Here is a 57,671-nt window from a genome sequence, read left to right as displayed (position 1 = left end):
AAATATTTTCGGCTGCATTTTGTTCTAGATTGTTGAATATAGTGTCCTCATAAGGGAGTAATATATTATTCTCGATTGGATTTCCATCACCTCCCTGCTGTAGAAGTACACCGTCTATTTCTCCCTCTTGATTAGTTGTTGTAAGAATATTACCATTTTCATCTGTTTGTGCTAATACTCCAGGAATAGCAGAAGCGTAAAAGTCTCGGTCAATACCTTCTATGTCCACTACTCCTCTAAAATATAAATTTTGCGCCGTGAGGGAGTAAATATCTCCTCCATGTCTATATTCTAACTGTGCAGATAGAGATAGACCTTTGTAAGAAAATGTATTAATTAAGGTATTAGTCCAGTCAGGGTTGGGGTCGCCGATTATTTTATCAGGTAATCCAACGGCTGAATTTGGTATAACTTCACCATTATTTGGATCTATGATTAAATTACCATTTTGATCTCTTACGGCAAATGATCCCACAATAACACCTAGGGGTTCTCCTTCTATTGCGAAATTTCCTAAATCGGTGAATCCACCTATTGCTAGTTGGTCGATTCCCTCTGGGAGTTCTAAAACTTCGGTTTCATATGCAAAAAATCTTGAACTAAGATCCCATCTAAAATTTTCCGTACGAATAGGATTAATGTCAAGTTCAATTTCGAGTCCTCTTGTTTCTGATTCTCCAATATTGACAAATGTAGATGTAGCTCCCGTTTCTGCTCCTATTTCCTGTTGGAATATTTGATCACTAATGTTTCTAAGATAAGCATTCGCAGTGAGACTGACTCGATTCTTAATAAATCTAGATTCAATACCAATTTCGTAATCTACTAGAGTGGCAGCCTTTAAGTCTCTATTAGGGACTAAATTGCTTACGCTTTGAGTTACTACCCCGCCAGTTCCAAACGCATTGCTGTTCGTTGAAAGTACCGGTCTAGTCGTGTATGCATCATCAGGAAATTGTACACCAGATGCAACATTCCCTCTTAATTTTAAATATGATAGAAAATCTGATCTCATATCTGAAAATGCAGTGGTTGGTATAAAAGAACCAGATATGCTTGGATAGAATACAGAGTTTTCCTCTGCCTCCAATAACGAACCCCAATCATTTCTTGCGGCTAGAGTTAGATACGCGAAGTTTTTGTAGTCAAACTCCAACTGTGCATATACCCCTAGAATATTTATTTCCTCTTCAAAATCAATTTGAGTTCCTGTAAAAGGATCTATATTGCTTACTGTTTCAAAATTGAATGGTCTAAAATTATCCCTCAACACTTGATCTTGATAAATTGTTCCTTCTCTAAAGATTGTTCTTCTATTACTATTGGCTCCTGCTATAACTGCAAGTCCAAAGTCGTCATTAAGTTTATAATTTGAAGTTAAAATAAGGGAATGATCCCATTGTTGCCGCTCAAGATAGCGAACTCTAAGATACCCATTTGCATATATAGCATTACCATCACTTGATCCTCTATTTACATAAAATGATTGTCTTTCATTAAAAGAATCCAATCCTAAACGATAGGTTAAGTTGATATGATCATTGAAGTCGTATTTCAAAGATACACTGTTAAAAAAGCGATTTACTTTTTGAGTGGAAAGTGAATTATTTAAGACCCATTTTGGATTATCAACTGCATTCAAATAATAAACATTACTTCCATCAACAGGATCTTCAAAAGGTAGATTATTAATATCAAAATTTCTTGGGATAAACAATAGGCGTTCGAATATGGAGAATGCATTCGCACCGTTTGCTGCAGTTATTGGAGGAGCTTCAATTTCATTAATAACGTAATTAAAAGTACCTGTAGCAGTAAAATTATTCGCTAATTTAACCGATCCACCTATGCTAAAGTTATCTCTTCTTAATTTATTAAGTGGAATAAAACCTTCTTCACTGGTATTACTGTAACTTGTACTGAAAGACATATTTTCAGTACTTTTAGACACCGATATACCAATATTTCTTCCTAATCCTATTCTAAAGAAGTCCTCAACATTATTGGGGGTCGCGCTATAAGGGACTCCTCCTTCAATAACATCTGGAGTTGAGGGGTCATCGAAAAACTCTGGAAAGGAATCTTGTAAGGCTGAATTATTAGATAGTATATTAGGTACAATCTGTCCATCAAACTCAGGTCCGAAACTTCCATTAGCGCCATTTAAATTACTCAAATAAAATCCACTACCATATTTGTTTTGAAAATCCGGCAAATTGGCAATAGTATTAAAATAGATACTATTTGAGTATGTCACATTTAATTTTTTAGACTTTTCGGATAAAGCATTTCCAGTTTTAGTGGTAATCAAAATAACACCATTCCTGCCTTGATTTCCGTACAGTACACTTGCGGCTAGTCCTTTTAAAACACTCATGCTTTCAATATTGTTGGGATCAATATCTATAAGTCGATTAGAGTCTATTGCACCTGCCCCGGTAAAACCATCGTCATCTGATCCTGAGTTTATTGGAACACCGTCTACAACAAACAAGGCCTGGTTGTTTCCTGTGATTGAGGTATTAGCTCTTATAGTTATACCTGAACCTCCACCTATTACACCCGTTTGAGAAATTTGAACACCGGCTATTTTTCCTTGTAATGTTTTAGCTACATCTGCATTCGGTCTTTGTTCTAGCTCTTCTGTTTCTACATTAGTTTGTGCAAATCCTAGTGCTCTTTTTTCTCGTTTTATTCCCTGTGCTGTTACTACAACTTCATTTAGTATCGCTACATCTTCTTCGAATTGTACATTAATTTCGTTCGCATCGGTGACTTGAACTTCCTTATTCTTAAATCCCTGGTATGAAAATACTAGTGTTTGTCCTGTAGATGCAGTAATGGTATAATTCCCGTCAAAATCTGTTTGCGTGCCAATACTTGAATTTTTTATAACGATGTTCACTCCGGGTAGGGGTAGACCGTTATTATCGACAACTGTTCCCTGAATGCTTTTTTCCTGAGCCCATGCGGTGGAAATGGCTAGAAATAATAAAAAGCAAACTTTTTTGAGTAGTTTTGTTTTCATATATATTATCAAAGATTTAATAAAGATAGCTCAATTATTTCAAAGAAATTAACCAAAACTTATGAAATATTTTCTTTTTTTATTAAATTATTTTATTTTAGGAAATTAAATCGGATAGATTAATTGTAATTTTTCATTCTTGCGAAATGATTTTTGAACTTAATATAGTTCTTGCGTAATCCGGTTAATTTTTATCTTTAATTGTTGAGGTAAGCTATTAATTTACAGTTATGGTCCTTATTTTTATATTAAACTATAGTTTTGAACTAATATGGTCTTCTAGTTTTCTCATTTAGATTTTGATTTATTGGAAATTTATGAGATATAATATCTTGACGTTTAACCTTTACGATTAAATTGTATATTATCGATAAAGGTGAGGTAATTGATATGACTATTGATAAAAGAATTGAAGGATAAAAAAGGGGATATAGTGTGTTACAAGTTTTTATTCAACTTCAATAATAGAATAATAAGTCATTAGAGACATTGTTAAAAAGGAATTCATTAAGTAGCTATTAACTTTGAATTATTTTCAATAAGTATACTAGAGATAGGAATAGATCAAAGCTCCATCAATTGAGCGTCCATTAAACTATTTGAATTCCAAAGGAAAGATTTTTGATTGCTATATATTGAAAATTTAAAACGAGACTGCCTCACCAATATAGCCTCTTCAATTTGAGACATGAAAATCTGATAGATGAATTTGGATCGTGGGATTTTGCCCAAAGACCTAGAGATTTTGTGAGAGATACACCTATGGGGTCTATTATTAGGAATCCTGCTGGCTATTTTCGTGTAAAAGTGGATTTACTTTTCATAAAAGTATGCATTAGAATAGGAGTACATTGATGAAAACAGTGATCCCTTATGAGAAATTTTGATATGGATGAAAACTTTATGGATTGGGAAGAGGAGTGATTACTTGGGGGATTTCAAACTTTCATAATAATCAAGAAGAGAGATAAGATCAGGTAAATTGTTTTTTAAATTGAGATTGTTTTTTTTAGTATATTTTTTCAATACATTTTTATAATCAGAGTCTAGATGATTGATTATATCTTTACCCTTAATTGCTTTCGGATTGGAGTCGGGAAATTTAATATAAAGCCTTTGGTTTTTCACAAACTTATGGGGAATTTCTTGATGTAGACTAGTTCTTGGTTTTTCTCCAAGTTTAAATTCCATTTCAATTTTTGCTAATAAATCAACAGAAGTTCCATCATAAAGTGATTTTAAGTATCCCTCTTCTTTTTCTTGTTTTTCATTTTCATACTTAAACCATGAATATGTTTCATTCATTAAAATGATATCTAAATAGGGTTCTCTATTTATACCTCCAATGGATCCGTCAGAATTGCGGATTTCAAACTGATCTCCATATGCATTGTAACGTAAAAGATTATTTTCAGTTAACTTACCATCTAATATCAGTTTACCCATCACAAATTCTTTGGGGATATAAGGACTACCCTCTACATCATCAACTGTTATGTTTAGTTTTTTTACATCTATTATTTCTTGAATAACATTGCGTCCCCTCAATATCGAATTAGAAGCTAAATTTCCTTCCAATCCAAAAGCTGTACTAGAACGATTAGCAGTGCCTCCCCCAAGGCCTATTTGTGATTGAACTGAATAACTAATAACTAAAAGTAAAATTAACAAATATTTCATAAGAAAAATTTTAAATAAAGATAATAAAAAAACCGCTTGTAAAACAAGCGGTTTTCAAAAAAGCAATTTATCTTCTATTTATAGTTTTGTAAATTGTAGAACAACTTCGTAAGGACCGACTCCACATCCCGCAGGATCTACGGCATCAATGATAATCATGGAGAAACTTGAGTCATCAGTACCAGTAATATCAAATGTACCACTGTTTAATTGAGATACGGTTCCTCCACTTAAAGTAGTAATTTGATCACATGTAACTCCACCACCTAGCTCTTGTATCGGCACGATGATTTTACCGCAAATAAGATCAAAATCTAATGGTCCAGTAAAATCGAAAGGAACTAAATAGGTAGTTTCAACAATAGTTCGACTTGTTCCAGAGTTAGCAATAATTTCAACTTCCCTAGAAGCAAATGTTTGAGTCACGCCAAATGCTGGAAAAACACCAGAAATCCAATCCATCTGATATGAGCCCACTAGGAAATTTTCTGAATAACCACAAATAACATTGGCATCATAGGAAAAAGGCGAGTCGAAAAATATACCAGTAACATTATTGGTTACATTGTCCACACTATATGTTTCTCCATTAGATAAGTTGAGTGCTAATCTTACTCTGAAAATATCACCTCCATCCACACTCTCTAAATCATCATTTAAATTAAGAGCATCAATGGCATCAGGAGCCGGAATATTCAACTCATAACGCGGTAACTGATTCGGTCCTTCAGTGAATTCCGAAATATCAATAGTGGTTAGAAGGACTTCAGCTTTGCTGATATCTTCATCATCGATTGTATCAGGAGTCTCTTGATCTTCATCAACAAAAGTATCTCTAAATTCAACATAGACGTCCATAGATTCGATCAAATCTTGATCTGTGAAAGCTTCCGCTTCCACTTCTATGGTAATAATTGAATTTTCAATATCAGCTATATCAACTTCATTAGCCTTTCCTGTTATCGTTCTTAAGACTCCCCCATCTTCTTCATAATTTGATGAAGGGAAAGGATCTTTATCTTCGTCTTCACAAGCTACTACACTTATCAAGAATAGTACTGCATAGAAATATTTTATATAATTTTTCATTTGTTTTTTTTTTAATTTAATCAACAGTAGGACCATTTACCGCCCAGAAAACTCGAATACCTTGTCCCGGTTTTTGATCAGCGTTAGAGTTCTGTAGCACTAATTCATTTGGATAAAAGAAAGAATTAATAAATTCTCCCGGATCTTCTGTTAAAGTTGGTTGAAGATCTTCAGGATAACCTGTCCTTCTATAAGTATTGTACGCTTCTACTCCATTACCAAATAATGCCTTGAAGTATTCTTCTACTATAATAGCTAATTTTCCTTCATTATCAGCATTATCGTAACGATTTAAAATCAGATCTACGTAATCATCAACATCCTCATTATTTGGAATAAAAGCCCCTTGTAAAACTGTTTCATCCTCATCTGTATCAGGATCATCCTCTACTATAATTTCATTTGGATCAGGTGCTATAAAATTTAACACTTTATCCATTGAGGCTCTTATACCTGTCTCTAAATAATCTCTTGGATCTCCAGATGTTCCTAGTGTCAAGGACGATTCAGCTAACATAAAGTTAGTAAATGAACTCAATAGGATAGGTGATATACCTGCACCTTGAAGTCCAACAGTTCGTCCTGGAATAGATGTGCCCTGATTGCCATCAAATGGACCTCCTATAGGATATGCCCCCCATGTGGTTCTTACGCCACCATCTGGTGGGATACCATCATCATCTCCGTGATCTCTACCCCAATAACCATCACCAATATTACAGAATGGTGTTCCAGCTGGATAATGAGGCGGGGCAGATTGGGTAATACATTCAGCTTCGTTGGGATCTTGAGTAAAGTTTAAAGATTGTCTATAGAAATAGTAACGCGTTCTAGGATCATTATCTTCTTTTACCCTTGACATAAAGTCATTAGACATGTAATCTGTAACATCTGCTGGCACATCAAAATTTCTTCCAAATATTGGATGTCTACTATCAGGATTTTGATCAGTAGTAGAATATTGAAACGCTAAATCTAAGGAGGGGTCAAGTATTAAAGTTTCATCTAATAAATCCTCAATTTTGCTACCTGCATCATTATCTACAAGCCTAGATTGCAGATACAATTTTAATTTTAGTGTATTTGCAACAGCTTTCCACGCATCTTCGTCGCCTCCATAAAACAGGTCGCTATCTGCACCAGAAATTTCGTCTCTGTCTAATTGTACAATTGCGTCATTTAAAAGAGCTTCCATAGCTTCATAAATAGCTTCACCAGAATCTAAAGTTGGATTTTGAAATTCTAATCCTTGTATTGCTTCAGAATATGGAATTTCTCCCAAGTAATCGACCATTGTTATTATGACATAGGCTTCAATAATTTTAGAAATACCTATATGCGTATACAATTCTGCTTCTTCAGCAACAGGTTCTAATGCTCTAACGTCTGCTAATATATTTGCATACGCATTTGTATACGTTGCATTATAGTTATCTGGAGAATAAGCATTTTGATAAATAGGACCGAACATGTGGAGTATTCGTGTTACTTCCATCCCTTCTTCGGTAACTTGCTCGAAAAAAGTAGCAAAATCACGTTCAATACCATTTAAGTAAAGATCAATATCAGCTTGCTCAGGACTCAAAGCGTTAGGTGAGTTGAGCAAATCTAACTCAGTCGTTTCACAGGAAATTAATCCTGCAAATACTAAGCACGTAAAGATTGTTTTTTGTAATAATTTCATTTTAATAAATTTTATTTTAGAATGTGGCTCTTACACTAAATCCATATCTTCTAGAACTTGGTCCAGTAATATAGTCAATACCTTGTCCATTTCCTACACCAGTACTTAGCGTATTGGTGTCGAAATTAACATCTTTGGGAAAATTAACAGCTCTGTACCATAGATTATTACCTAGGAAAGTAATATTAAAGGTTCCAAATGGAGTTTTTTCAAGAAATTTTTGAGGAATATTATAGCCCAAACTAACTTCATTCAAGCGAATTGTAGTTCCATCAAAAATTTGATTTTCATTTGCTCCGAAACCAAATTCACCAAATCCAACATTCGTAGCAGTGATTTGATTAGTATTAACGGATCCATCACTATTTACACCCGGTAGAATATAGGTTTGAGTTCTGTCTATGGGGTCATCAAAATCTACAACACCTCTACCTACTAGAGTAGACGCTGTTTGAGAAAAAATGTCACCACCATGGCGATATAACCAATTGAAAGAAAAGTTAAATCCTTTGTAAGAAAAGGTGTTGGTTATTCCTGAGGTCCAATCTGGATTTGGATCACCAATAATACTTAATTCAGGATCTACTAGATAGAGGCCATTGTCGCCTACGACTTTATTTCCATTTTCATCTCTTTGAATGGTGCTTCCTAAAAGTACCCCAAATGGTTCACCTTCTACAGCATAATTAGCGGGTCTTCCACCAATAGAGGATGTCAGTACAATTTGATCTGTTCCTTCAGGTAATCTAGTAATTGTGTTCTCATCTGCATAGAAATTACCAGATATATTCCAATTAAAATTATCTGTTCGTATTGGAGTTACATCGAAATCAATTTCTATTCCTTCTGTTTCTAATTCTCCTGCATTAATTCTCACAACTGTAAAACCAGTAGAAGGATCTAGGTTTTGATCTGTTATTAAATCTTCAGAATTTTTTCTAAATACACTTACATTTAATCCAAATCTATTATCAAAAAATCTTGTATCTATACCAGCTTCAATTTCAGAAATTCGTTCAGGCTCTAAATCAGGATTTCCTAATCGATTAGCTACAGAGTTGCTGGATATAACATTCCCAGCTAAATCTACAAAATCGCGGGATGTTAAGGCAAGTTGATTTCGTGTTCCGTAAGGAATAGGAAAACCTGCTGATGTACCAAATCCAATTCTCGCCTTTAAGTAGTTTAATCCATTTTTAGAAGATATTTCTTCAAACATTGTGGTGGGTACGAAAGATAAACTAGCACCAGGATAGAAAATGCTATAGTTATCTGTCTCTAAAGTTGAACTCCAATCATTACGTCCTGATACATTAAAGAATAGGGCATTTTTGAAACCTATAGAGACATCTCCATAAATACCAATTTGATTTTCCTCACTTCTAAACGCAATTTCTCCTCCTGTAAAACTATTCACTGTAGAATGAGTAACGAAATTGAAATGTCTTAATACACCAAATGCTAATTGCTGAGTACTTTCAACACCATCCTGATCAAAAACGTCACGACGAGTTTGGGCACCAATTACTGAATTTAAACTCCAATCTTCGCTTAACTCTGTATTATATGAAAAATTGAGCGTGTGATTCCAAATAGTATTTCGTGCAGAAATTGTTCTGAAAATACCTAAAAATTCACCATCAACTCCTCCTTTATTCTGACCATACGTATTGAATTCGGTGTAGTTGTCAATCCCTAAGAGGTAATTAACATTGAAATCTTCAGAGAAATTATAGTTTAAGCTATAACGCCCGTAAATACGCTCTGTTCCCTGAGTGACCTTAGCGTTTCTCACAGTCCATCTTGGATTTTGAATGTCATTTCCTGATCTATAGTAAATACTTCTTCCATCAGCAGCTTGGAACGGTAAACCCATTAAATCAACACTTCTAGGAGTATACAGGACATCTCCAAAAACAGATCCTCCATCACCAATAGTCCCAGACCCGGCAGAAGCGGATATAGGAGGTGTCTTATAATCAGTAGTTACATAATTAAGTGACGCATTTGCCGATAAATTATTAGCCAAAATTGCTGACCCACCAATACCAAAGGTGTTTCTTCTTAAACTATTTCCTGGTGTGAAACCTTTATCGTCAAGGTATCCATAATTAATGTTGTAATTTACTTTTTCAGTATTTCCACGTAAGTTAATAGATGTGGTAGAAACTCCCCCAGTCCTGAAAAATTCATCAACATTATCATAATTACGATACTCATAATCACTAGCTGCTAAATCTTCAAAGCCCTCTACTAGCGTGGCATCATTAATTCTGTTAAATGGATGCTCAACAAGAACAGTTCCACTAGGGCTTATGCCTCTAAAGGATGAACCATATATGTTTTCATTTGTATTATTAAATGATGGTCCCCAGTTACTAAAAAAGAAGCCAAAAGCTTGATGAAAACCACCGCCATATTCCGTTTGATAATCAGGAAGCACTGCTTCGTTAATGAAATAAGACGTCGTAGCCGTTACCTCCATCTTTTTGTTTGATCCTCCGGTAGTACTACCATTCTTAGTAGTGATCAAAACAACACCATTTCTTCCTCTTTCTCCATATAAAACGGTTGCACTTAATCCTTTAAGAATTTGAACATCCTCAATTAGGTTTGGATCTAAATCTAGAAATCTGCTAGACTCAGAAACGTTATCAAAAAATGCTGTCTGTTCATTAGCTCCTCCGTCAAATGGAACTCCATCCACTATGAATAAAGGTTGGTTGCTTCCTGAAATGGACGAGTATCCACGAATAATAAAGTTCGTTCCTGATCCCGAAACCCCATTAGTAGCGGTAATATTTACCCCCGCTGCTTTTCCTTGAAGAATACGTCCTATATCTCCTTGAGGTTGTTCTTGTATTTCTTCCGCTTTAACTTGACTTACGGCATATCCAAGAGATCTTTTTTCGCGCTGAATATTTTGTGCTGTAATAACTACTTCTTCTAATTGCGCAACATCCGTTTCCATTTGGATGTTAATAGTATTTCCAGCTCCTACTTTAGCTTCTTTAGCTTTAAATCCTTGGTAACTAAATATTAAGGTTTCCCCTTGTGAAGCATTTATAGAATAAAGACCGTCAAAATCGGTTTGAGTACCCTTATTTGTACCTTTGACGACTACATTTACACCTGGTAAGGGTAAACCGCTATCGTCGGTCACCGTACCGGAAACCGTTTTTTCTTGTGCAAACGTAAGTTGCACTACAAACGCTAATAACAGCGTTAGCATTCCACTAAACTTTGTTCTCATTTTATAATTTATTTGAATTAGCCAATGCCAAAAGTGGTAATAAAAAGTTAAAGACGCAAACTTATAACAATAAAATATTTTAATACTCTTTGAGAATTTAAATAATGATGTTTTTTTATAAGTATTAATATCTGTTCTTATGAGATGGAAGATCTTATTATGATAATTTAAATTTTGACAATATGAGCAATCTAAATTGTAAAGTAAATTTATGTGCGTTTGGTTTAATCGTTTCCCTATCCTTTTAAACAGTTCATTCTCGAATGAGTTCGGGCCAATATTTATTTACTTTATCGTTGTTTTGTCGAATATCGGCTGGTAATAATTTGATTATCGATTCCCTAAATTCACCATTCGTTGTTGGATAATCGAAACATATTTGACTTCGAAGATATATTAAGGCTTGATTTTATAGGATTTAGGTAAATACTCTCTCATTTATGATTCGCCGCAGGCGCTATATAAATATATTGTGCATTAGCGTTTCTTTGCCGTTCTTGCTAATTTATGTTGTTTAGATAATATTACTTTAAGAAATATCCCCAAGGGTAACTGCTCTTCTGATCGGTATCAACGATTTCCGTTTACCGTAGGGATTATAAGCTCTGGTAGTACTTCTGCACAACAGTTGGTCTTCTATTGGATACGATCAGTTTAACACACAACAGCTATTCGAATCAATCATGGCAACTGGATATATAAGTCATTTATATGTTAGATATAAGTGACATTGGCGTCCCAGACTTAATTAGTTCGTTCTATAGTTAAATTGCTCAGTAGATAAGGACGCACCTCATGATCTTTATGCCTTTTTGATTATGCTTTCCTGGCACAAAAACTCTAAGGCCCATACATTATTATGGGGTAACCTTATGCATACGTGGAGCACTGAATAGCTTGTCCGCTCTAAGCCAAGTACGCATTCGTCTAGCTCCATTAAAAAGTGACAGGTGTAATTTCATCTATGACCCACATTAGGTCTAGGTTTAGCTCACTCGCTGATTTAGATCTATGAATCCATTATCGGCGGTGACGCTAGGCAGATTAGATCGACCAACAACATTTAAGTCGTAATACTCATTGCTTATCATTGTTTTTCTTTTTGGCAGGCTTCATCCAAAGGCCTTTTTAAAAATCTAGTTCTATCGTTAGATGACAGATTGCCTGTGGCAAGCGATCTTCTTTTAGTTCTGCTTCACATTTTATAGAGCGAATTCCTAGGGAAAAGCTGTTTCGGCATCTTGCAAAAATGCACGTTTGATAGATTAACTTGTTTACGTTGATTTCAAATCTGAATGATCTCTTAAGTTGTAGATCGCCTCTTGAGAGCACCTAAAACGACTTTTGCTTTAAATTAATAGGGTGAACTTCCTTTTTGTCCTATCAGTAAGTTTAAAGTTTTTTTTGCGCAGTTTCAGAGAAATGATGAGGTTAATGGATCTACCGCAAAAATCAAAAATCTGTGCGGCAAGAATTTAATTTAAACCAATGTTGTTTGTCATATTAGAAATTCTAACGAATATGACGTTTTGAAGAACAGTGAAGTATTTATAAAAATCTAATTTGCCCTACGAAGTGGCAGCAGAGTTTCTCAAGAGGATTTGGACACAACATGATAGGAATCTCATATGCACAACGAGTTAGAGAGATAACTGAAAAGAATTTATAGCATTTTCCAATCTATCCTTAGAAATAAGAAAATTTACTAAAAAAATCTTATCGAATATCAATTGAAGAGTTAGTATGTAATCTAAAAGTTAATTATTCTCTCTGACGGGGAAGCTGTTAGAAAATCTTTTTTTAGCGCTAGAAAAGTAAACAAAAAGTGATAGTTAAAATAGGGGCGCTATTTTGTAAGTTCAACTATTTCTCAAGAAATGAATAGATTTTAAAACTCAAACCCTGAGTGTTTATAGTTAACATTTTTTACGGGATAGTTTTTAAATACTTTTATAATAATTTATTAATATTATCAAATCATTTTCATTCTTAAATTTCAGATCCTTCTGTTTAATAAATTTTTTCAAAGCATCTCGCTTATCATCAAAAATATCCAATAAATCCCTTTTACTTAAGTCAAATTCTTTATATAATTTAAAATCTTCAGAGGCGGCGATATAATAAACTTCGTTCGAAATAAATTTAGCAGGCCGACCTTTATCATATGACGATTTAGGTATAACTCCTTCCTTGTATTCACACGTATATGCCTTTAAGATAATTTTATTATCATTAAGTCTGCTTACTAAAGAGACATATATGTTCTCATCATTCTCTATTGATTTTGTCAAATAAAATTCTTGTTGATTTATAGAAGGGATTATAAATTTATTTTTCATTAACGAAAAAGTTTCATCTCCTGAATCAGATTCTTTAACCTCAAAAAAATTGTTATAAACATTATATCTTAAGTAAACATTTTGAATATCCAAGGTGTTCTTATTAATAATCTTACCTGGCAAAAACTTATTGTTTAAAAAAGGGGATCCATTTATTTTATCATAATCCAATGGATTATCGTAGGTAAGGCGATTAAAAAAACGACTTCTTACCTGTCGATCAGTCGTTTGGCAGAATGAATTAAAGTAAGAGATAAAAAATAAAAGAATAAAAAATCTTATCATATAAATTTTAATTTCAAATTTTAAGCCCGTAACCCGTAATTAGGAAATAATTTATGTCTCATTAGTATCAAATAACTATAAACCCCAATAGGCATAATAGATTTGATAAAATTCTTATTTTGCTAAAATAACATTTATAATTTATATTTAAGATATACTGTGTCAATATTATAGGGGTAATATACTTGTTTGGTAGACATCTAATTTTGTTACTTATTTAAATTTTCTTCTCATTCTTAAATTAAGAATATTTCTACTTCTGTAATATTATCTTGATCATGCTTTTTCGATTTTTTGGACGGTTTGCATGTAATATTTAGTTAAGTTGAGCGCTTTTTTGAAGTTGCTCTTTCTTGTTATATCAAATAACTTATAGGAGGCGTTTGATCGTCGATTCCTTTTTGTGTTCTCTTATTGTTATAAGATTTATATTATGAAGAGTATTATTGGTATAGATTAAAAGCATTTGGAAGACATTTAAGATAGATCTTTCTTGTAATTTTCACTTCTACTCAGAAGTCATATTCATAAAATATCAATCGTTCTTCCTTTACCCGTAATGCTAAGTTTATAAGATTAGACAATATGACGTTGAGAAATCTTTTCGAACTAAATTGTCTCCCTCTGATTGATATATTATTAATTTCTGATTGGTCTTGAATCTCCAGTGCCTCTCATACAACTACCACACCAGCTGTTATCCTTATTACATTATCGACCACTTATATATATAGAGACTACTCAAATTAATAATGGTAGCCTTAAGTGTATATCCTTCTTTCTTTATGTTGTGGTAATAACAGATACACATAATTAACGAAGATTACCTATCGTATTTTAAAACAAGGGTTTTCATGGGAAAGGACTAAGACAAAGACTATAAAATTATGAGGAAAATTGTTAAACAAATCATTAAAATTTAGAGTGCCCAATGGCCTTTTTTTGTTAATTACATGTAAACCCATAATAAATAAGTCAACAAAATATAAAATCTCAGATCAGCCGGGAGTCTGATCTGAGATTTTGTATTTATAATCCATTAATACTGTAATGGTCTTTTATGACTAGTAATTTTAATAACCTATTTATTATTAGTCCTCTTCTGTTTTAAATTCAAAAGTATAAACTTCTTCATTTCTAACGTTGTATTCGTTGATAGAAGATAAATAGACTTGGTATTCAGTATTTGAATCTAAATTCGCAGTAGAACTTGCTTCGGGAGACGTATTATATCTCTTAATCTCCAATTCCTGAACTCCGCTTTCTTCAAATATTACGCGTCTATTTCTTACTACAACAAGATTTGAATTGGGTGCCGGAAAACTATCATTTTTATCATAGACTACATAATATATTATTCCCTCACCAGAGGATGAGAGATTGTATAGGACGCTATCTTCAGTCACGTCTATAATCTCAACGCTTGCTTCAGGAGCATCAGGATTATAAATTTCGACTGTATTTCCATCAGTATCGGTTCTAATAGGTTCATCATTTTCACAAGAAATAATTGCGAAACCGATTAAAGCAAAAAAGGCTAATTTTTTCATTGTATTCACATTTTAGTTTGAAATTCTCAATCGTAGCAAAGATGAATCTTCATCAACGCTTATGTTATTAGATTCAGATAATTGTAAAAACACGTCCTGTCTAGTTGAGGTTATTAAATCGTCATCCATTACCTCAATTTCAAAAGTACCTGTGTAAGAATTCGCTGGGACTGTAATTTGAGAAGGAAATGAAATTACTGAAGAAGGTAACTCAGAATCTTCTTCTACGTAACTTAGGTTTATTGATCTCTCAGAATTTGAAATGGATGTAATGAGAATTGATAACGTTGTAGTAATAGTTTCATTTTCAGGAACATCAATATTTACCGAAGATTCTTCAAAATAAACAAGTGACTTTTCTGAATTTGGTTCATAAACTACCTCTTCGAATTCAGTATCACATGAGAATGAAATACCTGCAATTAATATAAGAACTAGAATTTTTATTTTCATAATTATGTTTTTAATATCCATCATTTTGTATCATTAAATCATTACCGTTTAATTCTGCACCAGGGATAGGTAAAGTAAATCTTCTATCATTAGGGCTTAGTGTACAGGCATTACTAAGTTCACTACAGTCTTCGTCTGCTCGTTCTAGCGGCAGACCAAGTCTCTTTAGATCTAAATATCTGTGTGCCTCATAAGCCAATTCTAATCTTCGTTCAGTAACAATAAAATCAAGGGCATCATTTAAATTATTAAACGAGGGTCTATCTGTATCAAAGCCAAATCGTGCATCTCTTAGTTGTTTTAATGTAGACTCTGCATCATCAAAATTTTGATTCCTCGCTAGAGCTTCAGCTCTTATTAAATACATTTCGGAAACTCTGAATGTTTTCATATCACTCAGATATTGGAAGGTCGAACCAGGATATTTGTATATGATATACACCCCAGCATTTGGATTGCTAAACTCTTCAGAATAGTTAACACCAAATCTAACATCATCTTGGTCAAATAAATCATATAATGAATTTGACATTTCTATAAATGGACCAAAATTTTGGAAGTTCCATATTCCTCCTGCAAGCTGGTCACCATTCACTCGTTGGGCTTTCCAAATAACCTCAGTATTGTCTGCATCTAAAAACATATCCACATATTGATCTCTATTTGCCAGAGGATAATCATCTATCAATTCATTCGCTCTTGCTAAAGCACTAGAGTAATCAGCGGTAAATAATGATATCCTCGCTCTTAAAGCAGTAATGAAATCCTGATTTATAAAAATAGGATTTCCAGCCTCTGATGGATCAAGAAGTTGAGAAGATGTATTTAAGTCTTCATTAATTAGGGACAATACCTCAGATACTGTGTTCCTTGCATTATCTTCAACTGTAACGATATAATCAATAGCTGGAACAGAAATTCCATCCGGATTCAAATAATCTGGAGTATAATATTGAAATAATTCAAAGTGGGCAAATGCTCTTAGGGCATAAGCTTGTCCTAATATATGATTAACTTCATCTTCATCTCCATCTTCTCTAGTAATTAAATCAACAGCTTCAATTACTCGAGTCGCATTATTAATCATACCATATCGAGTTCTCCAAAGATCAAAACTATCTCCGCTGGTTTCGTCTAGAAATAGAGAATGCAATGGTACTTGCTGACCTCCATTATCTATACCAAGTTTAGTATTATCTGTAAAAATCGAATTAAATTCAATTACTGTATTAGCATCATAGTCATTATAAGCTGTGTTTAAGCCTGCTTGTAAATCTGCAACAGTTCTAAACGCACTTGCTGCATTTAACCCATCTTGGGGGAGTTGTTCTAAAGAATCATCGCATGAAAAAAGCAATATTCCAATAATCAAAAATTTTAAAATTCTAAAAGTATTTTTCATCGTAAATGTTATAAAGTTATATCTATACCAAATGAAATAGTTCTTGCGTTAGGATAACCAAAAAAATCAGAAGGGGTAAAAGGGTCAAATTCAGGATCAAAACCTCTCCAGCTTGTGAATGTAATCCAATTTTCTGCTTGAGCATATACGCGCATGCGGTTAAGTCCCAATTTTTCAGCAACCTCAGGCTGGAAATTATAAGCAAAAACAGCATTCCTCAATCTCAAATATGAAGAATTTTCTAAGTAACGATCTGTAAGTAAATTTCTTGTTGCTCCTGAATCTAAAGAAGGAATGTCGGTAATGTCACCAGGAGAATTCCAAGCTCTCAATACAGAAGTTGAAACATTAGCAATACTAATTAAAGTAGGATCTTCTGTAACACCCAATGTATTATTATATCGGTAAACATCTGCGGTAAATGACCATTGATTACTTAAAGAGAATCCTTTATAGCTAATATCAAAACCAAAACCACCTTGATAGACAGGAACAGAACTTTTGCCGGTGTTCACTCGATTATTAATGTCATATACAGAAGTTACATTCCCATCGCGATCTAAATACAAAGGAGTACCATCATTAGGATTTACCCCAGCCCATCTTACAGCATAAAAAGTATTAAAGGCACTACCTACGATTTCAGGCGTACGTTGTGTATCATCTAAGATTATTTCTCCAAAATCATTTTCAACAGAGCCGGGAAGTTCCTCAATTTCATTTTTATTGTAGGACCCGTTTGCAAACAAACTCAATCTAAAGTCTTCAGTATTACTAACATTCCATCTTATAACTCCCTCAACACCTTTATTACTCAATGTTCCAGAGTTTGCTGAAATATTGCTAAATTCATCTTCAGCAAGTGTTTCAAGTGGATCACCAGAAATAAGAGTATTTGGTACATTAACGAAAAGATTTTCAGTTGTTCTATCATATACATCTACACTACCAGTAATTTTATTTTGAAATAACCCGAAGTCTAATCCAATGTTAGCCTGATATGTTGTCTCCCATTCTGCTTGAGGATTGGCTAATTTAGATGGGGCTAAACCAACAGCACCGGTATAGGCACTTTCAGTAGAATATAAGTCATAGATTACGTCCAAGCCTCCGTAATATCCCCCTTCTATTCTATCATTACCCGTTACTCCGTAGCTACCCCTTAACTTTAGATTTGAGATAGTTTGCGAATCTAATAGGAAATTTTCCCTTGAAATATTCCAAAATGCTCCAACGGCACCAAAAGTACCCCATCTATTTTCCTCAGAGAATCTAGACGAAGCATCACGTCTTATAGTGAAATCAATTCCATATTTAAGATCATAATCGTAAGCAAATCTACCAAAATAAGAAAGTTGAGAAACAATAAAATTTATAGACCCGAGGGTTGGAATATAAAAATAAGCATCCGAAATTCCATCACCGTCAGGATCTTCTGTGGTATTACCATCTACAAACCCAGCGCCATTACCAACTAACCCAGGGATTAAACCAGTTTGATTGTAACTAAATCCACTTAATTCAGAATATATATATTCAGTACTTCCACTAAATATTACATTATGACTATCTCCAAAAGTATTGGCATAAGTTATATTTGATTGTAGATTAAGCCTTGCATCTTTTCTAAGTTGTTCAAATTGAAATCCCTGAAATTCCGCACTTACATCATTAGCATTTCTACCTCTGATACTTAACTCTGGTGGTTGAATAAATGTAGCAACCTCATCAGTATAATCTAATCCAAACTGAACGGAAGCACTTAAATTATCTGTTATATCATAAGTACCGTTTATGCTTCCAATTACTTTTATTTCTTCTTCCATATCCGTATCATACTCAGATGAGTTTAATGTGATAAAAGGGGTGTTTAAGAAACCGGCAGCATTTGCAGGGTCAGTGTCACCTTGAAAGTTTAAAGAGCCGTCTTCATTAAAAGGAGATAAATACGGTTTTGAGAGGTAGGGAGCTAAAAATGGATTATCTAGTGCACCACTTGTGCCACCTTGCCTAATTCCAGAAGGAATCGTATTCCTACTAAATCCAGCGGTTAGAGAAGTATTAATTCTTAATCTATCCTTTTTAAAATCAAGGTTATTTCTAAACGTCATTCTTTGAAGTCCTGACTTTCTTGTTTGTCCTTCTTGCTCAAAGTATCCTAAGGAAGTGAAAAAATTAATGTTTTCGCCTCCACCTCTAAACGATAGATTTTGATTTGAGAAGTTGCCATTTCTTAATAAAACGTCTACCCAGTCCGTATCTGTTTGTGCAACCTGCTGAATCTCACTATCAGTTAAAGGAGCTCCAGTGAGAGGAATACCAACTTGATTATTAATAAAATCACCCAATCCTGGATTTCCTCCACCTACACCAACATCTTCTCGTCTTTCAATTTGTAGTAATTGAGCCGAATTTGCAATATCAAATGTGAGTCTTTGACTGTTAGTGTAACCTGTTTGACTAGAAATGCTCATTTCAGTCTTACGACCAAATTTACCTCTTTTGGTAGTAATAACGATTACACCTCCTGTTGCTCTATTGCCGTATATGGCCGTGGCTGCTGCGTCCTTAAGCACCGTCGCAGTTTCGATGTCGGCTTGATTAATGCTTCTAAAATTATCTTCATCCACAGGAACTCCATCAACTATAAAAAGAGGCTCAACATTACCATTAATAGATGAAACTCCTCGTAATAAAATTACGCTATTTCCTCCTGGTTGACCATTTCCTGTAGCAATATTAAGACCTGGTGAGGTAGCTTGCAGAGCCTGAGCAAATGAGCCATTAGGTCTTGATTCGATTTGCTCTGCGCTTACTACGGTCGTGGCAGAGGATATTGTCTCTCTTTTTGAATCGTAATACCCAAGGATTACAACTTCTTCGAGTTCAGCAATGTCCGTTTCTAAACTAACATTTAGAGTATTGCTTTGGCCTATTGCAAGTTCTTGTTTTTTGAATCCTTGATAAGAAAACACCAATATTTGACCTGGGTTTGCGATAATTGAATAGTTGCCATCAAAATCTGTTTGCGTCCCAATATTAGTGTCTTTTACCAATACATTAACTCCGGGTAGAGGTAAACCTGTATCATCTGTTACCAAGCCGGAAATTGTTTTTTCTTGTGCAAACGTAAGTTGCACTACAAACGCTAGTAATAGCGTTAGCATTCCACTAAACTTTGTTCTCATTTTATATTTATTTGAATTAGCCGAAGCCAAAAATCATCATAATTACTAAATATAACAACTATTTAATCAGTAAAATTTAGTTTTATTTGAGTTTTTAGTAATATTTAATTTTAAATCCTTAGAAATTAGCAATTAAACTTATATGAACTTTAGAATTTGAGAATTCAAAATTTTGATCAGAGGTGGTGCCGTTGGCAAAATTCAATTTGAGTAGGCCTGTCTTCGTATTTAAACCAAAACCGACACCAATAGAATATAAACTCTCTTCTAAATCCAGGATATCATTTTGATAGTACGCCACATCAAAAATGCTATTTACAAAAAGACCCTGTGAAAGCAAATAAATATATTCTGTTTGGGTTGCAGAATATAGGGAAGCATCAATGCTGTTTTCTTCAAATCCACGTAAAGATAAGATTCCCCCAAACCGCTTTAGTTCGTTCGTTAAATAAGAATCACTCCTTATCCAGGATGATTCGTTCTTTAAGTAAAAGAAGTTTTTTGAATTGAACTTAAAGTAGTGCCAGCCCTTTATGCTGAGAATAAGTTGATCTTCAGTTGTCTCTTGAAAAGAACGTTCGCCAATGTTTCCTTCCAGGTTTAAACTTGTTTTAATATTCTGTAATACATTATTGAGTCGATTTGAGGCGAACATAATGCCGGAAGAAAAGAAATTAGCATCAAGGTCCTTAACAGAATTTAGAACAATGGATTCATCTGCCAGATTTTCAGAAGTGAAGTTTTCATAACCACCATATATATTTAACCTAGGATTGATCTGATAGGTAGCGTTGAATTTTTGACGATTAGAAGAAAATGTAGAATCACGCCTAAATAAATCCAGGTGCCCATTTACACCAAATGCAGTGTTGAATATATAGGGTAACGTTAAATTTACGGTAATACGTTCCTGATCATCCCCATCACTTTTATAGCTTAGGGATAAATCTTCAGCATAATTGAGGTTATTAATAAGTCTGATATTTGCGTATCCATCTAGCTGTAGGGTATTCTCCTCATTATTGTTAGAAAAACCTAGGAGCCCGTCAAACGTGTTAATGGATTTCTTTTCTAAATATACATAGACCTCAGTTTGATTTTTCTCGAACTTAATTTCATGAGGTTTAATTACGGTGATCGTAGGGAGCTGTTCCAGACTATTCGCTCCCTCAATCAAGGCTTCATAATTAAACGTCTTGCCTTTTTTGATTTTTGCGACTTGAGAAAGATAAGCAGTGGGAACTTTTTCATATCCCTTAATAACGATATTATCAATGGTGCGCGGTTTTGCTGTGGAGCTAATCAAAACACCTAAAATTATTCCATTAGGTTTTTTTTGAATAGAAGTGACAAAAAAACTACCAAAGGGATCTCCTTCATTCATTCGCGCTGTAACCAGATCATTTAGAAACAGCTGAAGTTTTGAAAAAGGTATTGTAATAATCAGACTATCTTTTTTTGCGTAAGGAAAAGATGCGAAATTGATTGACCTTAAATTTTCAGGATTGGAGGTTAGCCGAATTGAATCATATTTTTTTTTAAGGCGGAAGCGTGTCGAGAACGATGAATCATTTAGTTGTTTGATCCGCATTCGCACTGCATCTACATATCCTCTTAACTGAAAGGTATATAATAAGGAGTCTGCTATTTTTTTTGCTTGGGTGAATGACATAACCGAAAATTCTTCCGGGGTAATTGATGAGGCGCTATTTTGTGTATCATCTTCGGCATATATCTGAAGCTTTTTTACTTGCGCCGAAACTCCTGCCGAAAAAAGGATATATATTATAAGGTATAAAAAAGAAAAATTTTTCCGCGTAAGCAATCCAATATATTTGAGTTGAACAACGTAAAAATAGGTGTTTTCGTTTATCACCAAACTCTTTTTATAGCATCTGCTGAAAATTCATGAAGTAAGGTTTGAATAAGTAAATAATATTTCTACCTTTGCAAGCCCAAAAAATGGGGTTAAAGAATAGTATATTACAATATGCCAACAATTTCACAATTAGTACGAAAAGGAAGAGCCAAAATAACCAAGAAGAGTAAATCGGCTGCTTTAGATTCGTGTCCTCAACGTAGAGGGGTTTGTACGCGTGTTTACACTACTACACCTAAGAAACCAAATTCTGCTATGCGTAAAGTAGCAAGGGTAAGGTTGACAAATGGTAAAGAAGTGAATGCATACATCCCTGGTGAAGGACATAACCTGCAAGAGCACTCGATAGTATTGGTTAGAGGTGGAAGGGTAAAAGATTTACCCGGGGTAAGGTATCACATCGTTCGCGGTGCGTTAGATACCGCTGGTGTTGAAGGAAGAACACAGCGTAGATCTAAGTATGGTGCAAAACGCCCAAAGAAGTAAATGAGTAAATGAGTTTTGAGTCATTGAGTTGTGGGTAAAGTTTCAACGTTTATTCACTCATGGCTAACGACTAAAAGCTAAAAGCTAATTAAACATGAGAAAAAGACAGGCAAAAAAGAGACCTCTTTTACCAGATCCAAAGTTTAACGATCAACTTGTAACACGTTTTGTGAACATGTTGATGTGGAGTGGTAAAAAGTCTATTGCATTCAAAATTTTTTACGATGCACTTGATATTGTAGAAGAAAAGAAGACAGACGATGAGAAAACAGCATTAGAGCTATGGAAAGATGGCCTTTCTAATGTAATGCCTCACGTTGAAGTACGTAGCCGCCGAGTAGGTGGAGCTACATTTCAAATCCCTATGCCAATTCGTGCCGATAGAAAAATCTCTATGGCAATGAAATGGTTAATTTCTTATTCAAGAAAGCGTAACGAAAAGACGATGGCTGCCAAACTTGCAGCAGAAATCTTAGCGGCTTCTAAAGAAGAAGGTGCGGCAGTAAAAAAGCGTACCGATACTCACAAAATGGCAGAAGCAAACAAAGCATTCTCTCACTTTAGATTCTAGAAGATAACATGGCACAAAGAGATTTAAAATTTACACGAAATATTGGAATCGCTGCGCATATTGATGCGGGTAAAACTACTACAACAGAGCGTATTCTTTATTATACCGGTGTTAGTCACAAGATTGGTGAGGTGCATGATGGTGCAGCGACCATGGACTGGATGGAGCAGGAGCAGGAGCGTGGTATTACCATTACCTCTGCAGCTACGACTTGTACGTGGAAGTTCCCGATGGAAAATGCAAAAGAAACTGCAGATACTAAAGACTATCACTTTAATATTATCGATACCCCGGGTCACGTTGATTTTACCGTAGAGGTAAACCGTTCATTACGTGTACTTGATGGGTTAGTCTTCTTGTTTAGTGCAGTTGATGGTGTTGAGCCACAGTCTGAAACTAACTGGAGACTTGCAGATAACTACAAAGTTCCACGTATTGGATTTGTAAATAAAATGGACCGTCAGGGGTCAAACTTTCTTGCTGTTTGTCAGCAGGTAAAGGATATGCTTAAATCTAATGCTGTACCTATTGTACTCAACATTGGTGATGAAGCTGATTTTAAAGGAATTATTGACTTAGTGAAAAACCGTGCTATCATTTGGCATGATGAAACACAAGGATCAACCTTTGATGTAGTTGATATTCCCGAAGATATGAAGGCAGAAGCGCGTAAATATCGTGCAATGTTAATTGAAGAGGTTGCTACTTACGATGAAAATCTCTTAGAGAAATTCATGGAAGATGAAGATTCGATTACCGAAGAAGAGGTGCATGCTGCGCTTCGTGCTGCTGTAATGGATATGGCAATTATCCCAATGATTTGTGGATCAGCCTTTAAAAATAAAGGGGTGCAGTTCTTGTTAGACGCTGTATGTCGTTACTTGCCTTCTCCAACAGATAAAGAAGGTATTGTAGGAACTAACCCAAATACCGGTGAAGAAGAAATTAGAAAGCCAGATGTAAAGGAGCCGTTTGCGGCACTTGCGTTTAAAATTGCGACGGATCCTTTTGTGGGGCGTTTAGCATTCTTTAGAGCTTATTCTGGTCGACTTGATGCAGGTTCATACATCTTGAATAACCGTTCAGGTAAAAAAGAGCGTATTTCTCGTATTTATCAAATGCATTCTAACAAACAAAATGCTATTGATTTTATTGAAGCGGGAGATATTGGAGCAGCCGTTGGTTTTAAAGACATTAAAACCGGTGATACCATGACAGATGAGAAGCATCCTATCATTCTTGAAAGTATGGATTTCCCTGATCCTGTAATTGGTATTGCTGTTGAGCCTAAAACTAAGGCAGATGTGGATAAGTTAGGAATGTCTCTTGCTAAATTAGCAGAAGAAGATCCAACCTTCCAGGTAAAAACAGATGAGGCTTCAGGTCAGACCATTATTTCTGGTATGGGTGAGCTTCACTTAGATATCATTGTAGACCGTCTTCGTAGAGAATTTAAAGTAGAGGTGAACCAAGGTCAGCCTCAAGTTGAATACAAAGAAGCGATTACACAGGCTGCAGATCACAGAGAGGTGTATAAGAAACAATCTGGTGGTCGTGGTAAATTTGCTGATATCGTATTTACGATTGAGCCGGCAGATGAAGGTGAAGAAGGATTACAATTTGAGTCTGTGATCAAGGGTGGTAACGTTCCTAAAGAATTTATTCCATCTATTGAGAAAGGATTTAAAATGGCTATGCAAAATGGACCGCTTGCCGGATATGAAGTAGATTCGATGAAGGTTACTTTGAAAGACGGATCGTATCACGATGTGGATTCTGATCAATTATCGTTCGAATTAGCAGCAAAGCTTGGATTTAAAAATTCAGCTAAAGCAGCTAAAGCGGTAATTATGGAGCCTATCATGAAGCTAGAGGTAATCACTCCAGAAGAAAACATGGGGGATATCGTTGGTGATCTTAACCGTAGACGTGGACAAGTAAGTGATATGGGTGACCGTGCCGGCGCTAAAACCGTGAAGGCTACTGTACCATTATCAGAAATGTTTGGATATGTAACTACATTAAGAACATTATCCTCTGGTCGTGCAACGTCAACAATGGAATTTTCTCACTATGCTGAAACACCTTCAAATATTTCTGAAGAAGTTATTGCAGCAGCAAAAGGTGTTAATGCTTAATCACATAAGAGATGAGTCAAAAAATTAGAATAAAATTAAAGTCATACGATCACAATTTAGTAGATAAGTCTGCTGAAAAGATCGTGAAAACAGTAAAGAGTACTGGTGCTGTAGTAACTGGACCAATTCCATTACCCACACACAAAAAAATCTTTACCGTATTACGTTCACCTCACGTGAATAAAAAGGCGAGAGAGCAGTTTCAATTAAGCTCTTTTAAAAGACTCCTTGATATTTACAGTTCATCTTCAAAAACCATTGATGCGTTGATGAAGTTGGAACTTCCTAGTGGAGTAGAGGTTGAGATAAAGGTTTAATTGTCATTCTTGCGAAAGCAGGAATCTCATGAAAAGAACCGCAAAGGTTCAACATATTCCGCTTTCGCGGAAAATAAACATGTCCCTGGCGATGGTTAGGGAAAAACGGAAAAATACATCAAGCAGGTTGACGTATTGACCTGCTTGATTTTTTTATAATGAATAATAACCGATAAGGCAATAGGGCTTTATCACAAACTGAAATTCAATGTCTGGTTTAATTGGAAAAAAAATAGGCATGACAAGCATCTTTGACGAGAATGGGAAAAATATCCCATGTACCGTGATTGAGGCTGGGCCATGTGTAGTTACCCAGGTCAGAACCACAGAGGTAGACGGGTATGATGCCCTTCAACTTGGTTTCGATGACAAGCCGGAGAAGAGTACCACAAAAGCAGAAGCTGGCCATTTTAAAAAGGCAGGTACTCAACCCAAGCGCAACGTGATCGAATTTCAAGGATTTGAAGGAGAGTTTAATTTAGGTGACAATCTTACCGTAGATATTTTTACTGAAGGCGAATTCGTCGATGTATCAGGTACATCAAAAGGTAAAGGTTTTCAAGGTGTTGTTAAACGACACGGTTTTGCCGGTGTTGGTCAAGCAACTCACGGTCAACATAACCGTTTAAGAGCCCCTGGTTCTATTGGTGCTGCATCTTATCCAGCGCGTGTATTCAAAGGAATGCGAATGGCAGGTAGAATGGGTGGTGATAAAGTTAAAGTACAAAACTTGCGAGTATTAAAGATTGTTCCAGAGAAGAATCTTATTGTGATCAAAGGATGTGTTCCCGGTCATAAAAATGCTTACGTAACGATTGAGAAATAATGAAAGTAGCAGTTGTAGATATTAACGGAAAAGATACAGGTCGTAAAGTCGAACTTTCTGATGCTGTATTCGCTATAGAGCCTAATGATCACGCCGTATACTTAGATGTAAAGCAATATCTTGCTAACCAACGACAAGGTACGCACAAAGCAAAAGAGCGTGCAGAGATCGTAGGTAGTACGAGAAAGATCAAAAAACAAAAAGGAACCGGTACGGCACGTGCCGGAAGTATAAAGTCTCCAATATTTAGAGGTGGTGGACGTATTTTTGGACCCCGTCCGAGAAACTACGGCTTCAAACTAAATAAGAATTTGAAGCGTCTGGCAAGAAAATCTGCCTTAACCATGAAGGCAAATGATAAGTCATTAATCGTTGTTGAAGATTTTGATTTCGATGCGCCAAAAACAAAGAACTTCTTAGATGTTTTAAAAAGTCTTGGTGTAGAAGATAAAAAATCACTGTTTGTGTTGGGTAACGCCAATAAAAATGTATATTTGTCGTCGCGAAATTTGAAAACCTCTGAAGTAGTAAAAACCTCAGAATTAAGTACTTATAAGATTTTAAATGCAAAAAGTCTTGTGCTAACTGAAGGTTCTGTAGAAGGTTTAGAAGAAATTTTGAGTAAATAAGAACATAATGAGCATCTTAATAAAGCCAATAATTACAGAAAAAGCCACTACCGATAGTGAGATCAATAACAGATTCTCATTTGTAGTGAAGCGAGGAGCTAACAAGATTGAGATTAGAAAAGCAGTAGAAGAAGCTTATGGTGTTTCAGTTACTGATGTTCGTACGATCAATGTTCGTCCAGATAGAAAAACCAAGTATACTAAAACGGGAATGCAGGTAGGTAAAACAAATGCCTACAAGAAAGCAATCGTTCAAGTAGCTGAAGGTGATACAATAGATATTTATAGTAATCTTTAAGATTAAACAATGTCGGTTAGAAAATTAAAACCAATAACTCCAGGTCAGCGTTTTAGAGTAGTCAATGGATTCGACGCTATTACTACTGATAAGCCGGAAAAGAGCTTGCTCGCACCGCTAAAAAAATCTGGAGGTCGAAACAACCAAGGTAGAATGACCATGCGCTATAAAGGTGGCGGTCATAAAAGAAGATATCGTATTATCGATTTCAAACGTGATAAGCAAGATGTTTCTGCAACAGTAGATAGCATTCAGTACGATCCTAACAGATCTGCATTTATCGCGCTTCTTACCTATTCAGATAATGAGAAACGTTACATCATTGCTCAAAATGGTTTACAGGTTGGGCAAAAAGTAACTTCGGGTACAAAAGATGTTGCCCCAGAGATTGGTAACGCCATGCCGTTATCTCAAATACCTCTAGGTACAATTATCTCATGTATTGAACTTCGTCCTGGTCAGGGAGCAGTTATGGCACGTAGTGCTGGAACCTTCGCTCAGTTAATGGCAAGAGACGGGAAATATGCAACGGTTAAACTGCCCTCTGGTGAAACCAGAATGGTACTTGCAAATTGTTTAGCAACGATTGGTGCTGTGTCTAACAGTGATCATCAATTATTGGTTGCTGGTAAAGCCGGTAGATCAAGATGGTTAGGTAGAAGACCACGTACGCGTCCTGTTGTGATGAACCCGGTTGATCACCCAATGGGTGGTGGTGAAGGTAAATCTTCAGGTGGACACCCAAGATCTAGAAATGGTATTCCTGCAAAAGGATTCAAAACCAGATCTAAGACAAAGTCAAGTAATAAATATATCATAGAACGTAGAAAGAAATAAGATATGGCACGTTCATTAAAAAAAGGACCTTACGTTCACTATAAGTTAGCAAAAAAGGTAGACCAAAATGTAGAGTCAGGTAAAAAATCTGTGATCAAAACCTGGTCAAGAGCATCGATGATTACTCCAGATTTTGTGGGTCAAACCATAGGAGTGCATAACGGTCGCCAATTTATTCCTGTTTACGTTACAGAGAATATGGTAGGGCATAAATTAGGAGAATTTTCACCGACACGTTCCTTTAGAGGACACGCGGGTGCAAAAAATAAAGGTAAAAAATAACGAAGGTTATGGGAGTTCGCAAAAGAGAAAGAGCAGAACAAATCAAAGAGGCAAAAAAGCAAGTTGCTTTTGCCAAGTTGAATAACTGCCCAACGTCACCCAGAAAAATGCGTTTAGTCGCAGACCTTATTCGTGGTGAGCAAGTTGAAAGAGCATTGAATATTTTAAAGTTCAATTCAAAAGAGTCTTCAAGAAAGCTGGAGAAATTATTAGTATCTGCCATTGCAAATTGGCAAGCTAAGAATGAGGATGCAAGCGTTGAAGAAGCTGGATTATTTGTGCAAGAAATTCGTGTGGATAGTGCAAGTATGTTAAAAAGACTTCGTCCTGCTCCACAGGGTCGTGCTCACAGAATAAGAAAAAGATCAAACCATGTTACTCTTGTATTAGGGTCAACAAATAATACACAAGCATAAGATATGGGACAAAAGACAAACCCAATAGGAAATAGACTTGGCATCATTAGAGGCTGGGAGTCTAATTGGTATGGCGGGAGAGATTATGGGGATAAAATAGCTGAAGATGATAAAATCAGAAAGTATATCCACGCCCGTTTATCTAAAGCTAGTGTTTCACGAGTAATTATTGAGCGAACGCTTAAACTTGTAACCGTTACTATCACTACAGCCAGACCTGGTATCATTATTGGTAAAGGTGGGCAAGAGGTAGACAAGTTAAAAGAAGAGCTTAAGAAACTTACTCAAAAAGAGGTTCAGATCAATATTTTTGAAATCAAACGACCAGAGTTAGATGCATTTTTAGTTGCGTCTAGTATTGCTCGTCAAATCGAAAATCGAATTTCGTACAGACGTGCAATCAAGATGGCAATTGCGGCTGCAATGCGTATGAATTCTGAAGGAATTAAAGTAGAGATTTCAGGAAGATTGAACGGTGCTGAAATGGCACGTACTGAATCTTATAAAGACGGTCGTATACCATTATCTACGTTTAGAGCAGATATTGATTATGCGTTAACCGAAGCTCACACGACCTACGGAAGATTAGGGATTAAAGTGTGGATTATGAAAGGTGAAGTTTACGGTAAGAGAGAACTTTCTCCCCTAGTTGGTTTAAGCAAACAAGCGAAAGGCGGAAGAAGAGACAATAACAGTAGACAACGTCGTAGAAAGTAATATTTATTATAAATAGCATAACATGTTACAGCCTAGAAAAACAAAATTCCGTAAGCAGCAAAAAGGCCGCATGAAGGGTAATGCCGGAAGAGGTCACAGACTTGCCAATGGAGTGTTTGGGATCAAATCACTTGACTCAAGTTTTGTAACAGCAAGACAAATAGAAGCAGCGCGTATCGCCGCTACCAGATATATGAAAAGAGAAGGTTCTATATGGATCATGATCTTTCCAGATAAACCTATTACTAAGAAGCCTCTTGAGGTTCGTATGGGTAAAGGTAAAGGTAACGTTGAATTTTGGGCAGCTGTAGTAAAACCGGGTAGAATTCTTTTTGAAGTAAGTGGAGTACCTTATGATACTGCAAAAGAAGCATTGCGACTTGCAGCTCAAAAGCTACCGGTAAAAACGAAGTTTATTGTTGCTAGAGATTATCAAGCATAAAAAAAAGCACGATGAAAAAATCTGAAATTAAAGAAGCTTCAGTAGAAACACTTCAAGAGGAGTTATCTAAAGAGACAAAAGCTTATGCTGATTTAAAAATGGCACACGCTGTTTCTCCATTAGAGAATCCGTCACAGCTTAGAGCGCAAAGAAGAAGCATAGCAAGAATCGCTACAGAATTAACCAAAAGAGAATTATCATAATTCTGCCTGATATGGAAAAAAGAAATTTAAGAAAAGAGCGTATTGGCGTAGTGACAAGTTCAAAAATGGACAAATCCATCGTTGTCTCTGAAGTAAAAAGAGTAAAGCATCCTATGTATGGAAAATTCGTTTTAAAAACGAAAAAGTACGTTGCACACGATGAGAAAAACGACTGTAACGAAGGTGATACAGTAAGGATTATGGAGACTCGTCCTTTAAGTAGAACTAAGAGTTGGAGACTAGTAGAAATCATTGAAAGAGCTAAGTAATTATGGTACAACAAGAATCAAGATTAAAAGTAGCTGATAATACAGGAGCCAAAGAAGTTCTTACCATTCGTGTATTGGGTGGTACCAAGAGACGCTACGCATCTGTAGGTGATAAGATAGTAGTAAGTGTAAAAGAAGCAACTCCTAATGGAAACATTAAAAAAGGAGCGGTTTCTACTGCAGTTGTTGTACGAACTAAAAAAGAAGTACGTCGATCAGACGGTTCTTATATTCGTTTTGATGACAATGCATGTGTACTTTTAAATCCTACCGGTGAAATGCGTGGAACGCGTGTTTTTGGGCCTGTAGCGAGAGAGTTACGTGATAAGCAGTTTATGAAGATTGTATCATTAGCACCAGAGGTGCTTTAATAAGCAATTCAGAAAAATGGGAAAGCTTAAAATAAAAACAGGAGATACCGTTCGCGTAACTGCTGGAGAACATAAGGGAAGAGAAGGTAAAGTGCAAAAAGTACTTATTGACAAGAACAAAGCTATTGTAGAAGGTGTCAATATCGTAAAAAAACACACTAAACCTAGTGCTTCAAATCCTCAAGGCGGAATTAATGAAATGGAAGCTCCAATTCATATTTCCAACTTAGCTATCGTTGATAGTAAAGGAAACGCCACTCGTGTAGGGTATCGTATGGAAGGGGATAAGAAAGTGAGATATTCAAAAAAATCTAACGAAGTTTTATAGTCATGAGTTACGAACCAAGACTTAAGAAAGAATATAAGGAACGCATTATGCCTTCGCTAAGAGAAGAATTTAGCTACGGCAATGTAATGGAGATTCCTAAGCTTACTAAAATTGTGGTAAGCCGTGGTGTAGGTGCTGCTGTTGCAGATAAGAAGCTTATCGACCACGCAGTAGATGAGCTAACAACAATTACAGGTCAAAAGGCGGTGGCAACTATTTCTAAAAAGGATGTTGCTTCTTTCAAATTGAGAAAAGGAATGCCTATTGGTGCAAAAGTCACCTTGCGTGGTGAGCGTATGTATGAATTTCTAGATCGTTTGATCACTGCTGCCTTACCTAGGGTAAGAGACTTTAATGGTATTAGAGCTACTGGTTTTGATGGTAGAGGTAACTACAACATGGGTGTAACAGAACAAATCATTTTTCCTGAGATCGATATTGATAAGGTGAATAGAATTTCTGGAATGGACATTACATTTGTTACTACAGCAAATACCGACAAAGAGGCTAAATCATTATTATCAGAATTGGGATTACCCTTTAAAAAGAATTAGAGATGGCAAAAGAATCCATGAAAGCCCGTGAGGTTAAACGTGCAAAAACAGTTGCTAAATATGCTGAAAAGCGTAAAGCACTTAAAGAAGCAGGTGATTACGAAGCCTTACAAAAGCTTCCTAAAAATTCATCTCCTGTGCGTCAACATAACCGTTGTAAACTTACAGGTAGACCAAAAGGTTATATGAGACAGTTTGGTGTTTCTCGTGTAATGTTTAGAGAAATGGCAAATCAAGGTTTGATACCAGGAGTTAAAAAAGCTAGCTGGTAATACATAAATCGGTAGAAGGTTTCAATAATTGAAAAACCACTACCACAAGCAATAAACAATGAATACAGATCCAATCGCAGATTATTTGACCCGTATTAGAAACGCGGTCGCTGCAAACCACAGGGTAGTAGAAGTTCCAGCTTCGAACCTTAAAAAAGAGATGACAAAGATCTTGTTTGATCAAGGGTACATTCTAAGCTATAAATTTTTAGATACTACTGCTCAAGGTAGCATCAAAATAGCATTGAAATACGACAAGGTGACTAAAGAGCCGGTGTTGAGAAAAATCCAAAGAATAAGTACACCAGGTCTGCGCAAGTATGCAGGTGCCGGTGACTTACCAAGAGTGCTTAATGGATTAGGAATTGCTATTATCTCTACTTCTCACGGAGTGATGACAGATAAGCAGGCACGTAAGGAAAAAGTTGGTGGCGAGGTTCTTTGCTACGTTTATTAATCTAATAAAGAGGAAAGAAATGTCAAGAATAGGCTTAAATCCAATCACAATTCCAGAAGGTGTCACCGTAGAGGTGAAGGATGGAGTTGTTACAGCAAAAGGAAAATTAGGTGAACTCTCACAAACAATCGAAGACATCACTGTTAAGATTGAAGATAAAGAAATTACGTTAGAGCGTCCTTCAGAAAAGAAAGCGCACAAAGCAAAACACGGCTTATACCGTGCGCTAATCTTTAACATGATCGAAGGTGTGTCTAATGGATATACAAAAGAATTAGAACTAGTAGGAGTTGGTTACAGAGCTTCAAATCAAGGAAATAAACTTGATTTAGCGTTAGGTTTTTCTCATAACATTGTTTTAGATCTTGCTCCAGAAGTAAAGGTTGAAACAGTTTCAGAAAAAGGTAAAAACCCTATTGTAAAATTAATGTCTCACGACAAGCAATTGCTTGGTCAGGTTGCTTCAAAAATACGATCATTCCGTAAGCCAGAGCCTTACAAAGGAAAAGGTGTGAAATTCGTAGGAGAGCAAATTAGACGTAAAGCTGGTAAATCAGCATAATAATTGATTGATCATGGCATTTTCAAAAGTTGACAGAAGAAATAAATTAAGAAAGAGAATTCGCAAGACCATTGTGGGTACTGCAGAGCGTCCAAGACTTTGTGTGTTTAGAAGCAACAAAGATATTTACGCTCAAGTAGTCAACGACGTAGATGGAAAAACCATCGCAGCGGCTTCTTCAAGAGATAAAGATATTGCATCAAAAGGAAATAAAGTAGATGCAGCTGCTGCAGTAGGTAAGGCAATAGCCGAGAAAGCTTCTAAAGCAGGTGTTGACACAGTTTCTTTTGATAGAGGAGGATATTTGTACCACGGTAGAGTTAAGTCTTTAGCCGAAGGTGCTCGTGAAGGTGGATTAAAATTTTAATTAAGAATATGTACCAGAAATATAAAAACGTAGAAACGGTTAAGCCTGGTGGTCTTGAATTAAAAGACCGTCTCGTAGGCGTACAACGTGTTACAAAAGTAACAAAAGGTGGTAGAGCATTTGGATTTTCTGCTATTGTAGTTGTAGGAGATGAGAACGGTGTAGTAGGTCACGGATTAGGAAAATCAAAAGAAGTTTCAGAAGCAATCTCTAAAGCTGTTGAAGATGCTAAGAAAAATCTTGTACGTATTCCTCTAGTTAAAGGAACACTACCACATGAGCAAAAAGGTAAATATGGTGGTGCGCGTGTTTTACTTTTACCAGCATCTGCCGGTACAGGGGTAATCGCGGGTGGAGCAATTCGTGCAGTATTAGAAGCAGTTGGAGTACATGATGTACTTTCTAAAAATCAAGGATCTTCTAACCCACACAATGTGGTGAAAGCAACATTTGATGCTTTATTGCGATTAAGAAATGCCGAAACGGTTGCAAAACAACGCGGGATTTCATTAGAAAAAGTTTTTAACGGATAATTCAAGGCATCATGGCAAGAATTAAAGTCACAAAGGTAAGAAGTGCGATCAATCGCCCTAAGAGACAAAAGCAAACGCTAGAAGCTTTAGGATTGAGAAAGATGGGTCACACTGTTGAACACGAGGATACGCCAAATATCCTTGGAATGATAAATAAAGTTTCACACCTCGTATCTGTAGAGGAAGTAAAATAAATAGACCATGGATTTAAGTAACTTAAAACCAGCTGAAGGTTCTGTAAAGAATCAGGCTAAGCGCAAAGGTAGAGGTCAAGGATCTGGAAAAGGTGGAACAGCTACACGTGGGCACAAAGGTGCTAAATCACGTTCTGGTTATTCTAAAAAACTCGGTTTTGAAGGGGGACAAATGCCACTTCAACGTCGTGTGCCTAAATTTGGATTTACAAACATCAATCGTAAAGAATACACAGGTATTAACTTGGATACATTACAGGATTATGTAGATCAAGGTAGAATTAAAGATACGGTAGATCTAGATGTGTTATACAATAACAGACTTTCTGGAAAGAACGATTTAGTTAAAATCTTAGGTCGAGGTGAACTAAAAGCAAAATTAAAAGTAACTGCACACAAATTCACAGCTACAGCAAAAGAAGCTATAGAAGCTGCTGGTGGTGAAGCAGTAACCTTATAATATAGTATCGCATGAAATTTATAGATACGATCAAAAATATCTGGAAAATTGATGAGCTCAAGAATAGAATTCTTCTTACACTGGGCTTATTGCTTGTATACCGTTTTGGTGCTCAAGTTGTTTTACCGGGTATTGATGCGTCACAGTTATCTGGATTAGCAGATCAAACTGATGGCGGTATTTTAGGATTACTTAATGCCTTTACTGGTGGAGCGTTTTCAAACGCTTCCGTATTTGCATTAGGGATTATGCCATACATTTCGGCCTCTATTGTGGTACAGTTGATGGGAATTGCGATTCCTTATCTTCAAAAGTTACAGAAAGAGGGTGAAAGCGGAAGAAAAAAGATTAATCAGATCACGCGTTGGTTGACGATTGGGATTACATTACTTCAGGGACCAGGTTACATTTATAACTTATATGCAATTTTACCGGGAAGTGCTTTTTTAATGCAGAATACGACTTTATTTGTGGCTTCTTCAGTAATCATATTAACGACAGGATGTATTTTTGCGATGTGGTTAGGAGAAAAAATTACTGATAAAGGTATTGGGAATGGTATTTCACTCTTAATTATGGTTGGTATTATTGCTACGTTACCTCAGGCTTTTGTTCAAGAATTTGTTTCAAGAGTAGTTGAGTCTAATGGAGGCGTAATAATGATTTTGATTGAATTAATCATTTGGTTTGTGATCATATTAGCATCGGTAATGCTTGTTATGGCAGTACGTCAAATACCTGTTCAATACGCACGTAGAACATCGGGTGGTAGCTACGAGAAAACCATGGGAGCTAGGCAGTTCATCCCGCTTAAGTTAAATGCATCTGGCGTAATGCCGATCATTTTCGCACAAGCGATTATGTTTGTCCCTAGTTTTGCAGGAAAGGCAATAAATACTACTGCTGTTGGACAATGGATGGAAGCTGAATTTGCAAACATCTTTGGTTTTTGGTACAATGTAGTTTTCGCATTACTTATCATAGTATTTACGTATTTCTATACAGCGATTACAGTACCAACGAATAAAATGGCAGATGACCTCAAACGTAGTGGTGGTTTTATCCCCGGAATTCGTCCTGGGACTGAAACGTCTGAATATTTAGATCGTATTATGTCACAGATTACCTTGCCAGGGTCTATCTTCTTAGCGCTGATTGCTGTATTCCCTGCAGTAATGGTTTCATTATTGGGATTACAACAAGGCTGGGGGTTATTTTTTGGAGGTACATCATTATTGATCATGGTGGGTGTAGCAATAGATACCATGCAACAGGTAAATGCCTATTTATTAAACAGACATTATGATGGTTTAATGAAGTCTGGCAGAAAACGTAAAGCAGTAGCATAATATGGCAAAACAAGCAGCAATAGAGCAAGATGGTACAATTATCGAAGCATTGTCAAATGCAATGTTTAGAGTTGAATTGGAAAATGGTCATGTCGTGACTGCACACATTTCTGGTAAGATGAGAATGCATTACATAAAATTATTACCAGGAGATAAAGTAAAGCTTGAAATGAGTCCTTATGACTTAACAAAAGCAAGAATAACATATAGATATTAAATAAAAAGATGCGCTGTCTTTAAGCGCAAGCTAAATAAAGAGAGATGAAAGTAAGAGCATCAGTAAAGAAAAGAAGTGCCGACTGCAAGCTTGTTCGCAGAAAAGGTAGACTTTATGTAATTAACAAAAAGAATCCTAGATTTAAACAAAGACAAGGATAATTATGGCTAGAATCGCAGGGGTAGATATACCTAAACAAAAGCGTGGAGTTATTTCACTTACCTATATCTTCGGAATAGGTAGAAGTAGAGCAAAAAGAATTCTACAAGAGGCTGGTGTCGATGAAAGTAAAAAAGTTTCTGACTGGTCAGACGATGATATTGCTAAAATTCGTGAGGCAGTAAGTAACTTCAAAATTGAAGGTGAATTAAGATCAGAGGTTCAATTAAACATCAAACGTTTAATGGACATTGGTTGTTACCGTGGTATTCGCCACAGATCTGGTTTACCGTTAAGAGGTCAACGCACAAAAAATAATTCACGTACCCGTAAAGGAAAACGTAAAACGGTTGCAAACAAGAAAAAAGCGACTAAATAATAGACAATAGGTCATTGTATTTAGTTGTTAGGAGGAATCTGTTTGAAATGGAAACGTTTAGGATTCTAACTACATAGAACTAACTACTAAAAACTAAGAAAATATGGCAAAGTCAACTACAAAGAAGAGAAAAGTTGTTGTAGAATCAACAGGAGAAGCGCATATTACCGCTTCTTTTAACAACATCATTGTTTCATTAACAAACAAGAATGGTGATGTGATCTCATGGTCATCAGCTGGTAAAATGGGTTTTAGAGGAAGTAAGAAAAATACTCCTTATGCTGCTCAAACTGCTGCTGAAGATGCTGCTAAGGTAGCACATGAAGCTGGTCTAAGAAAAGTTAAGGTATACGTGAAAGGACCTGGTAATGGACGTGAGTCTGCTATCAGAACTATTCACAATGCAGGCATTGAAGTATCAGAAATTATCGATGTTACTCCTCTACCACACAATGGATGTAGACCACCAAAACGAAGAAGAGTATAAGTTTTATCCCTATATATGCACTGAGCTAAGTCAACGTGTATTTTCGGGATATATTCATTTTCCTTTAAGTAGGAATGAATAGTTTTACTAATAGTAATTTAATTAATAGAGGAAGTAAGATTTTCGAAGGATAAGCCTTAATTCATAATCTCCTCGCAACTAAAATAACTCATGGCAAGATATAGAGGTCCTAAAACAAAAATCGCCCGTAAATTCGGTCAAGCGATTTTTGGAGATGACAAATCATTTGAAAAGAGAAACTACCCTCCCGGGCAGCACGGTAATAACAGACGTCGTGGTAAAAAGTCTGAATACGCGATCCAGTTAATGGAAAAGCAAAAAGCCAAGTATACCTATGGTATTCTTGAGCGTCAATTTAGAAACATGTTTGAAAAAGCAACCCGCGCACAAGGAATTACGGGTGAGGTTCTTTTGCAATTATGTGAATCTAGATTGGATAATGTGGTGTATCGCATGGGTCTTTCTTCTTCACGAAGAGGAGCGAGACAGTTAGTAGGTCACAGACATATCACCGTTAATGGAGAAATCGTAAACATTCCATCATACCAGGTAAAAGCCGGTGATGTAATTGGAGTACGTGAAAAATCTAAGTCTTTACAGGTAATCAATGATTCTCTTGATAATGAGAGAAGTGTTTACGAATGGATCACATTCAATAAAGATACAAAAGAAGGTACATACGTATCTGTTCCTCAGCGAATTCAAATTCCTGAGCAAATCAATGAGCAATTCATTGTCGAATTATATTCTAAATAATCACTAGACAGAACTCATAATATGGCATTATTAAATTTTCAGAAGCCCGATAAAGTAATCATGATTGATTCTACGGACTTTGAAGGCAAATTCGAATTTAGACCTTTAGAACCGGGATACGGATTAACTGTAGGTAACGCGTTAAGAAGAGTACTGTTATCATCGCTAGAAGGTTTCGCAATAACTTCAGTAAGAATTGAAGGAGTAGATCATGAATTTTCTACCATTGCCGGTGTTGTAGAAGATGTAACTGAAATTATTCTTAACTTAAAGCAAGTACGTTTTAAGCGTCAAATTGATGAGATCGATAATGAAACAGTAACTGTTTCTGTTTCTGGTCAGGATCAAATTACTGCAGGAGATTTTCAAAAATTCATCTCTGGTTTTCAGGTGTTAAACCCTGATTTAGTAATTTGTAACATGGATAAGAAAGTAAGTATCAACATGGAGATCACTATCGAAAAAGGTAGAGGTTATGTTCCTGCAGAGGAAAACAAAAAATCCAATGCCCCCATAGGTACGATCTTTACAGATTCTATTTACACGCCAATCAAAAACGTAAAATACAGCATTGAAAATTATCGTGTTGAGCAAAAGACAGATTACGAGAAGTTAGTGTTTGAAATTATTTCAGACGGTTCAATTCATCCAAAAGATGCACTGACCGAAGCTGCTAAAACTTTGATTCATCATTTTATGTTATTTTCTGATGAGCGCATCACTCTTGAGGCAGATGAAATTGCTCAAACAGAAACGTATGATGAGGAATCATTACACATGCGTCAGCTACTTAAAACTAAATTAGTAGATATGGATCTTTCAGTGAGAGCATTAAATTGCTTAAAGGCTGCAGAGGTTGATACGTTAGGTGATTTAGTTTCTTATAACAAAAATGACTTAATGAAGTTTAGAAACTTTGGTAAAAAGTCACTGACCGAGTTAGAAGAGTTGGTGAATGTAAAAGGTCTTAACTTTGGTATGGATCTTTCAAAATACAAATTAGATAAAGATTAATCCATCATAATTTGCTCTTCCAGTAAGCTGGGATATGGCAGCAAGATGATGTGCAATAAAAGAGGTCATGAGACACGGTAAAAAAGGAAATCATTTAAGTAGAAAAACAGCTCATAGAAAGTCAATGTTGGCTAATATGGCGTGTTCATTAATTGAACATAAACGTATTAACACTACAACGGCGAAGGCGAAGGCATTAAAGCAATTTGTTGAGCCATTAGTGACGAAGTCTAAAGAAGATACAACGCATAATCGTAGAATCGTTTTTAGTAAATTGCGTCAAAAAGAAGCAGTAACTGAGCTTTTTAGAGAAGTTGCTGCTAAGGTAGGTGATCGACCAGGAGGATATACGCGAGTTATCAAATTAGGTAATCGTCTTGGGGATAACGCTGACATGGCCATGATCGAGTTAGTAGACTACAATGAGCTCTACAATGGAGGCAAGAAAGAGAAAAAATCTACTAGAAGAAGTAGACGAGGTAAATCAGGTGGTGCAAAAGCAACTGCGCCGGCTAAAACAAATGACACTTCTAAAGAAGAAGAATAAATGTTATATGTTATTTAAATAGAAAAAAGGATAAACTTTCAATAGTTTATCCTTTTTTTTGTAATAATAAATTCCATTCATCTAAAGATAAATCAATTTATGGCACTTAAGGAAACAAAAAAAGCACTTATTTTACTGGTAGATGGAACTATTTTTTACGGTCGATCAGTAGGTGATAAAGATGGAACCGCTTTTGGAGAGGTTTGTTTTAATACAGGTATGACAGGATATCAGGAGATATTTACAGATCCTTCTTATTACGGTCAACTCATGGTTACCACCAATGCTCACATTGGAAATTATGGAGCAATGGAGATGGATACAGAGTCAAAAAGCGTTAAAATCTCCGGATTAATTTGTAGAAATTTTAGTTACGAACGTTCCCGGCCTAAATCAGAGGAATCTCTTTTGGAGTTTATGGAACGCAATAATTTATTTGCGATCTCTAATGTAGATACAAGAGCTTTAGTAGCTCATATCAGGGATCATGGAGCGATGAATGCCGTTATTACAACCAGAGTGGATGAAATTGATCAACTCAAAAAAGAATTGGCAGATGTGCCAAATATGAATGGGTTAGAGCTAGCCTCAAAGGTAAGTACTAAAGAACCATACTACTATGGTGATGAAAATGCTACATATCGCATATCAGCATTAGATATTGGAATCAAAGAGAATATACTACGCAATCTGTCCTCACGGGATTGCTATGTTAAGGTGTTTCCTTACGATACCCCATATGAAGATATGGTTGCATTCGAACCAGACGGTATATTTTTCTCTAATGGCCCTGGAGATCCGCAACCTTTGAAGAATGCCATTGATGTCGCCAAAAAGGCTATAGCTTCCAATGTTCCTACTTTTGGAATCTGTCTTGGACATCAAATTATTGCATTGGCAAACGGTATTTCTACCTATAAAATGCACAATGGTCACCGCGGAATAAACCATCCTGTAAAGAATCTTGAAACTGGTAAAGGAGAAATCACCTCTCAAAATCATGGTTTCGCCATTAATCGCGAAGAAGCCGAAGCGAATCAAGATATCATTATTACCCATGTACATCTAAATGATCATACGGTTGCCGGTATGCGCATGAAAAACAAGCCTTGTTTCTCAGTACAATATCATCCTGAAGCCAGCCCGGGTCCCAATGACGCAACTTACTTATTTGATGAATTTATAAATGCAGTGAAATCTGCTAAAGAGCCGGCTTAGTTTTATTTTGAACGATCAATCTGCTATAACGTTTTCGTAATTAATCCCTATTTTACAGGGGTTTGAAGACAAAAACTATAGATTCTTTTGTATCTTCAAAATTCAATTTAAAGCCAACAAAAAACGAGATTATGAGTATTATTTTAAACATTCATGCAAGACAAATTTTTGATTCCAGGGGTAATCCTACCGTTGAGGTTGATGTTATAACAGAAACGGGTACTATCGGGAGAGCAGCTGTCCCTTCAGGAGCATCTACAGGTGAGCATGAAGCTGTTGAGCTTAGAGACGGTGGTGACGATTATATGGGTAAAGGAGTCTCTAAAGCAGTAGAGAATGTAAATGATATCATCGCTGAGGAGCTATTAGGTTTTTCTGTATTTGAGCAAGAGTTTATCGATCAGGCCATGATTGATCTTGATGGCACACCTAATAAAAGTAAATTAGGGGCAAATGCTATTCTTGGAGTTTCATTAGCCGTAGCAAAGGCTGCAGCTCATGAACTTAATTTACCCTTATATCGTTACATAGGTGGGGTTGCAGCGAAGACGCTACCTGTACCTATGATGAATATCATTAACGGTGGATCACATAGTGACGCACCTATTGCATTTCAAGAATTTATGGTGATGCCTGTTAAGGCTAAAAATTTCTCTCATGCCATGAAAATGGGTACAGAGATTTTTCACCACCTCAAAAAAGTACTTCACGATCGTAATTTAAGCACTGCCGTTGGAGATGAAGGTGGATTTGCACCTGCCTTAGATGGAACCGAAGATGCCCTAGACAGTATTAAAAAAGCTGTTGAAAATGCTGGGTATAGCTTTGGAGACGAGATTATGATCGCTTTGGATTGTGCTGCTGCCGAATTCTATGTAAATGGAGCATATGATTACAGTAAGTTTGAAGGAGAAGGAGGTAAAGTAAGAACAAGTGAAGAACAGGTGGATTATTTAGCTGAATTAGCCGAAAATTATCCCATCATTTCTATCGAAGATGGAATGGATGAAAATGACTGGGAAGGGTGGAAATTACTTACACAAAAGATCGGCGATAAAGTACAGCTTGTTGGTGATGATTTATTTGTAACCAATGTTGAACGACTAAGTCGTGGAATTGAAAATAACACTGCAAATTCAATCTTAATCAAAGTAAATCAAATAGGAACTCTTACCGAAACCATCGCTGCCGTAAATATGGCGCATAGTGCAGGTTATACCTCTGTTATGTCCCACCGTTCTGGCGAGACAGAGGATAATACGATTGCAGATTTAGCGGTTGCCCTTAACACAGGTCAAATTAAAACCGGGTCTGCTTCTCGTAGTGATCGAATGGCAAAATATAATCAGCTTATTCGTATTGAAGAAGAACTAGGAGAGATAGGATATTTTCCGCAAGAGAATGCGTTTAAAATAAACTAGTTGATTCTCACACTAAAGCACCCAACCCATCAAAATTTGATGGGTTTTTTAATGCTTAAATTTTAAAGATAATTTAACCTCTCAAATTCTTAAATGTTAAAAAAAGAGGAGTACATTTTGTATTTTAGCAATAGATTGAAATAAACATACATAAAAGCAATTTATATACATGTCAGATAAAGTTACAGTAGAGTTTGAAGGAAAAAAATATGACTTCCCGATCGTTGAAGGAACTGAAAATGAAAAAGCCATTGACATCAAAACCCTTCGTGGGGTAACAGGTGGATTAACTACGTTAGATCCGGGCTATAAAAACACCGGTTCTTGTGAAAGCGCCATCACGTTTTTAGATGGTGAAAAAGGTATTTTGCGGTACAGAGGCTATGCGATTGAAGATCTGGCAGAAAAGGCTGATTTCTTAGAAGTAGCCTATTTGCTCATTTTTGGAGAATTACCCACTCCAGAACAACTCGAAAAATTTGATACTGACATAAAAGCAGAATCTCATGTAGATGAAGACATGAAGAAAATCTTAGATGGTTTTCCCAAGTCGGCACACCCCATGGGAGTCTTATCTTCAATGACCAGTGCTCTCATCGCGTTTAATCCGGGATCGGTTAATGTGGATTCTGAAGAAGAAATGTACAATGCCATTGTTAAATTGTTAGCCAAGTTTCCTGTACTTGCTGCATGGGCAATGCGCAAAAAGAAGAGTCAACCCTTAGATTATGGCAGTAAGTCATTAGGATACGTAGAGAATCTTCATAAAATGATGTTCTCTAAAGCCAATGAAGACTACAGTGTACAAAAAGAGGTTATTCAGGCACTAGATAAACTATTAATCTTACATGCAGATCATGAGCAAAACTGTTCTACCTCTACGGTGAGAATCGTTGGTTCTTCCCACGCCGGATTATTTGCTTCTATCTCTGCGGGGATTTCTGCTCTTTGGGGACCCTTACACGGTGGGGCAAACCAAGCGGTGATTGAAATGCTGGAAGCCATCAAAGAAGACGGCGGTGATACGAAAAAATACATGGCTAAAGCCAAAGATAAAAATGATCCATTTAGATTAATGGGTTTCGGTCACAGGGTATATAAGAACTTTGACCCCAGAGCTAAGATTATTAAAAAATCTGCAGATGAAGTATTAGGTCAACTGGGGATTGAAGATCCGGTATTAGATATTGCGAAAGGATTAGAAAAAGAAGCACTAAATGATCCATATTTTGTAGATAGAAAATTATATCCTAACGTAGATTTCTATTCTGGGATTATTTATCGTGCATTGGGTATTCCGGTAGAGATGTTTACTGTGATGTTCGCACTGGGCCGATTACCCGGTTGGATTGCTCAATGGAAGGAAATGCGTCAGCGTAAAGAGCCCATCGGTCGACCACGTCAAGTGTACATTGGCGAGAATCACCGCGAGTTTAAATCGCTTAATAAAAGATAATTACTACATCCCGCTTTATGCGGGATTTTTTATATTCTTTTTAATCTAAAAAATAAGGAACTTTACGCAAGGGAATAGCCTATTAATTATTCTCTATTTTAGCAGGTGACAAATGTTGAAAAATCTAGTTGTGGATAGGAAGGATTGCCAGTATATTTGAATAAATTCGAGTACATGATTTATCCCAATGTTTCTGATGAAACATCTCAACTTAAAGCAGTAATATTAGGAACGGCAAAAAGTAATGGGCCTACTCCGGCATTAGAAGATGCTTACGATCCAAAGTCAAGAATACACATCGCTAATGGTACCTATCCTGTTGAAGTAGACATGGTATATGAGATGCAAGCCGTAGAAGCTGTCCTTCTAAAATATGATGTCAAGGTATATCGACCTGAAATTTTAAACGATACCAATCAAATATTTACCCGTGATATTGGTTTTGTTATTGATGACTTTTTCTTTAAAGCCAATATTTTACCAGATCGCGAAGAAGAAGTAAAAGCTATTCAATATATTATTGATCAAATCCCAAGTAATAAGGTTGTGCAATTACCAGAGGCTTGTCATGTAGAGGGGGGAGATGTAATGCTTTATGGTGATTATCTTTTTGTAGGAACGTACCGAGGTGATGATTATGCAGATTACATTATTGCACGCACGAATATGGAGGCAGTTAAAGCGCTTCAGGAGTTTTTCCCGCATAAAAAAGTGGTTTCATTTGATCTACGCAAGTCTAATACAGATCCGTACGAAAATGCGCTACACTTAGATTGTTGCTTTCAGCCGGTAGGCAAAAACAAAGCAATACTACACAAAAATGGCTTTTTAGATCCGGCTGAATATGAATGGTTGTTTAATTTCTTCGGAAAAGAAAACGTTTTTGAGATCAACAAAGAAGAAATGTACAATATGAACTCTAACATATTTTCAATCGCTCCCAATGTCGTTATTTCTGAAAAGAACTTTACTCGACTCAATACGTGGCTACGGGACCAAGGCATCACAGTAGAAGAAGTGCCTTATGCTGAAATCGCCAAGCAAGAAGGACTTTTGCGCTGCAGTACCTTACCATTAATACGAGAAATAAAATAAGAATGAATCAAACCACAAATACAATTCTTATGGTTCGTCCTAACGGTTTTAGGATGAATGAACAAACAGCAGTGAATAATTATTTTCAGGAAGATTTAGACCTAAAGAATGCAGAAATTAATCAAAGAGCTCAACAAGAATTTGATGATTTTGTTCAAAAATTAAGCATGGTTGGAGTCAATGTGATTGTTGTAAAAGATGAAGCCAATGTTGATCGCCCAGATGCCGTTTTTCCAAACAACTGGGTGAGCTTTCATGCCAATGGTAATATGGCCTTATACCCTATGTTTGCAGAAAACCGAAGAGTAGAACGTCGTGAGGATATCCTTGATATTTTAGAAGCCGAAGGATTTAATATCCAAAATGTAATCGATTATACTGCAGCTGAAACCGAAGAACTATTTTTAGAAGGAACCGGAAGCTTAATTTTGGATCGTACCAACCGTAAAGCGTATTGTGCATTATCACCACGTGCAGATGAGGATTTACTCATTGAGTTTTGCGAAGATTTTGAATTTACCCCAATTATTTTTACGGCAAATCAAACTGTAGAGGGTAAACGCATGCCAATTTATCATACTAATGTAATGATGTGCATCGCTGAAGAGTTCGCGGTAATTTGTTTAGATACTATCGATGACGCCAAAGAAAAAAAGCATGTGATTAAACAACTCAAACAAGACGGTAAAGAGATCATTACTATCACCGAAAATCAAATGCACCAGTTTGCAGGAAATATGCTTCAGGTAAGAGGGAGGGAAGATAGAAAATACCTGGTCATGAGTAAATCAGCGCATGATAGTTTGAATGAACATCAAATCAAGGCGATTGAAAAGCATTGCACAATTTTAAGTGCAGACCTAGAGACCATAGAAACCTGCGGTGGAGGAAGTGCTCGGTGTATGATGGCAGAGGTGTTTTTGCCAAAAGTTGATTCGTAGTTTAAATAATATTAGCCTAAGAGAATAGAACACGTCAAATTACTATTAACTTAAGAACAAATAACGAATAAACAAACCTTGCTTTCAAAAAAAACTAAATACGGTATCAAAGCACTTATTTATTTGGCTAATTCACCAGAGAATGAACCGGTGTCTATTCTCGATATTTCAACCTCTGAAGATATCTCACGTAAGTTCTTGGAAAGTATTTTACTCTTACTTAGGAAAACCGGATTCCTGTCGGCAAAAAAAGGAAAGGGCGGAGGATATTATTTGAGAAAGAATCCCCAAGAAATCCCGATGGCAGCCATTATACGAATTCTTGAAGGGCCTATCGCGTTATTGCCTTGTGTTAGTCTTAATTTCTACGAGAAATGTGCGGATTGCAGCAATGAGAAGGAATGTAAAATCCACAATCTAATGATTGAGGTAAGAGATAGTGCTCTTAAAGTACTCGAAAACAGAACTTTGGCTGACATTGCTTATAAATAGCTTATTAATAATCCTACTAATCCCATAGGATTATATATATTTGAGTTTTTAAAGGATAATTATGCTCCATCTTGATGAATTAAATGAACGGTTTAGACATCAATCCCCTCAAGAAATTATAGCTTTCGCTCTTTCCAATGCTAAACGGCCCATACTTACTACAAACTTTGGTCCTTATGCAGTAACGTTGGTTCATGCAATGCATACGCAACAAAAAGATATCCCGGTAATATGGGTAAAGACAGGATTCAATACAAAAGCAACCCTAAGTCATGCGCAGGAGTTGATTCAAAAATATGATATAGATATTAAAACTTATCAATCCGTCATCTTTCCTCATCATTTGACGAAACTTCTGGGTGGCATTCCCAAAATAAATACTAAGCAACATTCTGTATTTACTGAAATTATTAAACTAGCTCCCTTTAGAAAGGCGTTAGGGGATCATCAACCTGATGTTTGGTTTACTAATTTGAGAAAGGGTAAAACAGCTTATCGTGAAAGTATTGACATTTTTTCCTATAATCAGGAAGGTATTTTAAAGGTATGTCCATTTTATTATTTTGATGAAGTAGATTTAGAGGTGTACATGAATACGCATCAACTCGCTACAGAATTTGATTACTATGATCCTACTAAAGTGCTGGAGCATCGGGAGTGCGGGATTCATCTTTAGAACGTAACATTCTTCGTAAGAATAAGAAAATCATTAAAATCATGAGCAGAGCAAAAGGTAGTGAGGTAATGATAAGTAACTTTTGAACAGCTGTAAGTACATCAATATCCTGCCTCAAATCTCCTAATAACAGGAGCCCAATGGTCAGTGCCGTAAGCGCAATACTCCAAACATACCGATGAGATTTCTTTGGATCTTTGTTTCCACGATCTGTGAACATACTCAACACAAATATTGCAGAATCTAACGAAGTGATTAAAAAGCTGGCTAATAGCAGCATTGTCGCTATATTAATAAAACCACTAAGGGGATAATTGCTTAGAAATACAAAAATGGAGCTAAACACATTGGAGAACTCACCATCATAAGTGGGCATTGTATTCATCAAATCAAACACCGAACTGCCAAATGTGCTAAACCATATGAACGTTCCTAAAGACGGAATAAGTAAGACCCCGATAATAAGTTCTCTAATTGTTCTGCCTTTAGATATACGTGCAATGAAGATTCCCGTAAAAGGTGCCCAGGCTAGCCAAAAAGCCCAATAGTAATAGGTCCAATCTGTAAGGAAAGCTTCACCGGGATCAAAATTACCCATCGCCAAGCTCATAGGAATGAAATCAATAAAATAGTAATATAGAGCAGTCACAAAAACCTGAATGATATTAGCAGTATTGCTTTGTAGCAAAACAAATAGTAAGAGACCTAGTGTAATGTAAATATTCACCGTAGAGATGACTTTAATTCCTTTATCAATTCCTTTATAGACGGAGATAAATGCGCCAATAGAAATCAATAAGGTAATACCTATAGTCACCCATAAAGAAGAATTCATACCAGTCAAAAAATTAAGCCCACCGTTAATTTGTGTAGTTCCCAATCCTATGGCTGCGCTTAATCCAAATACTGTAGTAAGAACGGCTAATGCATCAATAATAGCCTGATGGGATTTCTTTTTTAGAAAAGTATTGAATGCTGTACTCGTCAAAGCAGGTTGTCCTTTTTTAAACATAACATAACCCACGCATATGGCAAATAGTGCATAAAATGCCCAGGCTGTAAATCCCCATTGGTAAAAGGTAAACTCCAGAGCAACCACATCTGCTGATGCACCATTCTTTATTGGAGGATTAAGCTTCATGTAAACAGGTTCTTGTACAGCGCGCAGTAGAATACCTGCGCCCATTCCTGCACTATAGAGCATGGCGATCCATGCCATTCGGGAATAAGAAGGGCGATCTTGAGAGGATCCTAATCTATAGCTTCCCCATTTTGAACATGCAATGGCAACGCATCCTAAGACACAACCCAGACCCAAATAAAGATAAAACCTTCCGAAGGACTTCCTCACCCAAAGGGAGGTTTCTTCAATTTCTGCGTATGTTTCCGCAGTAAAAAAATAAATACATAACACAAAAAGCAGTAGTACCGAAACAGATAGCACTAAGGATGTTGATGTGTTATATATCTTGAGTCTTTTTAACAACACTAAAGTTTGTCAAAAACATATCCACCATCCTTAGCTCCCCAAACTTGTTTGTTTTCATTATCAAAACCGCGATCCCAGGAAATAATTTTATTTGGTGTTATAGTCACCTCACTTGAGGCAAAACTGGCTCCTCGTAGAGAACTTTCACAGGATCTGTCATTCGTACTACCCTCGTAAATTTTGTCGGCGACTTTTTTTAAAACGACGGCACATCCATTTCTTTCGATAAGATCAGAAGGATCTAATTGCTCAAAGGCATATGGATTTTCCCATTTGCCAATATATAATTCTGGATTAGGTAATTCGTATACTACACTTGCGATTGTACTGTCAGATGCTTTTTTAAGCTCATAAATACGTTGCCGGTAGGGTTGATCAGGCATGTTAGATAATGACTGTTCCACATAAAGATAAGCTCCTTTATCTTGCCAGATGGGATACATGTGTAAAATGATATTAAAATAAGTAGAATCTGCCAGAGATTGTTTTTTTGAGGAGAATGTACCCTGCATTACCTCATGAAGCTCAGCAATGTCGCTTTGCTCAACATTCGTTGACCTTTTGCAAGCTATAAGGCTTACTGCTAAAAAACATAAGAATGCGATTCTTGAAATCATGGTAGTTATGTTATTCTTTATTATTTACAATATTACGCAACATTCCTTCGAAAATAAAATAATGAAATGGTAGCATGGTGTACCAGTATAATCTCCCCCATATACCTTTAGGCCTAAAGGTGGCAGTTTGATGTAGGATATTGTCATCATCCATTTTAAATTCAAGCCAGGCCTCACCTGGTACGCGCATTTCTGCAAAAAGCAGTAATCTACCTTGTTCCTTATCAGCTAGTAACACACGCCAAAAATCCAGTGCGTCACCTACATAAATTTTATCTGGATTGGTTCGACCTCTTCTTAGACCAACTCCGCCAAAAAGCTTATCAATCATACCTCGTATACGCCACAACCAGTCCCCGTAGTACCATCCTGTCTTCCCACCAATGGCCCAAACACGTTGTAGTGCTTTTTTAGGATCTTGAGCCTTCATTTTTTGTTTATCTTTTAAACAGCCATAAGTAGGAACCTGAATAAATTTATCTAAATCACGTTTAAAGCGACTACTTACCATACTATCTTTCCAGCTGCTGGCTACTTCGTTTTGCTCTATTTTAATAAATGCTAATTCCAGTGCTTTAGTATAATTCATTGGTTGAATACCTAAGATTTTCTCTAGCCTTCTATCTTTTGAAACTACTTCTACCGTCATGCTATCCACCAGATTCATCGCTAACTTATAGGAGGTTGAAGTGACGAAATATAACCAATAGGAGGAAAGTTTTGGTGTCATGATGGGCACAGTAAAAATGTATAATGGTAATCCTCTTGCTTTAGCGTATTGCTCTAACATCTGTTTGTAGGTCAACACATCTGCGCCACCTATGTCAAAAGAATCATCGTAGCAGTGCTCATTATTAAGCACACCAATTAGAAACTGAAGTACATTTCTAATTCCTATAGGATGCGTTTTTGTATTCACCCATTTAGGCGTAATCATAAAGGGTAATTTCTCACACAAATCTCGTATGATTTCAAAGGAGGAGCTGCCGGATCCTACGATAATCCCCGCTCTAAGCACTGTGAGATGATAATTACCCTTATACAGGATTTGTTCTACGTTTTTTCGCGATTGAAGATGTTTAGAAAGATGTTCTTCATTGACAATTCCACTTAGATAAATAACTTGTTTGACTGAAGTTTCTGCCATATAGGCATTAAAGTTATTGGCGGCCAGCGCTTCTTTTTCATCAAAATCTGAGGTAGAAGAAGACATTGAATGAATTAAATAGTAAGCAGCATCAATATCAGCAGGTATTTGACCGGGAATTGGATCCTTAAGAAAATCGACTTCAATGATTTCAATTTGCCGCTTGAGACTGGCATTAATAGAAAGACGTTTTTCATCCCTCACAGCGCAAACCACTTCATGTTCTTTATCCAATAACAAAGGCAGTATCCTTACTCCAATGTAGCCGTTTGCTCCTGTTAATAATATTTTCACGTAGTCAAGTTAATAGAGTTAGTTTTTTTATGTTTATTTAGTCTTTGTACCTTACATCTATGCAAAACTTTTTAAAATATGTACTACTGACTTTAGGGGCGGTACTATTAGTTTATGGGTTGGCACGAATGCTTTTCCCTAATCTTTTAAAGGTTTCTCAAGTAGCAATTACGCAAGACTTAGCGGTCATAGTCCTGGGGCTATTTGTCTTCATTTGTGGTCTTGCATTTAATAGAAAATGATTAAAGATCGTCAACATTTGTTGGCGCCTTGGTTAGTTTGTAGTCCAATACCTTCTTCATAAATTGATGCGTACGCTTATCTTTTTGTAAGGCTTTGATTTTAATAAAATATTGATCCCGATAAATAGAATATTCTTCGGCTTTACCCTTATAAATGTTTAGTTTATAGAAAGGAATCACTAGGGCATAGGTCTCTAGCAATGATCTAAAGCTCACGATAATTCCGTTAGGCCTAAGTTCAATCCCACAGGTGTTTATATTATTGTCCAGCACTAACAAATTATGAATATCAATACTAGTAGATGTAATAAATAATTTACCGCTACCTATTCCTCCTAATTTAAATCGATCCAAAAGGTTGAATGTAGCACCAACCTCGGCATCAATTTTAGCCTTGATATCTGGTCTGTTATAAGAAATGTTAAGGAGCATCTTTTTTGTTAAAGATAGCGATTTCTCTATCTCACAAGATGATCTTAACGTAATTTTTGGAGTATCTTTGCGCCTTAAATCTTCGACCTATGATCCAGTCTGATCTCGTTTCTTGTGTTCAACAAGGACTTAAAAAACTTCATCAAGTTGATGTGGAGCAAATAGAATTGCAACCTACTCGCAAAGAGTTTGACGGAGATATTACTGTGGTAGTATTTCCCATGTTACGTCATGTGAAGACTAATCCTGTGACCTTAGGGAATGAGCTTGGCGCTTACGTACTAGAGCACATGGATGAGGTATCTGGATTTAATGTGATAAAAGGATTTTTAAATCTAGAGTTGACAGATCAATATTATATTGACGTCTTGTCTAAAATATCTGGCGAAGAGAAGTACGGGATACAACAATCTTATGGTTCTAAGGAAGCGGTAATGGTTGAATATTCATCACCCAATACAAATAAACCTCTTCATCTAGGGCATATTAGAAATAATCTGTTGGGTTACGCTGTCGCGGAAATTATTAAAGCCAGCGGGAAAAATGTATACAAAACTCAAATTATTAATGACCGCGGGATTCATATATGCAAATCAATGCTGGCCTGGAAGAAATTTGGTAATGGAGAAACACCACAATCCACCGGAATGAAAGGTGATCATTTTGTTGGGAAATACTATGTAAAATTCGACAAGGAGTATAAAACTGAAATTCAAGCGATGATCGCTGATGGAATTGCCGAAGATGAAGCCAAAAAGAAAGCCCCTTTACTTCTTGAAGCCCAACAAATGCTATTGAAATGGGAAGCTGGCGAACAAGAAACAGTAGCACTTTGGAAAAAGATGAACGGCTGGGTCTATGGCGGCTTTGAAGAGACCTATAAAAATCTTGGAGTTGACTTTGACTCGTATTACTATGAAAGTGACACCTATCTCCTAGGCAAGGACATCATAGAAGAAGGTCTTGCAAAAGGAGTTTTTTTTAAGAAAGAAGACAACTCTGTGTGGTGTGATCTTACAGCAGAGGGATTGGATGAAAAATTAGTACTGCGATCTGATGGTACTGCTGTGTATATGACCCAAGATCTTGGTACTGCGGTACAGCGGGTAAAAGATCATCCAGATATTAACGGGATGGTATATACGGTAGGTAACGAACAGGACTACCATTTTAAAGTACTTTTTTTAATTTTAAAGAAATTGGGATACAGTTGGGCAGATCATTTACATCATCTAAGTTATGGTATGGTTGACCTACCTTCGGGTAAAATGAAAAGCAGAGAAGGAACTGTGGTTGATGCAGATGATTTAATTAAGGAAATGGAACGGACTGCTGAAAAAATTTCTTCAGAATTAGGAAAACTAGATGGCTATACCCTAAGACAAAAACAAGAATTATATCATGTTATTGGACTGGGAGCACTTAAGTATTATATTTTAAAAGTAGATCCTAAAAAAACTATTCTTTTCAATCCAGAAGAGTCTGTTGACTTTCAAGGAAACACAGGGCCATTCATTCAATATACCTATGCTAGAATTCAATCTATTCTTAGAAAAGCAAAAGAACAAAACATTATTCAAAGTACTGGGCAACTAGATGAATTACATGTAAAAGAGCGTGACGTTATTAAGCAATTGGAGGTATTTCCAGATGCTGTACAACAAGCAGCAGAGCAGCACAGTCCTGCGATAATTGCAAATTACACCTATGAACTGGTCAAGTCTTTTAATTCCTTTTATCAAAATGTTCCTATATTAGGAACTGCTTCCCCTGAAGAATCCTCATTTAGGGTATTACTAGCAAATAAAACGGCTCAAGTAATCAAAGAAGCTTTAGCGATGCTAGGAATTGAAGTGCCAGAGCGTATGTGAAAAAAAAGAGTCTGGCAACTGCCAGACTCTTTTCAATATATAAATATTGGAAAAATTATGCGTGCGATTCTTTTTCGGCCATTACAGCAGAAGCAAGACTATATATAACAAGCCCAAAACCTATCTTGTTGATAGCGTCACCAATATTGTAGATTACGTCCATTGACAAATCTTGGAACATTGGTACTCCAAATAGTCCACCCTCAGTTCCTGCAATATACCCTACTGGATAGATTGCCCAACCTACAAGTACAAACCAACACAAGATTTTGTGAGCTCTTAATACGTGACCTCCAGCAGATTCTGCCAATTTCTTAGCACTACCAAGCCATATTTCATACACGATTAAGAAGTAGAAAATACCTGAAATTAATCCCCAAATCCAACTTTGAGTTTCATCTCCATAAATAGCTTCACCTATGTATCCCGTTACTAACATACCTACAGAATAGAAAATCATTTTCCATAGTAAAGATTGTTTAGCTCCGGCTACTTTGAGAATTAAATAAAATTCAACGCACATGAGTGGAACGGTTAAAATCCAGTCAACGTATCTAAAAAATACAGGTGACTCCATGTTAGAGATCCAATAATCTCTCATGTAAAAATAATGTACTGCAGCAATAAATGTAATCAATCCTGAAACCAGTATTGAAGTTCTCCATTTTGGATTAAATTGACTTAACGATAAAAAGAAGAAAGCAGATGCTGCCATCATGGCCATACAACCTATAAAAAAGGTAAATCCAACATAATCCGTCGGATCCATTTTAGGCACTAGTGCAATTAGATAGGATAATTTTTCCATAGTTTTGTGGAAATTTTTTGGTTATTAATAGTGCTAATTTAAGCAAACAAATAATAGTTTGTTTAGGCTTTAACATTTTTCATTAAACAAAATGATATTCCTACAAAAATTTAACATTCAAATTAACAATCTAATAATAACTTTAGTTTGTCTTGTGGCTAGTGTTTTTGTGCCCTCAGCACTGTTAAATTATATTGGTTTAGGAGTTGTATTAACAATTGGATTGCTTCATGGAGCAAATGATATTATGTTAATAAATAGACAATCTGAAATTAAAAACCGATCGTTTTCAAGTCTAAAAGCTATCTTTTATTACACTTCAATTATCCTATTATTTGCGGCAGTATTCTATTTTTTACCCACGCTTGGACTTCTTTTCTTTGTTTTTATAAGTGCAATTCACTTTGGAGAGCAACATTTAGCGGCAGTGCTTGATTTGATAGGGAATACACTTAGATATATGTTGTATCTAATTTATGGATTTGTCATCTTTATGATGATTTTTTATTTCAACAGTGAATCTACAATAAAAATAATAGAACAAATGACTGGATTGAGATTGAATGAGGGTTATTTTTTTTATGGATTGGCTGTGTCATTTCTATTACTGTTTCTTCAAACTCTTTACATCCACTTAAAAGAATATAGGTTAAGTTGGCAGATAATTATTCGGGAAGTTCTTATACTGGTGACATTGGCAATTCTTTTTAATTATTCCAGTCTTTTATTTTCGTTTGCGGTCTACTTTGTTTTATGGCATAGTATTCCCTCAATGCGAGATCAACTGGTCTATCTTTATGGAAAAGTTTCGGTCAGATCACTAAAGAAATACATTAGCCAAGCCTTCGTGTTTTGGTTAGTTTCTGTTTTGGGTCTAATACTTTTTTCGATAAGCATTCAGCAATATGAAGATTTTTTTCTAGCTGTTTTCTTTTCATTTTTAGCTGCAATTACGCTACCCCATGTGTTTATTGTTAGTAAAATTAAGCAACAAGAGTAAGCGCATAATTCAACGGTCTATCTCTTTAGAAATTCTTACCTTTGGAGCTTGATTTACTTAGTAAAATGTAACACCTATTGATGATTCCCTATGTTCGATAATTTAAGTGATAAGTTAGATAAAGCATTACATATATTAAAAGGTCACGGTAGTATTACCGAGGTTAATGTTGCCGAAACATTAAAAGAAATTAGAAGAGCGCTGGTTGATGCAGATGTTAATTATAAAATAGCTAAGGACTTTACTGCTACGGTAAAAGAGAAAGCGCTGGGACAGGATGTACTCAAATCATTAAAGCCGGGTCAGCTCTTAGTAAAAATTGTCAAAGATGAGCTTACAGAGCTCATGGGTGGTGATGCCGAAGGAATTAACCTTTCAGGTAATCCATCAGTAATACTAATGTCTGGTCTACAGGGTTCTGGTAAAACTACATTTTCAGGAAAACTGGCTAACTTTCTTAAGACAAAAAAATCCAAAAAACCACTTTTGGTAGCCTGTGATGTTTATCGTCCTGCTGCAATTAATCAGTTGCACGTAGTAGGAGATCAAATTGGTGTTGAGGTATATAGTGATAAATTAACTAATGACCCTGTGGCAATTGCTCAGGCCGGTATTGCCCACGCTAAAACAAACGGATTTAATGTGGTCATTATTGATACCGCAGGTCGTTTAGCAGTAGATGAAGTCATGATGACCGAGATTTCTACTATTCATAAAGCCATACAGCCCCAAGAAACCTTATTTGTCGTTGATTCAATGACCGGTCAGGATGCTGTAAATACGGCAAAGGCATTTAACGATGTGCTTAATTTTGATGGTGTCATTCTTACAAAGCTAGATGGCGATACACGAGGTGGTGCAGCAATTTCTATTAAATCTGTTGTAAATAAACCCATTAAGTTCATTGGTACAGGTGAAAAGATGGAAGCCATCGATGTATTCTATCCTTCGCGAATGGCAGATCGTATCTTGGGTATGGGTGATGTGGTTTCTCTTGTTGAACGCGCACAAGAGCAGTTTGATGAAGAGGAGGCACGTAAGCTGCAAAAGAAGATTGCAAAGGATCAGTTTGGCTTTGATGACTTTTTAAAACAAATCCAGCAGGTTAAAAAAATGGGGAATATGAAAGACCTCATGGGAATGATTCCCGGTGCTGGTAAAATGATGAAGAATATGGATATTGATGATGACGCATTCAAGGGAATCGAAGCGATCATTCATTCCATGACCCCAAAAGAGCGTTCACAACCTCACATATTAAATGCCAGTAGAAAAAAACGAGTGGCGAAAGGATCGGGAACATCTGTACAAGAAGTGAACCAGTTGCTAAAACAGTTTAATCAAATGGGTAAAATGATGAAAATGATGCAAGGTGGGGGCGGTAAGAAAATGATGCAAATGATGCAGGGGATGAGGTAATGATCTAAATCTCAATTTTCAAATACCACATTCCAGAAGCACTGAGTACGCCCTTTGATCTCGAAGAAAGAACATTTCAATTTGCAAGAGATGTAAGACAACTTATAATGAAAATTCCAAACTCTATAGCTAATATAGAGGATGCTAATCAGGTAGTAAAATCATATGTTAGTGTAGGAGCAAATTATATTGAAGCAAATAAAAAGTTAGGTCCTAAAGATCTAATATTTTGACTTAAAATAATTAGAAAAGAAGCTAAAGAAAGAAGGTATGTACTAAGACTACTAAAAGTTGGTAATAGCACGTTTGAAAACGATTTTGATGAATTGATTGATACATAAAATTAACTGAGGAAAATACGTTCAAAATTATCAATGAACTAGATAATTCAAAGTCGTAGTTCTACTTAAAAGCTTTTGGAATTTGGACATTAATTTTTGGAATTTGATTGTTGACAATCATATTTCATTTATACATAGCGTATGACAGTATTAGACGGAAAAAAAGCAAGCAATGATATCAAAAATGAGATCAAAGCCGAAGTAGATAAAATGAAAGAACGAGGTGAAAAAGTACCTCATCTGGCAGCAATCATTGTGGGAAATGACGGTGCGAGTCTCACTTATGTTGGCAGTAAAGTGCGCTCTTGCGAACGGGTTGGTTTTGAGTCTACACTAATTAAAATGCCAAATACTACCAGCGAAATTGAGCTGCTGGATAAAATTGATGAGCTCAATCAAAATAATGAAATCGATGGTTTCATTGTTCAACTTCCACTTCCTAAACAAATTGATACTCAGGAAGTAATCCTGGCAATAGATCCAGATAAGGATGTAGATGGATTTCATCCGGCTAATTTTGGAAAAATGGCCTTGGATATGAGCACGTTTATTCCAGCAACACCATTTGGAATTCTAGAATTACTGGAGCGCTATGATGTAGAAACTAAAGGTAAACATACTGTGGTAATAGGCCGAAGTCATATTGTAGGTCGTCCTATGAGTATTTTAATGGGTAGAAAAGGTTTCCCGGGTAATTCTACGGTAACGCTTACACATAGCCATACCAAAAACATAACTCAAATCACCTCACAGGCTGATATAATTATTACCGCTCTTGGTGTCCCCGGTTTCCTTAAAGCCGAAATGGTTAAAGACGATGCGGTTATTATTGACGTGGGGATCACACGTGTGCCAGATGAATCCAGAGAACGAGGTTATTATATTACTGGAGATGTAGATTTTGAGCAGGTATCTAAAAAAGTTTCAGCCATTACGCCTGTACCCGGTGGTGTAGGACCAATGACGATTGCAATGTTGCTTAAGAACACACTTTTGGCCAGAGAAAGACATAGAGCAGCGGCTAAGAAAAAGAGTATGGATTAAGCCTCAAAAAGCTGATTCATATCCTTAAATGTTTTGAATTCTAAGACGTTTCCGCAGGGGTCATAGAAAAACATGGTGGATTGTTCTCCTTTTTTGCCTTCAAAACGTACATGGGGTTCAATTTCAAAGTTGATGTTCTTTTGCTTTAAATCTTCCGCGAAAGCGTGAAAATCTTTCCAGGCAAGTATCACTCCAAAATGAGGAACAGGAACTGCTTTACCATCAACTGGATTTTTAACTTCCAATTGTTTTTGTTCGCTTAAGTGGATTACGAGTTGATGACCAAAGAAATTAAAGTCCACCCAATGATCACTGCTTCGGCCTTCTTCACAGCCTAAAACGTCACGATAAAAAGCCCGACTCTTCACCAATTCTGAAAC

General features: G+C 36.2%; 61 protein-coding genes (2 of these 61 only partly in view). 44 read left to right on the top strand and 17 right to left on the bottom strand.

Annotation, left to right across the window (positions count from 1 at the left end):
- From ABD000_RS13710 to ABD000_RS13660, 11 genes are all read right to left on the bottom strand, one after another.
- On the bottom strand, positions 1 to 3,028 hold the 5' portion of the coding sequence (locus ABD000_RS13710; protein ID WP_343768739.1) for a SusC/RagA family TonB-linked outer membrane protein. 260 nt of this gene lie to the left of the window's left edge; 3,028 of the gene's 3,288 nt are visible here — the first part of the coding sequence; it begins with the start codon at positions 3,026 to 3,028; its stop codon lies beyond the left edge, outside the window.
- A 924-nt stretch (positions 3,029 to 3,952) separates the two neighbouring features.
- Positions 3,953 to 4,708: a hypothetical protein gene (locus ABD000_RS13705; protein ID WP_343768736.1), complete on the bottom strand. Its 756-nt coding sequence runs from the start codon at positions 4,706 to 4,708 to the stop codon at positions 3,953 to 3,955.
- A 78-nt stretch (positions 4,709 to 4,786) separates the two neighbouring features.
- Complete coding sequence (locus tag ABD000_RS13700) at positions 4,787 to 5,797, bottom strand: hypothetical protein (RefSeq protein WP_343768733.1); 1,011 nt, start codon at positions 5,795 to 5,797, stop codon at positions 4,787 to 4,789.
- Between the two features lie 16 nt (positions 5,798 to 5,813).
- On the bottom strand, positions 5,814 to 7,481 hold the full coding sequence (locus ABD000_RS13695; RefSeq protein ID WP_343768731.1) for a SusD/RagB family nutrient-binding outer membrane lipoprotein: 1,668 nt from the start codon (positions 7,479 to 7,481) through the stop codon (positions 5,814 to 5,816).
- A gap of 16 nt (positions 7,482 to 7,497) precedes the next feature.
- Complete coding sequence (locus ABD000_RS13690) at positions 7,498 to 10,734, bottom strand: SusC/RagA family TonB-linked outer membrane protein (RefSeq protein ID WP_343768729.1); 3,237 nt, start codon at positions 10,732 to 10,734, stop codon at positions 7,498 to 7,500.
- Between the two features lie 1,940 nt (positions 10,735 to 12,674).
- Entirely contained in the window at positions 12,675 to 13,358 is a 684-nt protein-coding gene (locus tag ABD000_RS13685) for a hypothetical protein (RefSeq protein WP_343768727.1), read from the bottom strand.
- A gap of 1,091 nt (positions 13,359 to 14,449) precedes the next feature.
- The gene (locus ABD000_RS13680; protein WP_343768724.1) at positions 14,450 to 14,908 is read right to left on the bottom strand and encodes a hypothetical protein; all 459 of its coding nucleotides are present in this window, start codon (positions 14,906 to 14,908) and stop codon (positions 14,450 to 14,452) included.
- A 12-nt stretch (positions 14,909 to 14,920) separates the two neighbouring features.
- The gene (locus tag ABD000_RS13675; protein ID WP_343768722.1) at positions 14,921 to 15,361 is read right to left on the bottom strand and encodes a hypothetical protein; all 441 of its coding nucleotides are present in this window, start codon (positions 15,359 to 15,361) and stop codon (positions 14,921 to 14,923) included.
- A gap of 10 nt (positions 15,362 to 15,371) precedes the next feature.
- Positions 15,372 to 16,763 carry a RagB/SusD family nutrient uptake outer membrane protein gene (locus ABD000_RS13670; RefSeq protein ID WP_343768720.1) on the bottom strand — a complete coding sequence of 464 codons (1,392 nt, stop codon included), beginning with the start codon at positions 16,761 to 16,763 and terminating at the stop codon, positions 15,372 to 15,374.
- Between the two features lie 8 nt (positions 16,764 to 16,771).
- Positions 16,772 to 19,951 carry a SusC/RagA family TonB-linked outer membrane protein gene (locus ABD000_RS13665; protein ID WP_343768718.1) on the bottom strand — a complete coding sequence of 1,060 codons (3,180 nt, stop codon included), beginning with the start codon at positions 19,949 to 19,951 and terminating at the stop codon, positions 16,772 to 16,774.
- A gap of 118 nt (positions 19,952 to 20,069) precedes the next feature.
- Positions 20,070 to 21,827 (bottom strand): BamA/TamA family outer membrane protein, encoded by a 1,758-nt coding sequence (locus tag ABD000_RS13660; protein ID WP_343768716.1) that lies wholly within the window; start codon positions 21,825 to 21,827, stop codon positions 20,070 to 20,072.
- 114 nt (positions 21,828 to 21,941) lie between these two features.
- On the opposite strand from ABD000_RS13660, the gene rpsL reads away from it, so the two are divergent.
- From rpsL to ABD000_RS13465, 39 genes are all read left to right on the top strand, one after another.
- Positions 21,942 to 22,316 carry a 30S ribosomal protein S12 gene (gene rpsL, locus ABD000_RS13655; protein ID WP_010230128.1) on the top strand — a complete coding sequence of 125 codons (375 nt, stop codon included), beginning with the start codon at positions 21,942 to 21,944 and terminating at the stop codon, positions 22,314 to 22,316.
- A 94-nt stretch (positions 22,317 to 22,410) separates the two neighbouring features.
- Positions 22,411 to 22,887: a 30S ribosomal protein S7 gene (gene rpsG / locus ABD000_RS13650; RefSeq protein WP_343768706.1), complete on the top strand. Its 477-nt coding sequence runs from the start codon at positions 22,411 to 22,413 to the stop codon at positions 22,885 to 22,887.
- An 8-nt stretch (positions 22,888 to 22,895) separates the two neighbouring features.
- On the top strand, positions 22,896 to 25,025 hold the full coding sequence (gene fusA, locus ABD000_RS13645) for an elongation factor G (protein WP_343768703.1): 2,130 nt from the start codon (positions 22,896 to 22,898) through the stop codon (positions 25,023 to 25,025).
- Positions 25,026 to 25,036: 11 nt separating this feature from the next.
- Positions 25,037 to 25,342: a 30S ribosomal protein S10 gene (gene rpsJ / locus ABD000_RS13640; RefSeq protein ID WP_316981975.1), complete on the top strand. Its 306-nt coding sequence runs from the start codon at positions 25,037 to 25,039 to the stop codon at positions 25,340 to 25,342.
- Positions 25,343 to 25,550: 208 nt separating this feature from the next.
- Entirely contained in the window at positions 25,551 to 26,168 is a 618-nt protein-coding gene (gene rplC, locus ABD000_RS13635) for a 50S ribosomal protein L3 (protein ID WP_343768695.1), read from the top strand.
- Positions 26,168 to 26,797, top strand: a complete 630-nt coding sequence (gene rplD / locus ABD000_RS13630; RefSeq protein WP_343768692.1) for a 50S ribosomal protein L4 — start codon at positions 26,168 to 26,170, stop codon at positions 26,795 to 26,797. The genes rplC and rplD overlap by 1 nt, the downstream gene beginning before the upstream one ends.
- 7 nt (positions 26,798 to 26,804) lie before the next feature.
- Positions 26,805 to 27,095: a 50S ribosomal protein L23 gene (gene rplW / locus ABD000_RS13625; RefSeq protein ID WP_343768687.1), complete on the top strand. Its 291-nt coding sequence runs from the start codon at positions 26,805 to 26,807 to the stop codon at positions 27,093 to 27,095.
- A gap of 9 nt (positions 27,096 to 27,104) precedes the next feature.
- Entirely contained in the window at positions 27,105 to 27,932 is an 828-nt protein-coding gene (gene rplB, locus ABD000_RS13620) for a 50S ribosomal protein L2 (protein WP_343768685.1), read from the top strand.
- Positions 27,933 to 27,935: 3 nt separating this feature from the next.
- Complete coding sequence (rpsS, locus tag ABD000_RS13615) at positions 27,936 to 28,214, top strand: 30S ribosomal protein S19 (protein ID WP_343768679.1); 279 nt, start codon at positions 27,936 to 27,938, stop codon at positions 28,212 to 28,214.
- Positions 28,215 to 28,222: 8 nt separating this feature from the next.
- The gene (rplV, locus tag ABD000_RS13610) at positions 28,223 to 28,630 is read left to right on the top strand and encodes a 50S ribosomal protein L22 (RefSeq protein WP_343768675.1); all 408 of its coding nucleotides are present in this window, start codon (positions 28,223 to 28,225) and stop codon (positions 28,628 to 28,630) included.
- A gap of 3 nt (positions 28,631 to 28,633) precedes the next feature.
- A complete protein-coding gene (rpsC, locus tag ABD000_RS13605; protein WP_343768673.1) occupies positions 28,634 to 29,347 on the top strand; it encodes a 30S ribosomal protein S3 in 714 nt (237 codons plus the stop codon).
- Positions 29,348 to 29,369: 22 nt separating this feature from the next.
- Positions 29,370 to 29,789, top strand: a complete 420-nt coding sequence (gene rplP, locus ABD000_RS13600; RefSeq protein ID WP_343768670.1) for a 50S ribosomal protein L16 — start codon at positions 29,370 to 29,372, stop codon at positions 29,787 to 29,789.
- Positions 29,790 to 29,800: 11 nt separating this feature from the next.
- On the top strand, positions 29,801 to 29,992 hold the full coding sequence (gene rpmC / locus ABD000_RS13595) for a 50S ribosomal protein L29 (RefSeq protein WP_343768667.1): 192 nt from the start codon (positions 29,801 to 29,803) through the stop codon (positions 29,990 to 29,992).
- Positions 29,993 to 30,003: 11 nt separating this feature from the next.
- Positions 30,004 to 30,261, top strand: coding sequence for a 30S ribosomal protein S17 (gene rpsQ, locus ABD000_RS13590; RefSeq protein ID WP_343768665.1), 258 nt, complete (start codon positions 30,004 to 30,006; stop codon positions 30,259 to 30,261).
- Positions 30,262 to 30,263: 2 nt separating this feature from the next.
- Positions 30,264 to 30,632: a 50S ribosomal protein L14 gene (rplN, locus tag ABD000_RS13585; protein WP_343768663.1), complete on the top strand. Its 369-nt coding sequence runs from the start codon at positions 30,264 to 30,266 to the stop codon at positions 30,630 to 30,632.
- Positions 30,633 to 30,648: 16 nt separating this feature from the next.
- A complete protein-coding gene (gene rplX / locus ABD000_RS13580; RefSeq protein WP_343768661.1) occupies positions 30,649 to 30,960 on the top strand; it encodes a 50S ribosomal protein L24 in 312 nt (103 codons plus the stop codon).
- Positions 30,961 to 30,962: 2 nt separating this feature from the next.
- Positions 30,963 to 31,514 carry a 50S ribosomal protein L5 gene (rplE, locus tag ABD000_RS13575; RefSeq protein WP_343768659.1) on the top strand — a complete coding sequence of 184 codons (552 nt, stop codon included), beginning with the start codon at positions 30,963 to 30,965 and terminating at the stop codon, positions 31,512 to 31,514.
- Positions 31,515 to 31,516: 2 nt separating this feature from the next.
- Entirely contained in the window at positions 31,517 to 31,786 is a 270-nt protein-coding gene (gene rpsN, locus ABD000_RS13570) for a 30S ribosomal protein S14 (protein WP_343768657.1), read from the top strand.
- Between the two features lie 58 nt (positions 31,787 to 31,844).
- Positions 31,845 to 32,243 carry a 30S ribosomal protein S8 gene (gene rpsH, locus ABD000_RS13565; RefSeq protein WP_343768654.1) on the top strand — a complete coding sequence of 133 codons (399 nt, stop codon included), beginning with the start codon at positions 31,845 to 31,847 and terminating at the stop codon, positions 32,241 to 32,243.
- A 19-nt stretch (positions 32,244 to 32,262) separates the two neighbouring features.
- Complete coding sequence (gene rplF, locus ABD000_RS13560; protein WP_343768652.1) at positions 32,263 to 32,805, top strand: 50S ribosomal protein L6; 543 nt, start codon at positions 32,263 to 32,265, stop codon at positions 32,803 to 32,805.
- A 13-nt stretch (positions 32,806 to 32,818) separates the two neighbouring features.
- The gene (gene rplR, locus ABD000_RS13555) at positions 32,819 to 33,172 is read left to right on the top strand and encodes a 50S ribosomal protein L18 (protein WP_343768650.1); all 354 of its coding nucleotides are present in this window, start codon (positions 32,819 to 32,821) and stop codon (positions 33,170 to 33,172) included.
- Between the two features lie 8 nt (positions 33,173 to 33,180).
- Positions 33,181 to 33,705, top strand: coding sequence for a 30S ribosomal protein S5 (rpsE, locus tag ABD000_RS13550; protein ID WP_343768648.1), 525 nt, complete (start codon positions 33,181 to 33,183; stop codon positions 33,703 to 33,705).
- 11 nt (positions 33,706 to 33,716) lie between these two features.
- Positions 33,717 to 33,899: a 50S ribosomal protein L30 gene (rpmD, locus tag ABD000_RS13545; protein ID WP_343768646.1), complete on the top strand. Its 183-nt coding sequence runs from the start codon at positions 33,717 to 33,719 to the stop codon at positions 33,897 to 33,899.
- Positions 33,900 to 33,906: 7 nt separating this feature from the next.
- Positions 33,907 to 34,359, top strand: a complete 453-nt coding sequence (gene rplO, locus ABD000_RS13540) for a 50S ribosomal protein L15 (RefSeq protein ID WP_343768644.1) — start codon at positions 33,907 to 33,909, stop codon at positions 34,357 to 34,359.
- Between the two features lie 11 nt (positions 34,360 to 34,370).
- Positions 34,371 to 35,708, top strand: a complete 1,338-nt coding sequence (secY, locus tag ABD000_RS13535) for a preprotein translocase subunit SecY (RefSeq protein ID WP_343768642.1) — start codon at positions 34,371 to 34,373, stop codon at positions 35,706 to 35,708.
- A 1-nt stretch (position 35,709) separates the two neighbouring features.
- Positions 35,710 to 35,925, top strand: coding sequence for a translation initiation factor IF-1 (gene infA, locus ABD000_RS13530; RefSeq protein ID WP_011710675.1), 216 nt, complete (start codon positions 35,710 to 35,712; stop codon positions 35,923 to 35,925).
- A gap of 44 nt (positions 35,926 to 35,969) precedes the next feature.
- The gene (gene ykgO / locus ABD000_RS13525) at positions 35,970 to 36,086 is read left to right on the top strand and encodes a type B 50S ribosomal protein L36 (RefSeq protein ID WP_008269159.1); all 117 of its coding nucleotides are present in this window, start codon (positions 35,970 to 35,972) and stop codon (positions 36,084 to 36,086) included.
- Between the two features lie 2 nt (positions 36,087 to 36,088).
- Positions 36,089 to 36,463, top strand: coding sequence for a 30S ribosomal protein S13 (gene rpsM, locus ABD000_RS13520; protein ID WP_343768611.1), 375 nt, complete (start codon positions 36,089 to 36,091; stop codon positions 36,461 to 36,463).
- Between the two features lie 103 nt (positions 36,464 to 36,566).
- Positions 36,567 to 36,950, top strand: coding sequence for a 30S ribosomal protein S11 (gene rpsK, locus ABD000_RS13515; protein WP_343768609.1), 384 nt, complete (start codon positions 36,567 to 36,569; stop codon positions 36,948 to 36,950).
- 171 nt (positions 36,951 to 37,121) lie between these two features.
- Complete coding sequence (gene rpsD / locus ABD000_RS13510) at positions 37,122 to 37,727, top strand: 30S ribosomal protein S4 (protein WP_343768607.1); 606 nt, start codon at positions 37,122 to 37,124, stop codon at positions 37,725 to 37,727.
- Positions 37,728 to 37,748: 21 nt separating this feature from the next.
- A complete protein-coding gene (locus ABD000_RS13505) occupies positions 37,749 to 38,741 on the top strand; it encodes a DNA-directed RNA polymerase subunit alpha (protein WP_343768603.1) in 993 nt (330 codons plus the stop codon).
- Between the two features lie 67 nt (positions 38,742 to 38,808).
- Positions 38,809 to 39,288: a 50S ribosomal protein L17 gene (gene rplQ, locus ABD000_RS13500; RefSeq protein WP_343768601.1), complete on the top strand. Its 480-nt coding sequence runs from the start codon at positions 38,809 to 38,811 to the stop codon at positions 39,286 to 39,288.
- 99 nt (positions 39,289 to 39,387) lie between these two features.
- On the top strand, positions 39,388 to 40,506 hold the full coding sequence (carA, locus tag ABD000_RS13495) for a glutamine-hydrolyzing carbamoyl-phosphate synthase small subunit (RefSeq protein ID WP_343768598.1): 1,119 nt from the start codon (positions 39,388 to 39,390) through the stop codon (positions 40,504 to 40,506).
- A gap of 131 nt (positions 40,507 to 40,637) precedes the next feature.
- Entirely contained in the window at positions 40,638 to 41,927 is a 1,290-nt protein-coding gene (eno, locus tag ABD000_RS13490) for a phosphopyruvate hydratase (RefSeq protein ID WP_343768596.1), read from the top strand.
- Positions 41,928 to 42,096: 169 nt separating this feature from the next.
- Positions 42,097 to 43,383 carry a citrate synthase gene (locus ABD000_RS13485; protein WP_343768594.1) on the top strand — a complete coding sequence of 429 codons (1,287 nt, stop codon included), beginning with the start codon at positions 42,097 to 42,099 and terminating at the stop codon, positions 43,381 to 43,383.
- A 174-nt stretch (positions 43,384 to 43,557) separates the two neighbouring features.
- Positions 43,558 to 44,478 (top strand): dimethylarginine dimethylaminohydrolase family protein, encoded by a 921-nt coding sequence (locus ABD000_RS13480; protein WP_343768592.1) that lies wholly within the window; start codon positions 43,558 to 43,560, stop codon positions 44,476 to 44,478.
- Between the two features lie 2 nt (positions 44,479 to 44,480).
- The gene (gene ctlX / locus ABD000_RS13475; RefSeq protein WP_343768590.1) at positions 44,481 to 45,419 is read left to right on the top strand and encodes a citrulline utilization hydrolase CtlX; all 939 of its coding nucleotides are present in this window, start codon (positions 44,481 to 44,483) and stop codon (positions 45,417 to 45,419) included.
- 78 nt (positions 45,420 to 45,497) lie between these two features.
- Positions 45,498 to 45,911: an RrF2 family transcriptional regulator gene (locus ABD000_RS13470; protein ID WP_343768588.1), complete on the top strand. Its 414-nt coding sequence runs from the start codon at positions 45,498 to 45,500 to the stop codon at positions 45,909 to 45,911.
- A gap of 61 nt (positions 45,912 to 45,972) precedes the next feature.
- The gene (locus tag ABD000_RS13465) at positions 45,973 to 46,587 is read left to right on the top strand and encodes a phosphoadenosine phosphosulfate reductase domain-containing protein (RefSeq protein WP_343768585.1); all 615 of its coding nucleotides are present in this window, start codon (positions 45,973 to 45,975) and stop codon (positions 46,585 to 46,587) included.
- On the opposite strand, the gene ABD000_RS13460 is transcribed toward ABD000_RS13465, so the two are convergent.
- From ABD000_RS13460 to ABD000_RS13445, 4 genes are all read right to left on the bottom strand, one after another.
- Positions 46,547 to 48,073: a BCCT family transporter gene (locus ABD000_RS13460; protein WP_343768583.1), complete on the bottom strand. Its 1,527-nt coding sequence runs from the start codon at positions 48,071 to 48,073 to the stop codon at positions 46,547 to 46,549. The two genes, ABD000_RS13465 and ABD000_RS13460, sit on opposite strands and share 41 nt — an antisense overlap.
- A gap of 2 nt (positions 48,074 to 48,075) precedes the next feature.
- On the bottom strand, positions 48,076 to 48,693 hold the full coding sequence (locus ABD000_RS13455; protein WP_343768581.1) for a chromophore lyase CpcT/CpeT: 618 nt from the start codon (positions 48,691 to 48,693) through the stop codon (positions 48,076 to 48,078).
- A 10-nt stretch (positions 48,694 to 48,703) separates the two neighbouring features.
- Positions 48,704 to 50,134, bottom strand: a complete 1,431-nt coding sequence (locus ABD000_RS13450) for an SDR family oxidoreductase (protein WP_343768578.1) — start codon at positions 50,132 to 50,134, stop codon at positions 48,704 to 48,706.
- A gap of 242 nt (positions 50,135 to 50,376) precedes the next feature.
- Positions 50,377 to 50,808 carry a hypothetical protein gene (locus tag ABD000_RS13445; protein WP_343768576.1) on the bottom strand — a complete coding sequence of 144 codons (432 nt, stop codon included), beginning with the start codon at positions 50,806 to 50,808 and terminating at the stop codon, positions 50,377 to 50,379.
- Positions 50,809 to 50,897: 89 nt separating this feature from the next.
- Between ABD000_RS13445 and argS the strand changes: the two genes are divergently transcribed.
- Complete coding sequence (gene argS, locus ABD000_RS13440; RefSeq protein ID WP_343768573.1) at positions 50,898 to 52,679, top strand: arginine--tRNA ligase; 1,782 nt, start codon at positions 50,898 to 50,900, stop codon at positions 52,677 to 52,679.
- Between the two features lie 55 nt (positions 52,680 to 52,734).
- Here the strand turns inward: argS and ABD000_RS13435 are convergent, their stop codons facing one another.
- Positions 52,735 to 53,487, bottom strand: coding sequence for a bacteriorhodopsin-like (locus ABD000_RS13435; RefSeq protein ID WP_343768570.1), 753 nt, complete (start codon positions 53,485 to 53,487; stop codon positions 52,735 to 52,737).
- A gap of 154 nt (positions 53,488 to 53,641) precedes the next feature.
- Between ABD000_RS13435 and ABD000_RS13430 the strand changes: the two genes are divergently transcribed.
- From ABD000_RS13430 to ABD000_RS13415, 4 genes are all read left to right on the top strand, one after another.
- Entirely contained in the window at positions 53,642 to 54,487 is an 846-nt protein-coding gene (locus ABD000_RS13430) for a Brp/Blh family beta-carotene 15,15'-dioxygenase (protein ID WP_343768568.1), read from the top strand.
- A gap of 90 nt (positions 54,488 to 54,577) precedes the next feature.
- Positions 54,578 to 55,906: a signal recognition particle protein gene (gene ffh, locus ABD000_RS13425; RefSeq protein WP_343768566.1), complete on the top strand. Its 1,329-nt coding sequence runs from the start codon at positions 54,578 to 54,580 to the stop codon at positions 55,904 to 55,906.
- 8 nt (positions 55,907 to 55,914) lie between these two features.
- On the top strand, positions 55,915 to 56,139 hold the full coding sequence (locus ABD000_RS13420; RefSeq protein WP_343768896.1) for a four helix bundle protein: 225 nt from the start codon (positions 55,915 to 55,917) through the stop codon (positions 56,137 to 56,139).
- Positions 56,140 to 56,388: 249 nt separating this feature from the next.
- Positions 56,389 to 57,291: a bifunctional 5,10-methylenetetrahydrofolate dehydrogenase/5,10-methenyltetrahydrofolate cyclohydrolase gene (locus tag ABD000_RS13415; RefSeq protein WP_343768564.1), complete on the top strand. Its 903-nt coding sequence runs from the start codon at positions 56,389 to 56,391 to the stop codon at positions 57,289 to 57,291.
- On the opposite strand, the gene ABD000_RS13410 is transcribed toward ABD000_RS13415, so the two are convergent.
- On the bottom strand, positions 57,288 to 57,671 hold the 3' portion of the coding sequence (locus ABD000_RS13410) for a VOC family protein (protein ID WP_343768562.1). The gene runs 39 nt beyond the window's last position; 384 of the gene's 423 nt are visible here — the last part of the coding sequence; its start codon lies off the right edge, out of view; its stop codon occupies positions 57,288 to 57,290. The genes ABD000_RS13415 and ABD000_RS13410 overlap by 4 nt on opposite strands.

Origin of the sequence: Gangjinia marincola, assembly GCF_039523415.1 — a bacterium.
Classification (GTDB): Bacteria; Bacteroidota; Bacteroidia; order Flavobacteriales; family Flavobacteriaceae; genus Gangjinia; species Gangjinia marincola.
This window is presented reverse-complemented; position numbering and strand designations above follow the sequence as displayed.

Bases quoted from the DNA above. Each gene is read 5' to 3' on its own strand.
- rpsQ (WP_343768665.1), top strand. From the start codon at position 30,004: ATGGAAAAAAGAAATTTAAGAAAAGAGCGTATTGGCGTAGTGACAAGT.
- rplX (WP_343768661.1), top strand. From the start codon at position 30,649: ATGGGAAAGCTTAAAATAAAAACAGGAGATACCGTTCGCGTAACTGCT.
- carA (WP_343768598.1), top strand. From the start codon at position 39,388: ATGGCACTTAAGGAAACAAAAAAAGCACTTATTTTACTGGTAGATGGA.
- rpsL (WP_010230128.1), top strand. From the start codon at position 21,942: ATGCCAACAATTTCACAATTAGTACGAAAAGGAAGAGCCAAAATAACC.
- infA (WP_011710675.1), top strand. From the start codon at position 35,710: ATGGCAAAACAAGCAGCAATAGAGCAAGATGGTACAATTATCGAAGCA.
- rplW (WP_343768687.1), top strand. From the start codon at position 26,805: ATGAGCATCTTAATAAAGCCAATAATTACAGAAAAAGCCACTACCGAT.
- rplB (WP_343768685.1), top strand. From the start codon at position 27,105: ATGTCGGTTAGAAAATTAAAACCAATAACTCCAGGTCAGCGTTTTAGA.
- ABD000_RS13465 (WP_343768585.1), top strand. From the start codon at position 45,973: ATGCTCCATCTTGATGAATTAAATGAACGGTTTAGACATCAATCCCCT.
- ABD000_RS13485 (WP_343768594.1), top strand. From the start codon at position 42,097: ATGTCAGATAAAGTTACAGTAGAGTTTGAAGGAAAAAAATATGACTTC.
- ABD000_RS13675 (WP_343768722.1), bottom strand. From the start codon at position 15,361: ATGAAAATAAAAATTCTAGTTCTTATATTAATTGCAGGTATTTCATTC.
- rplQ (WP_343768601.1), top strand. From the start codon at position 38,809: ATGAGACACGGTAAAAAAGGAAATCATTTAAGTAGAAAAACAGCTCAT.
- rplP (WP_343768670.1), top strand. From the start codon at position 29,370: ATGTTACAGCCTAGAAAAACAAAATTCCGTAAGCAGCAAAAAGGCCGC.
- rpsS (WP_343768679.1), top strand. From the start codon at position 27,936: ATGGCACGTTCATTAAAAAAAGGACCTTACGTTCACTATAAGTTAGCA.
- ABD000_RS13455 (WP_343768581.1), bottom strand. From the start codon at position 48,693: ATGATTTCAAGAATCGCATTCTTATGTTTTTTAGCAGTAAGCCTTATA.
- ABD000_RS13415 (WP_343768564.1), top strand. From the start codon at position 56,389: ATGACAGTATTAGACGGAAAAAAAGCAAGCAATGATATCAAAAATGAG.
- rpsJ (WP_316981975.1), top strand. From the start codon at position 25,037: ATGAGTCAAAAAATTAGAATAAAATTAAAGTCATACGATCACAATTTA.
- argS (WP_343768573.1), top strand. From the start codon at position 50,898: ATGATCCAGTCTGATCTCGTTTCTTGTGTTCAACAAGGACTTAAAAAA.
- ABD000_RS13665 (WP_343768718.1), bottom strand. From the start codon at position 19,951: ATGAGAACAAAGTTTAGTGGAATGCTAACGCTATTACTAGCGTTTGTA.
- ABD000_RS13700 (WP_343768733.1), bottom strand. From the start codon at position 5,797: ATGAAAAATTATATAAAATATTTCTATGCAGTACTATTCTTGATAAGT.
- rplE (WP_343768659.1), top strand. From the start codon at position 30,963: ATGAGTTACGAACCAAGACTTAAGAAAGAATATAAGGAACGCATTATG.
- ABD000_RS13695 (WP_343768731.1), bottom strand. From the start codon at position 7,481: ATGAAATTATTACAAAAAACAATCTTTACGTGCTTAGTATTTGCAGGA.
- rpsN (WP_343768657.1), top strand. From the start codon at position 31,517: ATGGCAAAAGAATCCATGAAAGCCCGTGAGGTTAAACGTGCAAAAACA.
- ctlX (WP_343768590.1), top strand. From the start codon at position 44,481: ATGAATCAAACCACAAATACAATTCTTATGGTTCGTCCTAACGGTTTT.
- rplR (WP_343768650.1), top strand. From the start codon at position 32,819: ATGGCATTTTCAAAAGTTGACAGAAGAAATAAATTAAGAAAGAGAATT.
- ABD000_RS13480 (WP_343768592.1), top strand. From the start codon at position 43,558: ATGATTTATCCCAATGTTTCTGATGAAACATCTCAACTTAAAGCAGTA.
- fusA (WP_343768703.1), top strand. From the start codon at position 22,896: ATGGCACAAAGAGATTTAAAATTTACACGAAATATTGGAATCGCTGCG.
- ABD000_RS13705 (WP_343768736.1), bottom strand. From the start codon at position 4,708: ATGAAATATTTGTTAATTTTACTTTTAGTTATTAGTTATTCAGTTCAA.
- ABD000_RS13670 (WP_343768720.1), bottom strand. From the start codon at position 16,763: ATGAAAAATACTTTTAGAATTTTAAAATTTTTGATTATTGGAATATTG.
- rplF (WP_343768652.1), top strand. From the start codon at position 32,263: ATGTCAAGAATAGGCTTAAATCCAATCACAATTCCAGAAGGTGTCACC.
- rplV (WP_343768675.1), top strand. From the start codon at position 28,223: ATGGGAGTTCGCAAAAGAGAAAGAGCAGAACAAATCAAAGAGGCAAAA.
- rplD (WP_343768692.1), top strand. From the start codon at position 26,168: ATGAAAGTAGCAGTTGTAGATATTAACGGAAAAGATACAGGTCGTAAA.
- eno (WP_343768596.1), top strand. From the start codon at position 40,638: ATGAGTATTATTTTAAACATTCATGCAAGACAAATTTTTGATTCCAGG.
- ABD000_RS13505 (WP_343768603.1), top strand. From the start codon at position 37,749: ATGGCATTATTAAATTTTCAGAAGCCCGATAAAGTAATCATGATTGAT.
- ABD000_RS13445 (WP_343768576.1), bottom strand. From the start codon at position 50,808: ATGCTCCTTAACATTTCTTATAACAGACCAGATATCAAGGCTAAAATT.
- ABD000_RS13690 (WP_343768729.1), bottom strand. From the start codon at position 10,734: ATGAGAACAAAGTTTAGTGGAATGCTAACGCTGTTATTAGCGTTTGTA.
- ABD000_RS13685 (WP_343768727.1), bottom strand. From the start codon at position 13,358: ATGATAAGATTTTTTATTCTTTTATTTTTTATCTCTTACTTTAATTCA.
- ABD000_RS13435 (WP_343768570.1), bottom strand. From the start codon at position 53,487: ATGGAAAAATTATCCTATCTAATTGCACTAGTGCCTAAAATGGATCCG.
- rpsC (WP_343768673.1), top strand. From the start codon at position 28,634: ATGGGACAAAAGACAAACCCAATAGGAAATAGACTTGGCATCATTAGA.
- ykgO (WP_008269159.1), top strand. From the start codon at position 35,970: ATGAAAGTAAGAGCATCAGTAAAGAAAAGAAGTGCCGACTGCAAGCTT.
- rpsM (WP_343768611.1), top strand. From the start codon at position 36,089: ATGGCTAGAATCGCAGGGGTAGATATACCTAAACAAAAGCGTGGAGTT.
- ABD000_RS13680 (WP_343768724.1), bottom strand. From the start codon at position 14,908: ATGAAAAAATTAGCCTTTTTTGCTTTAATCGGTTTCGCAATTATTTCT.
- rpsG (WP_343768706.1), top strand. From the start codon at position 22,411: ATGAGAAAAAGACAGGCAAAAAAGAGACCTCTTTTACCAGATCCAAAG.
- rpmC (WP_343768667.1), top strand. From the start codon at position 29,801: ATGAAAAAATCTGAAATTAAAGAAGCTTCAGTAGAAACACTTCAAGAG.
- rplN (WP_343768663.1), top strand. From the start codon at position 30,264: ATGGTACAACAAGAATCAAGATTAAAAGTAGCTGATAATACAGGAGCC.
- rpsH (WP_343768654.1), top strand. From the start codon at position 31,845: ATGAATACAGATCCAATCGCAGATTATTTGACCCGTATTAGAAACGCG.
- rpsE (WP_343768648.1), top strand. From the start codon at position 33,181: ATGTACCAGAAATATAAAAACGTAGAAACGGTTAAGCCTGGTGGTCTT.
- rplO (WP_343768644.1), top strand. From the start codon at position 33,907: ATGGATTTAAGTAACTTAAAACCAGCTGAAGGTTCTGTAAAGAATCAG.
- ffh (WP_343768566.1), top strand. From the start codon at position 54,578: ATGTTCGATAATTTAAGTGATAAGTTAGATAAAGCATTACATATATTA.
- secY (WP_343768642.1), top strand. From the start codon at position 34,371: ATGAAATTTATAGATACGATCAAAAATATCTGGAAAATTGATGAGCTC.
- rpsD (WP_343768607.1), top strand. From the start codon at position 37,122: ATGGCAAGATATAGAGGTCCTAAAACAAAAATCGCCCGTAAATTCGGT.
- rpsK (WP_343768609.1), top strand. From the start codon at position 36,567: ATGGCAAAGTCAACTACAAAGAAGAGAAAAGTTGTTGTAGAATCAACA.
- rpmD (WP_343768646.1), top strand. From the start codon at position 33,717: ATGGCAAGAATTAAAGTCACAAAGGTAAGAAGTGCGATCAATCGCCCT.
- rplC (WP_343768695.1), top strand. From the start codon at position 25,551: ATGTCTGGTTTAATTGGAAAAAAAATAGGCATGACAAGCATCTTTGAC.